This window comes from Vibrio sp. Vb0667 (assembly GCF_033391095.1).
Window position 1 is genome coordinate 1 of sequence record NZ_JAWPOL010000022.1, and the last position, 57,671, is coordinate 57,671.

Genomic DNA, 57,671 nt, shown 5'->3' on the forward strand with positions numbered 1-57,671 from the left:
GGAGCGACACACGAGGTTCGAACTCGTGACCTCAACCTTGGCAAGGTTGCGCTCTACCAACTGAGCTAGTGTCGCATCAACAACGTTTCCGCTGTTTAGGGCTGCGAATTATAAGAGCATTTTTTTGTGATGCAAGTCCTTCCTTCAAAAAAACTTTATTTTTTTACTGAACGACGAAAAAGCAATCAAAAGCGATATAAATTACAACAATTTGGATCGCAACCTTAACAGTTAAATCTTGAAAATAGTACCTCGATAGTACTTAAGTTCTGCGATGGACTCACGAATGTCGTCCAAGGCCAAATGTGTTCCCTGTTTTGTGAACCCATTTAGCACCTCAGGTTGCCAGCGACGTGCTAGTTCTTTAAGAGTACTAACGTCAACATATCGGTAATGGAAGAACTCTTCCAACTCAGGCATATGCTTGTATAAAAAGCGGCGATCCTGCCCAATGCTGTTACCACATATTGGCGAAGCTCCTTTCGGCACCCATTTTTCTAAAAATTCAATGGTTTGTGCGACTGCGTCTTGTTCTGAGATTTGACTGTTTCGAACGCGCTCCACCAAACCGCTTGCCGTATGCGTATTAGTGCACCAGTCGTCCATTTTCACCAGTTCTTCTTCCGGCTGATGAATCGCTAACACTGGACCTTCAGCCAAAATATTTAGTTCGCTATCTGTGACAATAGAAGCAATTTCGATGATTTTGTGCGTTTCAGGATCAAGCCCTGTCATCTCTAAATCAACCCAAATTAGGTTTTGATCGCTAAAGGACATGGTTACGCCGCCTATTTGTTTATCGATAAAAGAGGTACTATACCTCAAAATACGAGAAACACGATACTCATACACGGAGCCAAGAGTACGGCTCAACCATTTGAGTAAATTCACATAAAGTACAGAATTGTGGCAAAGAAGAAAAAGTTAACCAAAGGTCAGGTGCGACGCGTACGTAGCAACCAACAAAAGCGTTTGAAGAAGCAAGAAGAGTCCATCCAGTGGGATGAAAACATGCTAGGCGCCAGCAAGCAAGGTCTCGTGATCACTCGTTTTGGTCAGCACGCGGACATTGAAGACCTTGAAACAGGCGAAATTCAACGCTGTAACCTCCGCCGTGGTATTGAGTCTCTAGTATCTGGCGATCGTGTTTTATGGCGCGAAGGATTGGAGTCTATGGCGGGCATCTCTGGTGTTGTTGAAGCGGTAGAACCTCGCTCTTCAGTGCTCACTCGTCCAGATTATTACGATGGCCTAAAACCCGTTGCAGCCAATATTGATCAAATGGTCATTGTCTCTTCGGTATTACCAGAGCTATCGCTAAATATTATTGACCGCTATCTCGTTGCATCAGAAACACTGAATATTGCGCCATTGTTGGTCTTAAATAAGGTCGACCTTCTAGAAGCCGATGATCGTGCAATGTATGAAGAATGGCTCAAAGAATATGAACGTATTGGCTATAAAGTGCTTCTGGTCAGCAAGAAGTCTGGAGAAGGCATTGCTGAACTAGAAACCCTGCTGCGTGACCGAATTAATATCTTTGTTGGTCAATCAGGCGTAGGGAAATCCAGCTTAGTCAACGCGTTAATGCCGGAACTAGAGAGCGAAGTGGAAGAAGGCGAAGTCTCTGAGAACTCTGGCTTGGGCCAACACACCACGACGGCTGCACGTTTATACCACATTCCAACGGGTGGCGATTTGATCGACTCACCTGGAGTACGTGAATTTGGTCTTTGGCATTTGGAAGCAGAAGAAGTAACAAAAGCATTCATTGAATTTCGACCATATTTAGGTGGTTGCAAGTTCCGAGATTGTAAACACAATGATGACCCAGGCTGCCTTCTACGTGAAGCTGTCGAGAACGGGGAAATTAACGAAACTCGCTTTGAAAACTATCATCGCATTTTGGAAAGCATGGTTGAAAATAAAGCAAATCGTCAGTATTCACGTAATAAAAAAGCCGATCTGTAATTGAGTTAAGGCTGTAACTGTGTAAAAAGTCTTCACCTAATACTGACAAGCAAATTAAATTTCAGTAACATCACGCGCCCTAAAGCGCGAATCTAACAGAAGTATCGGAATTAAAGATGGACAAGTTTAAAGTTGGACTGCAGTACTGGATCCCACAACACGGCCTCACTCGCCTAATGGGTAAACTGGCTTCAGCAAAAGCTGGCGGTCTAACAACAGCAGTTATTCGTTGGTTTATCAAACAATACAATGTGAATATGGATGAGGCAAAGCACTCAGATCCTAAGCATTTTAAAACGTTCAACGAGTTTTTCGTTCGTGAGCTAAAAGAAGGCGCACGCCCAATTTCTGAAGGCGAAAACGTCATCACTCATCCAGCCGACGCTTGTGTTAGCCAGTTTGGCCCTATTGAAGATGGTCAACTTATCCAAGCAAAAGGTCATCACTTCTCAGCACAAGAATTGCTGGGCGGTGACGCGAATTTAGCGGACGAATTTAAAGATGGTTCTTTTGCCACATTGTATCTATCTCCGCGCGATTACCACCGTGTACACATGCCATGTGACGGCACTCTGCGCCAAATGATTTACGTACCAGGTGACCTGTTCTCAGTAAACCCTCTGACAGCAGAAAACGTACCGAACCTATTTGCACGTAACGAGCGTGTGGTGTGTATCTTCGATACTGAGTTTGGTCCAATGGCACAGGTGCTTGTTGGTGCGACAATTGTTGGTAGCATTGAGCAAGTATGGGCTGGCACGATCACTCCGCCTCGTGGAAACACTGTCTACAAATGGGATTACCCAGCAGAGGGTGACAAGGCCGTGATCTTGAAAAAAGGTGAAGAGATGGGCCGCTTCAAACTGGGTTCTACTGTTATTAACCTGTTTGCCAAAGACGCGATTGAGTTTGACGCAAGCATGGAAAACGGTAAGCCAACCGTTATGGGCACACCTTACGCCTTGAAAAAATAAGTAAAACACCGTTAAAGAGCCCTTTATTAAGGGCTCTTTTTATTGATAAAAAGCAAAACTCCGTTCGAAATTTAGCCTCTATTTCTCAAACTCATACCTGCCTCTAAGACCCTCATTCCACAATCAATTATCCTGCGCTTAGAATGAATATTTAGAGGGGCAGCCAATGCCAAAGATGAGTGTAAACACGTTGGCGAAATTGCTGGTGTGCTTTTTAATTCCGCTCGGTGTTTTGATGATGCCGATCGATGCTATTCCTATTAACGATCTCACTTTAATTCAGCATCGCCTGTTGGCTATTTTTCTTCTTGCTGCCCTACTTTGGGTTCTCGAGCCGGTTCCCGTTTTTGCTACGTCCATTCTTATTATCGCTCTTGAACTGATCATGATATCGGATAAAGGTTTGCATCTATTTCGCAATCCACCAGCGGGGCATGATTTAGGAGAGTTAATTGCTTACACCGATATTTTCTCGGCCTTCTCTTCACCGATCATTATTCTTTTTATGGGTGGTTTTGCTCTTGCGATTGCGGCTTCCAAATACGAGCTCGACAACAACCTCGCCCGAGTACTATTAAAACCATTCGGCACCCAACCTAAGTTCATCATGCTGGGCTTGATGTTAATTACCGCCGTTTTTTCAATGTTTATGTCCAATACTGCCACGACCGTGATGATGCTAGCCCTGCTTGGCCCCATCGTCGCTTCAGCACCTAAAGGGGATTTAGGCATTAAAGCACTGGTGTTGTGTATTCCAATTGCCGCGAATACAGGCGGCATTGCGACTCCGATAGGCACGCCACCTAATGCGATAGCGCTTCAATATCTCACTGGAGAAAACGCGATAGACTTCCTATCGTGGATGACAATGGGTCTACCATTTGTGTTGGTACAACTCACTGTAGCTTGGTTCTTGTTGCAAAAGCTGTTTCCGTCTAGCGAACCAGAAATGAAACTAAAGCTAGATGGTACATTCAAAAGGAGCTGGCGTGCGATCGTCGTCTACATCACTTTTGCACTAACCATTTCGCTTTGGATGACAACGAAAGTGCATGGCATGAATACATACGTTGTCGCGATTATCCCACTAGCAGTGTTCACGTTAACGGGCATTATGGGAAAAGAAGAGCTCAAGCTGATTAACTGGGATGTTTTATGGCTAGTTGCCGGTGGTATAGCAATTGGCATTGCCTTAGACAAAACGGGCTTAGCCGAAGCATTAGCGCACGCCATTGATTACAGCCTGCTATCACCATTTGCCGTTGTTTTAGCCCTATCGGTAGTGTGCTGGTTAATGGCGAACTTTATGTCTAATACCGCAACGGCAAACTTATTGATGCCTATTGCTGCCGCTATTGGTACATCCATGCCAAGCCTTATTGCGGTTGGTGGCCTACAAGGTTTACTGGTTGTCGTCGCCTTCTCCGCATCACTTGGCATGATCTTACCGGTTTCCACACCACCAAACTCTTTGGCTTATTCAACAGGCCTCATCGAGAGCAAAGACATGGCGAAAGTAGGCCTGATTCTCGGTTTGATTGGTCTACTTATCGTGTATGGCGCAGTTTTGGTACTGTTTTAATCGAAGAGCTCCATGAAAAAGCGTGTTGTCATGGAGCTGCTCTCCAGCTACTGCCCTTACAGAGCGGCTTTTACATCCCATAAATTTCGTGCATATTAAGACTCCTCTACTCTACAAGGACGTCGACACATCATGGGTTACGAATGGCTTGCTTTATGCGCCGCTTTTCTGTGGGCAGTTTCTAGCCTAATTTCGGTCATTCCTGCACAACACCTAGGCGCTTTTTCTTACAGCCGCTGGCGCATGGGCTGTACGGCCGTGATCTTATCAACAATGGCCTGGATAACTGGCGGCTGGTTAACGGTTTCTTGGGAACATGTAACGCCAATGATGGCCTCAGGACTGATTGGTATTTTTATTGGCGATACCGCTCTATTCGCGTGTTTGAATCGTATGGGGCCAAGACAAGCCGGGTTACTCTTCTCTTGCCACGCCGTGTTCTCTGCCATCTTGGGCTACTTCTTATTTAGCGAAGTCATGACCACAATAGAACTACTGGGCGCATCATTGGTATTTAGCGGCGTGGTGATGGCGATATTCTTTGGCCGAAGAGGTCAAGTGAATAACGTCTTGGAAGACATTAAAGGTAACATCTGGGTAGGTATTGGACTTGGCTTAACCGCAGCAATGTGCCAAGCATTGGGAGGCATTATCGCCAAGCCAGTAATGCAAACCAGTATTGACCCAGTTGCGGCTTCTGCTATTCGAATGATCAGTGCCTTTTTCGCCCACAGCATGTTGTTAGTTCTAGGGGTCAAAGTCGCTCGCTCGACGCAACACATTACTTGGCGCGTATTTGGTATTACTGCCCTTAATGGTTTCTTGGCGATGGCCGTCGGCATGACGCTAATCTTATACGCACTGCAAGAAGGAAATGTAGGTATGGTTGCACTTCTATCTTCAACCACGCCAATTATGTTGCTACCACTGCTCTGGATTTACACTAAACGCCGACCAAACCGATTTGCATGGTTGGGCGCAGCCCTAGCTGTGATTGGTGCTGGCATTTTGGTTCAGTAACCTTACAGACCAGCCCTTACTGCCAGATACAAAAAAGCCCGAGTTTAAACTCGGGCTTTTGTCATTCGGAGCCGTTAGTTAATTATTTAACTAGTACTTCACCCGTCATTTCTGCTGGGATTTCTAGACCAGCTAGAGAAAGCATGGTTGGTGCAAGGTCAGACAGTTTACCGCCTTCTTTGAATTCAACCGCTTTGTCACCTACATAGATTAGAGGTACTGGTAGGTTAGTATGAGCAGTGTGGATGCCGCCAGTTTCAGGGTCGATCATCATTTCTGCGTTACCGTGGTCCGCAGTGATCAATAGTTGACCGCCAACTTCTTTGATTGCTTCAACCACTTTACCCACACTTTCATCTAGAGCTTCGATTGCTTTCTCAGCCGCTTCATAAACGCCAGTGTGACCAACCATATCTGCGTTCGGGTAGTTACAGATGATGGTATCGAACTTACCAGACTTGATAGCCGCAACCATCTTATCTGTTAGTTCTGGAGAGCTCATTTCAGGCTGCATGTCGTACGTTGCAACTTTTGGTGAAGCAACCAATTGACGCTCTTCGCCTTCAAATTCGTTCTCAACACCACCGTTGAAGAAGAAAGTCACGTGTGCGTATTTCTCTGTTTCAGAGATACGTAGCTGAGTTTGACCTTGTTTAGATAGCCACTCACCGTAAGTGTTTTCTAGAGACGCAGGTGGGAATGCGATAGCTAGAGGGATATCAGCCGCGTATTGAGTCAGCATCACAAAGTTGATTGCTGGGAATACTGCACGCTCAAAGCCGTCAAACGCAGGAACGAATGCACGAGTGATTTGACGTGCACGGTCAGCACGGTAGTTCATGAAGATAACCGCATCACCATCTTGCATGATTGCGTCTTCTTGACCTTCCGCTTTGATAGCTGTTGCTTTAACGAATTCGTCGTTTTCTTCACGAGCGTAAGCCGCTTCTAGACCTGCAACTGCCGTTTCTGCTGTGAACTCAGCTTTAGCTTGAGTTAGAAGATCGTAAGCAACTTGGACGCGATCCCAGTTGTTGTCACGGTCCATTGCGTAGTAACGACCTACTAGAGAAGCAACGCGGCCTTTACCTAGTTTCGCAAATAGGTCTTGGAAACGTTGTAGTGAGTTTTCAGCACTACGTGGTGGTGTGTCACGGCCGTCTAGGAAGCAGTGTAGGTAGATTTTCTCTGCGCCACGCGCCGCTGCCATTTCAACTGCAGCGTAAATGTGGTCTTCGTGAGAGTGAACACCGCCTGGAGACATCAGGCCCATGATGTGTACTGCTTTTTCAGCTTTCACAGCAGAGTCGATTGCTTCAACTAGCGCAGGCGTTTGTTCGAACTCACCATCAGCAATTGATTTAGTGATACGAGTCAGGTCTTGGTATACAACGCGGCCTGCACCAATGTTAGTGTGACCAACTTCAGAGTTACCCATTTGACCATCAGGAAGGCCAACATCCATGCCTGAAGCAGAGATTAATGTGTGTGGGTTATTCGCAATCAGAGCATCCATTACTGGTGTTTTCGCATTCGCAATTGCGTTACTTGCTGTGTCTTCACGGTAACCGTAACCGTCAAGGATAACTAGAGCCAGTGGCTTCTTAGCTGACATAGTGATGACCTCATCAAATTTAAGTAACTTTTGGCGTAGGGCCTCGCTGCCCTATCTAACCTTGAAACAAAACTAGCGTAATTTTACTACACTTTTTAACCAAAACTGTAGGTTAAGATCAAATAATGTTTGCGATTTATTGTTGCTATCTTACAAGTTAAGCGAACAACGAGTCAGTGCCGACAATCGTGTTCCACAAGCATAGTCATTTCTAATACGCTTTGTACACCCCAGTCTAAGTTCGGTTTTCTTACGCTTCTCATTCTTATTTTTGCACTTGAAACAGCGCTCATTTAAAGCAACATCAAACAAGATGGGTTAATACCTATTGTTCTCTTTTCTCAGTAAAACAGAAGTCACTTAAACCGATAAGTCCAATAGGCAAAAGCAATCAAGCTACCAGAGCAAAATGTACGGATAGTAAGGGCATAAAGGGTTTATAGAGATCTCAATTATTCGTTAGAAAATTTTAACCCTCTCGCCTAAGAGCCGTAACCTCGCTATACTCCTGCTTTATTTTTCCGCCAACAGCGTAAGAGCTCAAGACATGCAAGAGTACATTGAATTTTTCCAACAGAACATGATTCTATCTTTGGTTTGGGTAGGTCTTCTTGTCGCCTTTATCATGAACATCGTGAAGTCAGCGACAGCCGCATACAAAGAAATCAACGTAAACCAACTGACTCATCTTATGAACCGTGAAAACGGCGTTGTAGTGGATATCCGTACCAAGGACGAGTTCAAAAAAGGTCATATCACCGACTCACTTCACATTTTACCGTCAGACATCAAAGCGGGTAACTTGGGTAGCCTTGAAAACCACAAATCAGACCCAATCATTGTGGTATGCAAGACAGGACAGACCGCTCAAGAAAGCGCAAACCTATTAGTAAAAGCTGGCTTCGAAAAAGTGAGCCTACTAAAAAATGGTTTGATTGCGTGGAACGAAGCGAACCTGCCGTTAGTTCGCGGTAAAAAGTAGGAACGTGGCAAGAACGAAAGTTCGCGTTTAAACGCGCTTTTACCAAGCCTCGCGGACAAAAAACTGAGCAAATTGAAAGCAGTTGGAGCACTAAGTTGTGACGCTTTGCACGTAATACACGCTTCATCTAGTCAAGGTAGATTGGCTCAGTTAGTCTCAGGACATACCAGTTTTCTGAGCTTAGACGTTTCTAGGCTCAACAAATATTGATTTAAGGATTAAAAAATGGCTGAAGCAGCACCTCAAGACGCACAACAAAACTTCGCAATTCAACGCATCTTCCTAAAAGACGTTTCTTTTGAAGCGCCGAACTCTCCAGTAATTTTCCAGAAAGAGTGGAACCCAGACGTTAAACTAGACCTAGACACTCAAAGCCGTGAACTTGGTGAAGGCGTTTACGAAGTTGTTCTACGCCTAACCGTTACTGTGAAGAACGAAGAAGAGACTGCGTTCCTATGTGAAGTTCAACAAGGTGGTATCTTCACTGCTGAACAAATGGAAGCTGGTCAACTTGCACATTGCCTAGGCGCATTCTGCCCGAACATCCTATTCCCATACGCTCGTGAAACTATCTCAAGCCTAGTCGTTAAAGGTACGTTCCCTCAACTGAACCTAGCGCCAGTAAACTTTGACGCGCTATTCATGAACTACCTACAACAGCAAGCTCAACAAGGCGAAGCTGAAGCGTAATTCACGTTTTATAAGTGACGAATAGCCACAGTGCTGACGTCACCGACTCAAATAAAATGCACAGAGCGTCTACCATTCGATGCAATGTGCATTTTTTATTTCTGACAAAAGTTCCTAGTTCCTAATCGTCAGAAGGCGTAAAATTTGACGATTAGGAACTAGATTCTACTAGTAGCAAGACAATTAGGCGGTAGCATGACACAAGCAAATACAAACAATGCTTACGGTAAAGACATCGCAATGACTGTGATTGGCGCAGGCTCATACGGCACCTCTTTGGCAATCTCACTCGCTCGTAACGGCGCGAACGTTGTCCTTTGGGGACACGAGCCAGAGCACATGGCTCGCCTAGAAGCAGACCGAGCTAACCATGCCTTCTTACCAGGTGTTGATTTCCCTGAAAGCTTGATCATTGAATCGGATTTAGAAAAAGCCGTTCAAGCAAGCCGAGATTTGTTGGTTGTGGTTCCAAGCCATGTCTTTGGCATCGTGCTAAACAGCTGTAAACCATTCTTGCGCGAAGACTCTCGCATCTGTTGGGCAACCAAAGGGCTTGAACCTGAAACGGGGCGCCTACTGAAAGACGTTGCTTATGACATTATCGGTGAAAACTACTCACTAGCAGTATTGTCTGGCCCAACGTTTGCGAAAGAGCTCGCAATGGGTATGCCGACTGCAATTTCAGTTGCGTCTCCAGATTCTGAATTTGTTGCGGATCTACAAGAAAAAATCCACTGTAGCAAAACCTTCCGCGTATATGCCAATAGTGACTTTATTGGTATGCAATTGGGCGGCGCTGTGAAAAACGTTATTGCGATTGGTGCGGGTATGTCTGATGGTATTGGTTTTGGCGCCAACGCCCGTACTGCATTAATTACTCGTGGCTTGGCTGAAATGAGTCGCCTTGGTGCTGCGCTGGGTGCACAGCCAGAAACCTTTATGGGCATGGCAGGTTTAGGCGATCTTGTCCTGACATGTACCGATAACCAATCACGTAACCGACGCTTTGGCTTGGCATTAGGCCAAGGTAAAGACGTTGATACGGCTCAAGAAGAAATTGGCCAAGTGGTTGAGGGTTACCGCAATACAAAAGAAGTATGGCTACTCTCTCAACGTATGGGTGTTGAGATGCCGATAGTTGATCAAATTTATCAAGTATTGTATCAAGGAAAAGATGCGCGCTTAGCAGCGCAAGATTTACTTGCTCGTGACAAAAAAGCCGAAGGAAAGTAGCAATCTACCGCCCTTTGCAGCTCATCTGAGAAAAATTGAAGTTGTCGGGTCACGGAAGAACCACTCTGGATATTGAGAATGAAACACTGCGAAAAACAAAAAGTCTGGAACAAAATTGTCTCAGAAGCCCGTGAAATGTCAGAACAAGAGCCTATGCTGGCGAGCTTCTATCATGCCACCATTATCAAGCATGAAAGTTTGTGTGCCGCTCTGAGTTATATTCTGGCTAACAAATTGAACACCGCTTCCATGCCAGCGATGGCTGTGCGTGAAGTGGTTGAAGAAGCCTTTGCAGCTGATCCAACCATCACTGACGGCGCGGCTTGTGATATTTGTGCCACGGTCAATCGCGACCCTGCTGTTTCAATGTACTCAATGCCATTGCTGTACCTAAAAGGCTATCACGCACTGCAAGGCTACCGAGTAGCAAACTGGCTGTGGAAGCAAGGTCGTCACGCTCTTGCGACTTACCTACAAAATCAGATTTCGGTAGCATGTCAGGTCGATATTCACCCTGCAGCGCGCATTGGTAGTGGTATCATGCTCGACCATGCAACAGGCATCGTGATTGGTGAAACTGCCGTGGTCGAAAACGACGTGTCTATACTGCAAGATGTCACCCTTGGTGGTACTGGTAAAGAATGCGGTGATCGTCACCCGAAAATTCGCGAGGGTGTGATGATCGGAGCTGGTGCAAAGATTCTTGGCAATATCGAAGTCGGTGAAGGCGCGAAAATCGGATCTTGCTCTGTGGTATTGCAAGCCGTGCCTCCTCACACAACGGTGGCTGGCGTGCCTGCAAAAATCGTCGGACGTCCAAAAACGGACAAACCCTCTCTCGATATGGATCAAGGCTTTAACGGCAAGTCGCAAAGCTTTATCCATGGAGATGGTATTTAATCGTCAACAAACCTTTTTGACAACAACGTGGTAGGTAACTCTCAAGTGCGAAAACAAAATCACCCTGTTCTACGCTCGGCTATTTTATTAACTTGTGCTTTATCTGCCACTTATCCCATTACCTCCTCTGCTGTGAGTCAGCAAGAGCTCAAAGGCGTATCCAGTGAGATAAGCCGCCAGCGCAAATCGCTCTCTTCCCAAGAAAAGCAGCTCAATGAGTTACAGAAGTCACTAAAAGATCAAGAGCTTGGAATTTCTAAGCTTGAGCGTGAAATACGACAAACCAAGTCTAATCTCGCGCAAGCAGACAAAAACATAGAAAACCTGGAAGAGAAAATTGCCTTGCAAGAAGCACAGCGTCAAGAGCAAGAAGAAGAACTCAAACAGCTACTGCAAACGTATTACGTAACCGAGCGAGCGAAAGCCAATGGTCACTTGTTAAATCAAGGTGTGGAAGAAGACCGCATGAGCCAATACTTCCAGCATTTAGCTAAAGCACGTGCTGAAGTGATTGATGCGATCACCAAAATAACCCAAGAATTAGCGCACAACAAAAACCAACTCGAGCTAGAAAAAGAGCAAATCGAGACTCTGCTCAAGCAGCAATCCGAAAAACGTACAGCGCTAGCGAGTACACAATCCAAGCGTAAGCAAACCCTGAATAAAATTCAGAGCAGTATCAAGAATGACAAACGCTACTTAGCCGAGCTGCAACGCAACGAAACCCGTTTAAAAGCAGAGATCGCCAAAGCAGCGAAGCGTAATGCGGTGCCAATGGACGGACTCGGCAAACAGCGCGGTAAGTTGCCTTGGCCACTCAAAGGCAGTGTGTTACACAACTTTGGTACGCGACAAACCGGGCAGGTAAACTGGAAGGGCATGGTGCTGTCTGCCAACTATGGTCAACAAGTGAAAGCCGTTTATCCCGGAACTGTCGTATTTGCGGAGTATCTGCGCGGATACGGTTTAGTGGTACTGCTCGACCACGGCAAAGGTGACATGACCCTCTATGGTTACAACCAAGCCTTAACTAAAAAAGAAGGCGACCGAGTCACCGCAGGCGAAGTGATTGCTCTCGCGGGTGATACGGGCGGTCAAGACAGGCCATCGCTGTACTTCGAAATTCGTCGTAATAGTGAAGCGCAGAATCCGAAACCTTGGTTAAAGCGCTGATTATCTGACTTATTGACTTGTCATAAAAAAGGAGCCACTCGGCTCCTTTGTTGTATTCATGTTTTGGAAAACGCTATGCGTAGTAGGTTTCTACCGCATCAATAAAAGCATTCACATCATCTTTGCTTAACGCGTTGATTCCTGCCGCCGCCTCTCGCCCCCCACCTGTCGGGAACTGACCACACACGGCAACGGCACCTTGTTTATTGTTTAATGGGGCACGGAGTGAAACCGTATAAGTCCCATCTGAATTTTCAGTAAGTACCGCATGCGCAGAGTCAGGGGTTTGGTTTGCTAGCCAGTTGCCATAAACACCACTGATTCGGCGTGATGCCGCCGTGTTTGGTAACTCAAACAACTTCAGCTTACCGCTCTCATGCATGGCAGGCACTGCGAGAGCCGCCTCCATGTCTTGTTGGTAAGCCGATTGCAATTGGTAGTATGGCGAGGCCGTATCTTCAATAGCTTCAAATGGTGACGTGTACTTCAGCAAAGCTCGGTACAGCTCCGCAGGGGGAAAGTGTAAATCTTCGACCTTCGATCCGTAGCCGTTGTAGTTAATTAAAGTACCCAGCTCTTTTAGCTGCTCTTTCTGTTGCTGCAACAAGCCCGCGTTATTCGCTAACTCATCGGCTTTAGCAATCATGTTATCGCCATAAGCCGCCGTAATCGCCCAGTCATGAAAACGCCCATCAAGCAACTTATCGACAATCAACGCCGTGCACATGTTGGCATCGAGATCGATGTGCGCATCCAAATTACCATGCTGAGGAATGTCGCCCGCTTTGTGATGATCGGCGTAAAAGACGTGCGCGCCTTGAGCCAAAGCTTGCTCTAGACCTGCCATGTTCTTTTCCATCGAAATGTCTAACACAGTCAGCTCATCACCCGCTTGCACGTCTACTTTTTCCACCAGCTTGATGTCGCGCTTTACACCGGTTATTAACTGGGCATCGACAGGATCAGCCAAACGCAATTGTAGAAGAGCAATGATGCCATCAGCATCACCATTAAAAATGTCGTAATTCATGGGGCGATAGTTCCTTTATCGAGAATCTTATCCCTGCAAGGGTTTTTAGCGTATGGGACTATTGTGCGTGGCATATTTGACAAGTCAACTCGAGCCACGACTCGAAAATGAGAGTGACTCTCGAAATATTAAGCAGTTTGACGTTTAACTGTGTAGATTGCTAACCGCATCTTCTAATAACAGTAGCTGCTCTAAGCCCTGCTCAGTTGCTAATGGCTTAACGACATTAAGCATCTGCAACATCCCTTGCTTCACCATTTGCTCGGTAATGTTGGTTTTTGAAGCCATCGCGGATTGATACGCCAACCAACTACACGCAATCAAGTGTAATGTACATACCAATGACTTCAACTGTTGTTGATCGACATTCAACAGCTTCATCGTTACGAACTCTTGCATAATAGCAATGAGGTTCGCTTGCAGCTTCTCTTGCACATCGATGTACTGTTCGTGTAGCTGTTCATCTCGTGACAAGATTTCTGGTAAGTTTGCGTAGAAAAAGCGGTATTTCCACATCAAGGTAAAAATAGAGTCTAGGTAGCTCTTCAGCATAGTCAGGCTCTCTTGCGAACCTTGAATAGGGGTAAATCTTTCTAAAAGTTCTGCTGAATAAAGCGCAAAGATCTCACGAACGATTTCTTGCTTATTGCGGAAGTGGTAATACAGATTACCAGGGCTAATTTCGATGTGATCGGCAATGTGATTGGTGGTGATGTTTCGCTCACCATGTTGGTTGAACAACTCCAGTGCCGCGTAGACGATTTTGTCGCGCGTTTTCATTGTTATCGTGTTCCCTCTTCATTAACGAATCGAGTATAGCGACTTCACCAACCTAGGTCGATAGAGGCTCCAAATACGGTAACATAACAGACCAGTTAAGATGCCAGTTGAGTTGGCGACAAGGTCTAACCAAGAAGTTTGTCGCCCTACATACCCTTGCAACCACTCAATAACGGCGCTGAATAGCAAAATACCAATCGCCACCGCCCAACGTTGACGCCAACGCCACACGCAAAAGCAACCTAAAAACGCAAAGCCGCTATACGCCATAGCGTGCTGCATTTTGTCGAGATACGCGATATTGCCCCAGTCTTGCAGTTCACCTGAACTCAGAGATAAAAAAGCGATCAATATGGCGTAGCTAAAGATGACGAAACGTGCAGCCGTCAGGTTCATTGGACGTCCTTATGCAATTGGAAATGGAAAGGCCGTCACTTGATCAATGTGGTCACAGCCTAGCGCCAGCATGATCAAACGATCGATACCCAACGCGACCCCTGCACAATCTGGCAACCCTGCTTCCAGTGCAGAGATCAGATGATAATCGATCGGCTGTGGTTTTAAACCCATTTCGATACGCTTTGCGTTATCTTGTTCAAAGCGCGCTAATTGCTCTTTCGGGTTATCCAGTTCATGAAATCCGTTCGCCAGCTCTATCCCCTTAAAGTACACTTCAAAACGATCCGCGACGCGATGATCTTGAGGATTGATTTTCGCAAGCGCCGCCTGTGATGCAGGGAAGTCGTACACAAAAGCCGGCACGTCCTGACCAATTTTGTTTTCTACTCCCACGCTAAATAGTAGTTGCAGCAGCGTATCGCGATCTTCTTCTGGCTCAGCAATGTCACTCAAACCCAGCTTGCTTGCCGCCGCTTTCAGCTCAGTCATCGAGCCTTCCAGTGGACACACACCCAACACATCAATGAAGGCTTGCTGATACGTCATGCGCTGCGCTGCGCCACACTTCAATACCAGCTGCAACAGGTCATCCATTTCATCCATCAATTTATGATGGTCAAAGCCAACGCGATACCACTCCAACATCGTGAATTCAGGGTTGTGGTAGCGACCATTCTCTTCATTACGAAATGCTTTGTTGATTTGATAAATACAACCGCTGCCCGCAGCCAAAAGGCGCTTCATATGGAATTCTGGGCTGGTCATAAAAAACAGCTTACTGCCATCGGCATAGCCTGGGCCAACAAACTCGGTTTGGAAAGTATGCAAATGGATGTCAGTCACGGTTGCGTGACTCATGGCTGGCGTATCGACTTCCATCACCTGTCGGTCAGCGAAGAATTGTCGAATCGACGCGATTAACGTCGCACGTTGACGAAGTTGGTCAATGGAAGCAGTAGGTTGCCAGTTGGTTTGCATAACAAGTCTCTCAAACTTTAATTCAGCGAGGAAAGTCTCATTCTACATGCTTTTTACTCTTCAAGAAGAGAGGAATATCCCTTCTTCTTTTTACTAATGTGCTCGCAAATTTGAGGCAAGCATTACTCGTGCCGCAGAACAAAAAACACTCAGTTAAAATCCTATTATCCATGCGGTTAATGTCACGCAACACGGGTTTAACATCCCTAATGTTAATGCTTGAGGGCCAAAACCTCGATGCCGTGATAGCAGTCACATAACCTATAAATTCTATGCCCTTAAGTGCATTACCGAAGCAAAAACCCAATTACATCAATTTTTCTGCCATGTGGCTCATCTACACTAACCCTACTACTTTTGGGGAGTTCTTTTTAAGGAGCGCCTCGTAATGACAATAACAAGCGGATTTCCGCAATCACACACTGGAGGATAACTGTGCAAATTATCACCACAGATATCGCAGTCATCGGCGCAGGCGGCGCTGGTCTTCGTACTGCTATTGCAGCGGCTGAAGCAAACCCAGACTTAGAAGTCGCTCTGATTTCTAAAGTTTATCCAATGCGCTCCCACACGGTCGCTGCAGAGGGTGGCTCAGCAGCAGTTATCAAGGATGAAGATAGCTTAGACAACCACTTCAACGACACTGTTGGCGGTGGTGACTGGCTATGTGAACAGGATGTTGTTGAATACTTTGTAGAGAACGCGACTCGCGAAATGATCCAAATGGAGCAATGGGGTTGCCCATGGAGTCGTAAAGAGAACGGTGAAGTCAACGTACGCCGCTTTGGTGGTATGAAGGTTGAACGTACTTGGTTCGCTGCAGACAAAACTGGCTTCCACATGCTTCATACGCTATTCCAGACATCAATGAAGTACAGCAACATCAAACGTTTTGATGAGTACTTTGTGGTGGATCTGCTTGTTGATGAAGGCGAAGTTCAAGGTCTGATTGCTATTCACATGTCTGAAGGCGAGCTTGTTACTATCAAAGCAAAATCGGTTGTTCTAGCAACAGGTGGCGCGGGCCGTGTTTACCACTGTAACACCAACGGCGGTATCGTAACGGGCGATGGTATGGCAATGGCTTACCGTCACGGCGTTCCTCTACGTGATATGGAATTCGTTCAATACCACCCAACCGGTCTTCCAGGCACAGGTATCCTGATGACGGAAGGTTGTCGTGGTGAAGGCGGTATCATCGTTAACAAGAATGGCTACCGTTACCTACAAGATTACGGCATGGGCCCTGAAACTCCAGTTGGCCAACCGAAGAACAAATACATGGAACTGGGTCCTCGTGACAAAGTTTCTCAAGCTTTCTGGCACGAACAACAGAAAGGCAACACCATCAAACACCCACTGGGTGACGTGGTGCACCTAGACCTTCGCCACCTTGGTGAAGAGTACCTACAAGAACGTCTACCGTTCATCTGTGAGCTAGCAAAAGCTTATGTAAACGTGGACCCTGCAAAAGAGCCAATTCCAATTCGTCCAACCGTTCACTACACGATGGGTGGTATTGAAACGGACGGCGGTTGTGAAACTCGCATTAAAGGCCTATTCGCGGTGGGTGAATGTGCGTCTGTTGGTCTTCACGGTGCAAACCGTCTAGGTTCTAACTCACTGGCTGAATTCGTAGTATTTGGCCGCGTAGCTGGTGAAAACGCAGTGAAACGTGCGGCAGAATTCAAAGGCTGGAACGACGCGGCAATTGACGCGCAAGTCAAAGCCGTTGAAGAACGCATCGCAAAACTGATGAACCAAGAAGGCGACGAAAACTGGGCAGAGATCCGCACAGAAATGGGTCACACCATGGAAGCGGGCTGTGGTATCTACCGCCAAGAAGATTTGATGCAAGCGACTATCGACAAAATCACTGAGTTGAAAGAACGCTACAAACGCATCAGCATCAAAGACAAAGGTAAAGTGTTCAACACAGACCTTCTATATGCAATCGAAGTGGGTTACGGCCTAGAAGTCGCAGAAGCGATGGTTCACTCTGCGATTCTACGTAAAGAATCTCGCGGCGCGCACCAACGTCTAGACGATGGTTGTACAGAGCGTGATGACGTGAACTTCCTAAAACACTCACTTGCTTTCTACAAGCCAGAGTCAGCACCAAGTATCGATTACAGCAATGTGACCATCACTAAGTCACAACCAAAAGCTCGTCTATACGGTGAAGCAGCAGAAAAAGCCGCGGCTGAAGAGAAGAACGCAGAGGAGCAAGCATAATGTCAGCAAATCGCATTCAAAAAGTAGACATCCTGCGTTACGACCCAGAAAAAGATGCAGAACCATACAAGCAAACATTCGAAGTACCATTCGATGAAACCATGTCTGTGCTTGACGCACTTGGCTACATCAAAGACCACCTAGACAAAGATCTGTCTTACCGTTGGTCTTGCCGTATGGCGATCTGTGGTTCTTGCGGCATCATGGTGAACAACGTACCGAAACTTGCTTGTAAGAGCTTCCTACGTGACTACCCAGACGGCGTGACTATCGAGCCTCTAGCGAACTTCCCAATCGAGAAAGACTTGATTGTTGATATGACGCCATTCATCGAGCGCCTAGAAGCAATCAAACCATACATCATTGGTAACGATCGTAAACCAGAAGACGGTACGAACTTGCAAACGCCAGAACAGATGGCGAAATACAAGCAATTCGCTGGCTGTATCAACTGTGGTCTGTGCTATGCAGCATGTCCTCAGTTTGGTCTTAACCCAGAGTTCATCGGTCCTGCTGCACTAACGCTAGCCCACCGCTACAACCTAGACAGCCGTGACAACGGTAAAGATGAGCGCATGAAGCTTATCAACGGTGAAAACGGTGCTTGGGGTTGTACGTTTGTTGGTTACTGTTCTGAAGTTTGTCCGAAGAACGTTGACCCAGCAGCGGCAGTAAACCAAGGCAAAGTGGAGTCTTCTATGGACTTCGTGATTGCTATGTTGAAACCTGATGGTTCACCAAAGAAAGTGGAGGCATAAGGATGAGCAATCGTAAACCTTACGTTCGTGAAGTAAAACGCACTTGGTGGAAGAACCATCCTTTCTACCGCTTCTACATGCTACGCGAAGCTACGGTGCTTCCGTTAATCCTATTCACTCTGTTCCTAACTTTCGGTTTAGGTTGCTTGGTGAAAGGTCCTGAAGCATGGCAAGGTTGGTTAGCATTCATGGCGAACCCAATCGTAGTCGCAATCAACATCGTTGCACTACTCGGTAGCCTATTCCACGCTCAAACTTTCTTCAGCATGATGCCACAAGTAATGCCAATTCGTTTGAAAGGCAAACCAGTGGACAAGAAGATCATCGTATTGACTCAGTGGGCCGCTGTTGCGTTTATCTCACTGATCGTTCTCATCGTGGTGTAAGGAGCTGAGCAATGAAACCGAATTATAGTGTAAACACATCACCAAAACGTTCTGATGAGCCAATCTGGTGGGGTCTGTTTGGCGCAGGTGGTACTTGGTTCGCGATGATCACGCCAATCACGGTATTGGTGCTGGGCATCTTGGTCCCACTAGGCGTGATTGATGCAGAAGCGATGAGCTACGAGCGTGTCTCCGCATTCGCAACCAGCATCATCGGTGCGCTATTCATCATTGGCACGCTAGCATTGCCAATGTGGCATGCAATGCACCGTGTACACCACGGCATGCACGACCTTAAGTTCCACACTGGTGTGATTGGTAAAATTGCATGCTATGCATTTGCAGGCCTCATCACTGCACTAGCAGTTATCTTTATCTTCATGATTTAAGAGACTGACCAAAAAAGAAAAAGCTGGCTAAATGCCAGCTTTTTTATTGCTTTGGGTTACCTATGATCTTTTTGCTTTTTAAGCTTTTGACCACCCATGATCTTATTGCTGTGTGACCTTCTTTGTCTGGTCCATAAGACCCAGAGCACCAAAGCCAGTAATCACATCTAGGTTTGTTTTCAAGCCCGTTTCGTCACTTCCACCAATGTAATTTTGTGGCATCTGAACTTGGAAGTTTTGCAAATTGTTGTACAGCGAGTTCGCTACGTCTCGATTCAATTCTGCCAAGTAAACTTCACGGTTTGCTCCTAACGCCGCATACTTACCTTTAAGGACTTCAGATTCTGCGCGACCTTTCGCTAATATCGCTTTCGCTTCAAACTCAGCAGAAAGTGCGTTCGCTTTTTGAATCGCTAAGTTAGCCTCTGCGATAGCTAGCTCTTTCTCCTTCTCGACTTCAGCAAGTCGTTTGGTTTTTTCCACTTCAACGATTTCACGCTCTGCAATCTGACGTGCAACTTCCACTTCTTTTTGCTGAGCAATAATTGCGAGTTCTTTACCACGCTGAGCGTCTTGCACCTCACGTGTTCGTTGAATCTCTTTGCGTAACTGCTCTGTCTCTGCCTGTGCTTTCGACGTTTCTTGTTCCTGAATCGCGCGAATACGATCCGCCACTAGACGCTTTTTATCTGCCAATAACTGATCTAATTGCTTTTCTGGCTGCGGGTCACCAATGGTCACCTGCGTCACTTGAATACCGTATTGTTGTAACGGATTGTCTTGACGAATTGGTTGCCCGGTTTTGTCTACGACTGGCACAGTTTTCCATACCAGTTGATTGGTGCGCTGTAATTGGTTCGGATTGGCTTGATTCGCCCCAACAGGCGCAAGATCCAACTCTTCCACTTCAACCTGACGTCGCTCTGTTAGATAAATCCCCTCTCGTAACTGATCGCCAAGTTTCGATTTGAACTGGTTCAAACCACCTTGGAAAAACTCTTCACCCGTGTATTGGGTTGCGGTAATCACCGTTACGTTACGTGCGTTCTTTACAAGCAGCGCATCGATCAAGTTACTGTTGTTGCGGAACTCTTTATGCATCTTCTTCACCGCTTCAGGGTCATTACTGAGCTTAAAGCGGAATGTTACGGGGATCTGACCAATATAGGTGTCGGCAAATCGAACCTGAATCGCATCAAGACGTTGATAAAAATCTTCGCCCTTGCTGTTACCGAATGACACGGTGATCACTTGGTCATACTTGGTGATTTTGGACAGAAATGGCATACGAAAATGAATGCCAGGTTCAGTAAACACATCCAACTCACCAGTAATATTATTCTGATGCACGTAGCTGTAACCCGCATCGGTCATCAGCACCGAGCTATTAATCGTTAAGCCTATTGCCAACAGCGGTACGCCAAATACGGCTGCTTTTAATCCTTTATGTAGTAACTGACGTCTTTCTTCCACCTTTAAACCCCTTCCTAAACCTCTGCTTTCCATTTTGTTCTCCTTTTTTGGATTGTTACTGAGTTAAATCGATAAAAATCAGATTGCTATGCAACTCAGCAACAAGTACTAATGTATCAAAATGTTACATTAAGGAATAATCGACAGATTCATGGAATAAATAAGATTTTTACGAATAATACAAAATCATCAAAAATTTGCGGAGGATATCGATGTTTTACGCAGAGGGATTAAAAGAGAAGAATCACAGGCAATAAAAAAGGCCGCCGAAGCGACCTTTCTAACAATCATATAAAGTGCTTACTTCACACGACCTACGTATTCAGCAGTACGAGTATCTACGCGAATCACTTCACCAATTGAGATGAACAGAGGAACACGAACAACAGCGCCAGTTGATAGCGTCGCTGGTTTACCGCCAGTACCTTGAGTATCACCTTTCAGGCCTGGGTCTGTGTCTACAACTTCTAGCTCAACGAAGTTTGGTGGAGTAACAGTAATTGGGTTACCGTTCCAAAGTGTGATCATACAAGTGTTGTTTTCTACCAACCACTTAGCGTTTTCACCTACCGCTTTTGCATCCGCTGCGATCTGTTCAAACGTTTCACTGTTCATAAAGTGGTAGAATTCGCCGTCTGAATATAGATAATCTAGGTCGATATCCATTACGTCTGCCACTTCACAAGTGTCACCAGACTTGAATGTTTTCTCTAGCACTTTACCAGAAAGAAGTTTACGAATTTTAACACGGTTGAACGCTTGGCCTTTACCTGGTTTAACGTATTCGTTTTCCAGAATTACACAAGGCTCGTTATCAAGCATTAACTTAAGACCGCCTTTAAATTCATTGGTGCTAACTGTAGCCATTTTTTCCTCTTACATTCTTAGAGCTAAATTCAATGCCGCACATAATAACCCGAAAAGTCGAATCTGTTGAGCAAAACTGGCTCAAACAGTTGGCGAATGGGATCTCTGATCCTGCAAAATTGCTCGAAATACTGGAAATTGATCCTTCACCGTGGCAAGACGGGTTTGCCGCGCGCAAGCTGTTTGCACAGCGTGTACCTCAAAGTTTTGTCGATAGGATGGAGAAAGGCAACCCTAAAGACCCTCTTTTACGTCAGGTTTTACCACTGAGCGACGAATTTGAGGTGCATCCGGGTTACTCCAATGATCCATTGGAAGAGCAGGACAATGAAGTCCCTGGCCTGCTACACAAGTATCGCAACCGCGCCCTGATGATTGTCAAAGGTGGCTGCGCGGTAAATTGCCGTTACTGTTTTCGTCGTCACTTCCCTTATCAAGAGAACAAAAGCGGGAAACAAGCCTGGACCAAGTGCTTAGAGTACATGGCACAACAACCAGAGTTGAACGAAGTCATCTTCTCAGGTGGTGATCCATTAATGGCAAAAGACGATGAGATTCATTGGCTTTTAGAGCACATTGCTCACATTCCTCACATCAAACGTCTGCGTATTCATAGCCGTTTACCTGTGGTGATTCCTGCTCGAGTCACTGATGAACTATGCCAACTTTTGCAAGCATCAAGGTTACAAATCATCCTCGTCACTCACATCAACCATGCCAACGAAATCAATGACGAATTTGCTGAACAGATGTTCAAGCTCAAAAGAGCGGGCGTTACGCTTCTAAACCAAGGCGTTCTGCTGAAAGGCGTGAATGATTCGGTAGAAGCTCAAGTGGCGTTAAGTGAGGCCTTATTTGACGCGGGTATCTTGCCTTATTACCTCCACGTTCTTGATAAGGTGCAAGGCGCAGCGCACTACTTTATTTCGGACGAAGAAGCGAAAGCTATTATGCGCGGACTCATCACGCGTGTATCGGGTTATCTGGTACCAAAACTCACACGAGAAATTGGTGGCAGGCCAAGTAAAACGCCGTTGGATTTGCATTTAGAGTAAGCTCTGACGCTCAATTAAATTTGTCGTCTAGATTGATTATTTTTGTTCGCTTTGCACGGTAAGTCTATGCATACTCCGCACTTTTGGAGGTCAAGATGCATACAGCATTCGAACAAATTTTCGATCTTGGCCCATTCAGTTGGCCTGCCCTACTATGCTGCGCCATTAATGGGCTCATGATCGGTATAGAGCGCCAAACTCGTGGTAAACCGGTTGGCATTCGCACAGCAATATTAATTATTTCAGGCACCTACCTGTTTATGTCGATGGCAGTGTCGTTATCGCCAAATACACTTGATCAAGCACGAGTGCTTGGTCAGATCATTACTGGCGTCGGCTTCTTAGGCGCTGGCGTTATGATGACACTTGATGGAAAAATCCATGGCGTAACATCCGCGGCTGTAATATGGGTGCTAGCAGGTTTAGGTTTGATGATAGGTTTGGGTTATTTAACGCAGTCGGTGGTTATTACTCTCCTGACACTAACCGTGTTGTTAGGTGTGGATAAAGCAGAAAACCACATCAAAGCATTACGCCGCGGTGTTCATCAAAGAATTCAACAACGCAAAACTTCATCACGATTAATTAAATAGTTAACGCTCCGAGAAACTCGCTTCATCTCATCAGTAATTAAAGAGCCCTCGACGAACATCGAGGGCTTTCTGTATATAAAGATTCTGACTTTCTCAGGGATTACTTAGCAAAGTTGATGAGTGGGAAACACTTGAAGAAACCGTTATCCGCACAGTTCAAAAGACCAATTTGCACGCCATCGATTTGATCGGTCATGTTGAAGAAACCAAACTGGAAATTAGACTTCTTAGAGATACTCGCTAAGCCCACATCCGCCATGGTGTAGCCTTCAGAATAGTTCACCGCGCTCCAGTTCAAGCCTTTTACGTTGTTCGTAATGTTAACAGCACCCAAGTTAACACCCGTCGTCTGACCTTGGTTCCAGTTAACTAAGCCTAAAGACGCGCCTTTCATTTCTTGATTTACTTTTGCTGCACCAAAAAACAGACCGAAGTTCACACCTGTCGTACGATCCGTTTCTGACATACCAAGCAGTGAAAAGTCGACACCTTTAACCTCATTTACCTGCCCATGCAACACAGCTAAACGAACGCCACCTACTGAAGAATTAGAGGGTGCGTTTGTGTTATCGATAGTAGAGAACATCACAGGTGTACTGTCGGCAAAAGCAACAGGTGATGCGATAGCGGCTGCAACCGCCAATGACGTCATAAGCTTTTTCATTTTCATCTCCATGATGGGAAGCAACAATTTACAACATAGTGTAATGTTCAGATTTTGCTCTGTCCCCGTTCAAAAAGTGTTAGTAATAGGTCAGATTTAACCATCTGACTCAAAAGAAAAAATATTTCTCTTCGATTTTTTGCTTCTGAAATGGCGCTTTTTACGCTCAAAAATTTCATGATAAGCCACACCAGAACGTCATGTTTCTCAGGTGACACGCATAAAAAAGTCGAGGCATCTGCCTCGACTTTTAAGGGTTTGGTCGGTTATCTTTCCGCTATAAGGTTTCCCTAGAGCGATGAGATAAGCTGGCTTACATCATGCCGCCCATACCGCCCATGCCACCCATGCCGCCCATGTCAGGCATCGCTGGCGCGTCTTTTTGCGGTAGGTCAGTAACCATCGCTTCAGTTGTGATCATCAGACCTGCAACCGATGCTGCGAATTGTAGTGCAGAACGAGTAACTTTAGTTGGATCTAGGATACCCATTTCTAGCATGTCGCCGTATTCGCCTGTTGCCGCGTTGTAGCCGTAGCTACCTTCACCCGCTTTCACGTTGTTCGCAACAACTGAGTCTTCCTCACCTGCGTTCTTCGTGATTTGACGGATTGGCGCTTCCATTGCACGTAGTGCAACGCGGATACCAACGTTTTGTTCTTCGTTGTCACCCGTTAGGTGAGCAATCTTAGATGCCGCGCGGATAAGTGCAACACCACCACCAGCAACAACACCTTCTTCAACCGCTGCGCGAGTTGCGGCTAGCGCATCTTCTACACGGTCTTTCTTCTCTTTCATTTCAACTTCAGTCGCAGCACCAACTTTGATTACTGCAACACCGCCAGCCAGTTTAGCTACGCGCTCTTGTAGTTTCTCTTTGTCGTAGTCTGAAGTTGCGTCTTCGATTTGTTGACGAATCTGAGCAACACGGCCAGAGATCATCTCTTCTTCACCGATACCATCGATGATAGTCGTGTTTTCTTTCGTGATAGAAACACGCTTCGCTTGACCTAGATCTTCTAGTGCAACTTTTTCTAGCTCTAGACCGATCTCTTCAGAAATCACAGTACCGCCAGTTAGGATAGCGATGTCTTGTAGCATTGCTTTACGGCGGTCACCGAAACCAGGTGCTTTCACAGCTGCAACTTTTACGATGCCACGCATGTTGTTCACAACCAATGTTGCTAGCGCTTCGCCTTCTACATCTTCTGCAATGATAAGCAGTGGACGAGATGCTTTCGCGACAGCTTCTAGCGTTGGAAGAAGCTCACGAATGTTTGAGATCTTCTTGTCTACTAGAAGAATGAATGGGTTTTCTAGATCAACACTGCCTGATTCTTGGTTGTTGATGAAGTAAGGAGACAGGTAACCGCGGTCGAACTGCATACCTTCTACTACGTCTAACTCGTCTTGTAGCGCCTGACCTTCTTCAACCGTGATAACGCCATCACGACCCACACGCTCCATTGCTTCTGCAATGATATTACCTACGCTTGCGTCTGAGTTTGCAGAGATAGTACCAACCTGCGCGATCGCTTTTGTGTCGTTACATTCAACAGAAAGCTCTTTTAGTTGCTCAACTGCCGCGGCAACAGCTTTGTCGATACCACGCTTAAGATCCATTGGGTTCATGCCCGCTGCGACTGCTTTTAGACCTTCGTTAACGATAGATTGCGCTAGTACCGTTGCTGTTGTTGTACCGTCACCCGCTGCGTCGTTTGCTTTAGACGCAACTTCTTTAACCATTTGTGCGCCCATGTTCTGGAATTTATCTTCCAGCTCGATTTCACGCGCTACTGATACACCATCTTTAGTGATAGTTGGTGCACCAAAAGATTTGTCTAGAACGACATTACGTCCTTTAGGACCCAGTGTTACTTTTACTGCGTCAGCCAGAACGTTTACACCTTCCAGCATTTTAACTCGTGCGTCATTACCAAATTTAACGTCTTTAGCAGCCATCTTTGATTTCCTTTCTAAAATTCTTTGTGTGTAATTTCGTAATTGAATCTGAGCAAAAAATTACTCAATGATTGCTATTATTCAACGATCGCCATGATGTCGTTTTCAGACATGACAAGCACTTCTTTACCGTCGATTTTTTCAGTTTTTGTACCGTAACCTTCAGCGAAGATAACGGTATCACCGACTTTAACGTCTAGTGGCAGTACGGTGCCGTTTTCTAGGATGCGGCCTTTACCCACAGCTAGAACAACACCGCGAGTCGATTTTTCTGCAGCAGAACCAGTCAGAACGATGCCACCAGCAGACTTAGATTCAACTTCTTTACGTTCAACGATAACTCGGTCATGTAATGGACGAATGTTCATCGGTCGTCTCTCCTGAAAATTTCCATGTTTATTTGATAATTGTCCTTAGGGACTGTAGCCCCAGACACGTGATCCCTATATAAGGGGTCGAAGCAGCGATCCCAAGGGGGTGGCACAAAATTTTTGTGACTTAGTTAAAATAACGAACAACTAGGCAACGGTTTGCGTTAGAAATGCTCACTCGCTCGGCATCTCGCTTTCTTGTATCCTTGCAGTTTGCTCACCAGATAGTTGTCACACATGCAGGAAAATAACAAGCTGGAACCCCAAGCGACCGATAAGCATGGTTTGTTGACCGCACCCATTCCTGAAACGCTGCGGAAAATGACCGTACCCATGACCATGGGCATGATCGCAATTTTGATGTTTAACTTGGTGGACACGTTTTTTATCTCGTTGCTTGGCACTCAAGCGCTAGCGGCTATCAGCTATACCTTTCCTGTCACCTTTGCGGTTAATTGCATTACGATGGGGATTGGGATGGGACTATCGACCAATATTGGTCGCTTGCTTGGGCAAGGTCATGCACCACAAGCTGCTCGGTTCACCACCCACGGTTTGTTGTTAGCCGTGTTACTTGTGGCTATCGCGTCTTCTATTGGCTTTACCACCATTGCGCCATTGTTTCGTTTTCTTGGTGCGTCTGATGATCTCATCCCTCTTATTGAGCAATATATGCAGGTCTGGTATCTCACCATTCCTCTGCTAGTGATCCCAATGGCGGGCAACAGTGCTATCCGAGCTACTGGCGACACAAAAACACCAGCAAAAGTCATGATGTTGGCTGGTTTGATTAATGGCATGCTCGATCCATTGTTGATTTTCGGTTATGGCCCTTTTCCGGAACTTGGCATTCAAGGCGCAGCCATAGCAAGTGCCTTTAGCTGGTTAGGTGCTTTGTGTGGCTCATTCTATGTGCTAATTAAACGGGAAAAATTGCTTGCTCAACCCCAATGGGCTTTGCTGAAACAAGACTGGCAACAGACACTAAAAATTGGTACCCCTGCAGCGCTATCAAACGCGATGAATCCGTTGTCCGGTGCCATTCTGATGATGCTGTTATCCAACCACGGTACGGCGGCGGTTGCTGCTTACGGCGCAGCGCAGCGTATTGAGTCTATATTGATTTTAGTATTGATGTCGCTGACCTCTGCCCTCACACCGTTTATGGCACAAAATTTAGGAGCCAAACAACCGCAACGAGCCTTTTCCGGTTTATTTATTAGCATGCGTTTTGCAGTGGTATTCCAAGGGTTTATCTTCTTGATGATGGTGCCACTGAGCATTCCTCTGGCTGCGCTGTTTTCTCAGGAAGATGCGGTGAAAAACCTGCTTTGGCATTATTTACTGGTGGTGCCATTTAGTTATGGCTTCCAAGGCATCGTGATGATGTTAGTCAGTGGTTTGAATGCGATGCACAAGCCATTGCGTGCATTCCAGTGGAGCTTTATGCGGCTGTTCATTTTTACCTTGCCATCGGCGTGGATCGGGAGCCAAATCTACAGCATTGAAGGCTTGTTTATCGGTATCGCGGTTGGGAATACGTTGGGTGGGCTACTGGGCTACTTGTTTGCGCTGCGCGAGCGAAAATTAACGCTCATAGAGCAGAGCAGCGTGTCTTAACACTCGTCTATCGCTAGTTTCTTTTTGTTGATTCTCAAATACAAAAAAACCGCGGAAAGCCGCGGTTTTGTTTATCTATTTCAAGCTTGCTTAGAACAACTCTTCAGCAACTTTGTATAGATCGTTGCGTACTGGACGCTTCATGTTTTCGATTGCGTCGATGATATCGTGGTGAACAAGTTGCTCTTTCACGATACCTACACAACGACCACCATGACCTTCGATCAATAGGTGAACAGCGTAGTTACCCATACGAGATGCTAGTACGCGGTCAAATGCAGTTGGACGACCACCACGTTGGATGTGACCAAGTACTGTTGCACGAGTTTCACGACCTGTCGCGGCTTCGATGTCACGTGCTAGTTCATTAGCATCCATCATTAGCTCAGTAAGCGCGATGATCGCGTGTTTCTTACCTTTAGCGATACCATCTTGGATGTTGCTGATCAGCTTGTCTTTGTCTAGACCAGTTTCCGGAGTGATGATGTATTCACAACCGCCCGCAATTGCAGACATCAGAGTCAAATCACCACAGTGACGGCCCATGATTTCTACAATTGAAATGCGTTGGTGAGATGAAGAAGTATCACGTAGACGGTCGATTGCATCGATAACGGTGTTTAGTGCACTTAGGTAGCCCACAGTGTAATCAGTACCTGCGATATCGTTGTCGATTGTGCCCGGAAGACCGATACATGGGTAACCCATTTCAGTCAGTTTCTTCGCACCCATGTACGAACCATCACCACCGATTACCACTAGTGCATCGATACCATGTTTTTTCAGGTTCTCAATCGCTTTTTCACGAACTTCCACTTGTTTAAACTCAGGGAAACGTGCAGAACCTAGGAACGTACCACCTTTGTTGATCACATCTGAAACGCTAGAACGATCTAGCTTCTCGATGCGGCCTTCGTATAGGCCTAGGTAGCCGTCGTACACACCGAATACTTCCAATCCTTCGGATAGTGCTGTACGTACTACGCCGCGTATCGCAGCGTTCATACCAGGTGCGTCACCGCCACTTGTTAAAACACCGATCTTCTTAATCATGCTCACCCTCGATCTTTGGCAATCAATTATTTAATTTTCTTTTAGGCCCCTTGTTACCAAGCAACCTGCATAATCCAGAACTGTGCGTTATGTTACATTTCCTCTACAGGATTACCAATGAAAACGCACTTTTTTATGTAACTTTTCTACTTATGTAAGAGTATTACAGTTTCTCTATGAAACTTTGTTGATTCATATCAGGATCACGAATCTTAATAAGTATTGATGGAAAGATAGTCAATAAGTACCTTTTTGTCGTCGGGCACTGATGGATTTTTCAAGCCTACCAATCTTGCGCTTTCTGCTCTTTCTCAGGTCCGAAAACGACAGACAATGGATCTTGATGGATCAATACGTCCGCATCAGGAAACAGAGCCAATAAATTATCTTCCACTTTATCAGCGATGTAATGCGCCTCAATTAATCGTAAGTTATCGTCTAGCTCTAAATGCAACTGTATAAAGCGCGTCGGTCCGGACATTCGCGTGCGTAACTGATGCACGCCCAATACCCCTTTTACGCTCAAACAAGCTTGGTTAATTTGCTCAAGTTCTTCATCGGGCAACTTTCTATCAAGTAAGGTTTGAATCGCTTCGCTGACCATTTTGAAAGCGCTATAAAGAATGAAGACACCAATACCAATCGCAAACACAGCATCCGCTTGAGTCACTCCAAAATAACTGAGCCCCAGAGCCACCATGATCGCAGCATTCATATACAAGTCAGTCTGATAATGCAGAGAATCCGCCGCTATTGCTTGGCTCCCCGTCACGCGAACCACATGTTTTTGGAACATCACCAAGCCAAGTGTGACCACAATCGCAAACAGCGATACATACACACCTAACTCCGGTGCGTGTAAAGCATGTGGGCGGAAAAATCGGTCAATCCCGTTAAGAATCAAAAATACTGCCGAGCCCGAAATAAACATTGCTTGGGCTAGGGCCGCTAAGGACTCAGCTTTACCATGTCCAAACGTATGTTCGCGGTCTGCCGGTTGTAAGGCGTAACGAACCACCACAAGATTCACAACCGAAGCCGCGATATCTAACATGGAGTCAATCAATGACGCCAATAAGCTCACTGAGCCGGTTACCCACCACGTGATGACTTTTACTATCAGAAGAAGCGTCGCCACAATGGTTGCAGTCCAAGCGGCGGTCGTAACTAAACGTGCGTATTGCTGTTTCATAATCAAAGAGTTAACTAAAACCATACGTTGAGTATATTGAATGACCATGAAATAACCAGATCAAAAAGAGGCAACCAATGGCTGCCTCTTTATATAACATCAATTCATGACTTAATTATTGCGCGACTTTTCCATGCGCTTGTGCATTCTGTCGCCACACTCTTGCATACGTTCATTTTGTAGCTCAACAAATTTCGCTTTCTGCTCAGGTGTTAATACGCTAAGCATTTGGTGCTTTCTTTCTAGCATTTGCACGCGACGTTCCGTTTGGCGCTCAACCATCTCTTTTGCTAACTCGGTAGCTTGAGCTTCATCAAAATTATCCGCCAGCAAAAGCGATTGCACTTTTGCGTGATGCGCTTGACGCTCAGCCATACGTGCTTCTTTGCCATCAGCGAATTTTGCTTTCATTTCTGCTTTGTTTGCTTCACGCATTTCTTTTAGCTGATCTTTTTGTGCATCAGTCAGGTCTAGTTGACGCATGACACCTCGGTCCATACCCATGCCGCATTCGTCACGAGGACCTTTATGATGGTTTTTACCACCGTAAGCGAATGCGCTTGCGGCGCCAAGAGTAAGAGGTAGAACAACAGCAGCTAACACAAGTTTTTTTGCAGACTTCATAATACGATTCCTTACACAGGTGAGTGGTTCTTCTGAGCTGTTCTCACAGCGCTTGAGTATAGAATACGACCCGCTAGGTAAAGCGACGTATAGGGAGCGTAAAGAATCGTAAAGAGTGATTTTTCTCCTCTTCGTTGCGCATCATTCCAATGTAATATTAGGCTATCGGTAACTTACTATAGGTGCCCCCATGGCAAACATTCTTTTAATCGATGACGATATCGAGCTAACCAGCTTATTAAAAGAAGTACTCAGTTTCGAAGGGTTTGACGTCAGCGAAGCAAATGACGGTGAAGCCGGCTTAGCCGCGATCAATGATAAGATTGATTTGATTTTGTTGGATGTCATGATGCCAAAACTCAATGGCATGGAAACGCTGAAACGCTTACGTGAAAATTGGGAAACTCCCGTCTTGATGCTGACCGCTAAAGGGGAAGAAATTGATCGCGTGATCGGCTTGGAACTGGGCGCGGATGATTATTTACCAAAACCTTTTAGTGACCGAGAGCTGTTAGCGCGAATCCGCGCGATTTTACGCCGCACTAGCAGCACACAAAAAAATACCAAAAACAGCGATTGCATTGAGTATCAAGAAATCCGCCTCTATCCCGGTAAGCAAGAAGCGTATTGTGAGCAACAGTTACTCGATCTCACAGCAACCGAGTTTGCGCTACTCACCCACTTCGTACAAAACCCAGGACAAGTGCTGACCAAAGAGACACTGAGCTTAGATGTGCTTGGTAAACGACTCGCTGCTTTTGATCGCGCTATCGATATGCATGTCTCGAACTTACGTAAAAAATTACCAGATCAAAGCAATGGCAAGCCGCGAATCAAAACCCTGCGTGGTCGTGGCTACATGCTGCTTGAGGAGGATTAATGCGCCTATCACGCATCAAACTGCCAAACATCAATAGCCTGTATGGACGCATCTTTGCCATTTTTTGGTTCACCATGTTATTAGTATTGATAGCCGTGCTATCACTGCCACATTTGGACCCACGCAAAGCTCGCGATATTCCAGAAGAACACTACAAACGTATGGTAGAAACGCGTGACTCAATCCAACAAAAATACAGCCAGCAAACAGATTTAGGCCGCATACTTTTTCGTATCGAGGGCAACCGTCACGGCAAGCACGACCCTCGCCCACGAGTCTTTTTTTCTGACTACAGCGGTAATGTTCTTACGACAGAAAAACGCAGCAATTTTCAATTGCGTGCCATGCAAAACTTTGTCACCAGTATCGAAGATTACAATAATCCAAAGCAGAAGCTGTATGGTCGATACATGATTGCGGGCCCAATTCCTATCACTTTGGCAGGTTCCGATATCTTGATGTACGTGGGCTTCAAGTGGAATGAGCCACCACCTCTACTCCTGCGTCTGTTTGATCACCCATTCCAGCTCTTGCTTGCGGTCATGCTGGTTAGTACACCATTGCTGTTATGGCTTGCTTGGGCTTTGAGTCAGCCTGCACGTCGTCTTGAAGCCGCTGCTCAACGTGTGGCGAAAGGTGAATTTGTCACAGACCCAAATTTAGAAAAAGGTACGGCGGAATTTCGTCAAGCAGGCAGCAGCTTCAACCAGATGGTCGAAGCGGTTAATCAAATGATTTCAGGACAACAACGTTTGCTATCCGATATCTCTCACGAGCTGCGCTCACCTTTAACTCGTCTGCGTATGGCAAGCGCATTAGCGACGCGTAAACAAGGCGAAAGCCCAGAACTGACTCGTATCGATACCGAAGCGCAGCGCTTGGAACAGATGATCAGCGAACTATTAGAGCTTTCTCGCATGCAGGCGAACAGTCATATGACTCGCGAAACACAGCCACTAGAAAGTTTATGGGAAGAAATCATTAAAGATGCGCAGTTTGAAGCAGAGCAAATGGGCAAACAGCTACACTATTCAGAATTACCTAAGCGCAATATTTCCGGTAACCCTAAACTGCTGATGAGTGCGGTGGAAAATATCGTTCGTAACGCCATTTACTACGGAAAAGATGAGGTACAAATCGACATCAAAGCCGATGACGATACGCTTCGTATCACGGTTGACGATAATGGAGAAGGTGTACCAGAAGAGGAACTGGCCGCGATTTTTCGCCCGTTCTATCGCGTTTCCACGGCACGCGATCGCCACTCTGGCGGCACAGGTCTCGGCCTAACCATTACCGAAAGTGCCATTCGCCAGCACAGTGGCACGATCGCAGCCAGCCGAAGTCCGTTAGGCGGATTGCGCATGAGTATCACCTTACCGATCAATTGTTAGTCTCAATTTGATGAACTAACAATAATTCGCACCATATTTCTAGAGTGAGTGATTCACAGCCCCACCCTCACTTTAGAAATTGGCGAGGCTTCTTAGAATACCCTTACAAAGATCAAAGTTGATAATAATTATCGTTAGCATTAAAGTAAATTTTCCAATTAAGGAGGATTTACTATGTCACATACATTTCCCGCTCTGCCTTACCCGTACGATTCACTAGAGCCGTACATCGACGCGAAAACCATGGAAGTGCATTACAGCAAACACCACAAGACGTACTTTGATAAGTTTGTAAATGCCGTTGAAGGGAGCGAGCTCGAAACTCAGTCATTAGACGAGATCTTTGACAATATCTCTAAGCTCAGTCCAGCAGTACGTAATAATGGTGGCGGCTATTACAACCACATCATTTATTGGAATTGCATGTCACCAAACGGTGGCGGAGAGCCTCAAGGCGCGCTTGCTCAAGCAATTAACGATAAATTTGGTAGCTTTGCGCAATTTAAAGAGGCGTTTGCCCAAGCTGCCATCAATACCTTTGGGTCTGGCTTTGCATGGCTGATCGTAAAAGATGGTGAGATTCACATTACGTCCACCAGTAATCAAGACAACCCTCTGATGGACGTAGTGGATGTGCGCGGTGAACCAATCCTCGCATTAGACGTGTGGGAGCACGCGTATTACATCAGCTACCAAAACCGTCGCCCAGAATATATTGATGCGTGGTGGAACGTCGTCAACTGGCGAGCAGTTGAAGAAAACTATGCTCACGCTCTCTTATAAAGAGCATCACTACTCACGGTATTAACATCCGCGCTAATGCCTGCTTTCATACCCAGGTCAATCTTGCTGAATCTCGCATATCTCGGTGACTTGGGTATATACTGCCCCTCTCTTTGACCAACTCTATTTCAATACCATGTTTGATATCGCTTTATACGAACCAGAAATCGCGCCGAACACCGGCAACATCATTCGACTATGCGCCAACTGCGGTGCAAACCTTCACTTAATTGAACCTCTGGGTTTCGATCTTGAAGAGAAAAAAGTCCGCCGTGCTGGTTTGGATTACCATGATTTAGCTCGCGTAACACGCCATAAAAACTATCAAGCGTTCTTAGAGTATTTAGAGAAAGAGAAGCAAGGTAACTATCGATTGTTTGCCTGCACCACCAAAACCACAGGTCACCACGTTGATGCACAATACCAAGCGGGTGATGTTTTGATGTTTGGTCCAGAAACTCGTGGCTTGCCTGCTGAAATCATCGATAGCTTGCCAATGGAGCAGCGTATTCGCATTCCAATGATGCCAGATGCGCGCAGCCTAAACCTTTCGAATGCCGTTGCGATCATTGCTTTTGAAGCATGGCGTCAAATGGGCTTTGAAGGCGCATTGTAAGCAGCACGAATTCCAAATACAGAAAAGGGCGCTTGGTGCGCCCTTTTGTTTTCTTTACTGTCTAACTCAATCAGTTGAGCTTGTTGCGATCATCATCGTCTTTACGCTCGTATTCCCCTTCGAAGGTCTTGCCATTATCTGACTGGGAATCAAAAGGGTCACGACGGAACGGGTCTTGCTCAAATGGCCCCTGGTTAGAGAAACCACCTTGGAAGCCACCACCATGCATGGTTTTCACCACCATTTTGCTCATCAAGTATTTAGCTATCGCGGCGCGTGGCGCAGGAAGCAACACCAACATACCAAGGGCATCGGTCATAAAGCCCGGGGTTAACAGTAGCACGCCAGCCACCGCTAGCATTACGCCTTCAAAAATTTGCTGGGCTGGAATTTCACCTTGTTCAAGACGCCCCTGTACTGACATCAGTGTTTGTATACCTTGGCTACGAACCAACGACGCACCAACAAATGCAGTGATTAAGACTAGTGCAATGGTCGGCCATAAACCTAAAAAGCCGCCCACCTGAATAAATAAGCCGATTTCAATGATCGGAACAAAAATAAACGCTAATAATAAGATAGGAAACACACGCCCTCCTTTGTTTAATTCAGTGTAATGGTAAAAGCAGACTAAGCTCAAACGAATCGTTGTAAAAAAGCGTGTTCATACTGGTCTCCTTCTCTTTTAGACAAAGTAGCGGGAACGCGTTTCATTCAATTGCATACCGATTTTTTCGTGCTTTTAAAGTGCTAATTTCGAACTCTAAAAACTCATGTTTGTCGAGGAAAATCGAGTACCTATAAAGGGTTATTAATAACCCGTTCATACTTTGCAAATTATTGACTCATGAAAAACGAAAAAGGTGATCTAGTTACTATTTTTATGCGCTAGGTGCAGTATCATGTGCCACATAAGTCAGGACGGATTTTCCAGCCAAAAATTCTGATGAATGGATTCTAGATTGCAGAAATGGCTAATAAATAACTTTATTATCAGAATTATCATCTAAGGATCCTGCTATGGCTACCCTATCTGATGCTCCAAAAACAGCAAACCCAGCCACTCGTATTGAAGAAGATCTATTAGGTCAACGTCATGTCCCTGCAGATGCGTACTACGGTATTCATACGCTACGTGCGATCGAGAACTTCAACATCTCCAATATGACCATCTCTGACGTACCAGAATTTGTACGCGGCATGGTAATGACCAAAAAAGCAGCAGCGTTAGCAAACAAAGAACTTGGCGCTATTCCAAAAGACGTTGCAAACTACATCATCGAAGCGTGTGATTTGATCCTAGAAACTGGCAAGTGTATGGATCAGTTCCCATCAGACGTATTCCAAGGCGGTGCAGGCACTTCAGTTAACATGAACACGAACGAAGTGATCGCAAACGTTGCGCTTGAGTTGATGGGTAAAGAGAAAGGCCAATACGAATTTGTTAACCCAAATGACCATGTAAACAAGAGCCAATCAACCAACTGTGCGTACCCAACAGGTTTCCGTATTGCGGTATACAACAGCGTACACAAGCTAATGGGAGCAATTGAGTACCTAAAAGGCGCATTCGAACTTAAAGCCGTTGAGTTTAAAGATGTACTGAAAATGGGCCGTACTCAGCTTCAAGACGCAGTACCAATGACAGTAGGTCAAGAGTTCCATGCGTGGGCGGTAACACTAAACGAAGAGATTCGTGCTCTAGATTACACATCTAAACTCCTCCTAGAAATCAACCTAGGCGCAACCGCAATCGGTACTGGTCTAAATACACCAACTGGCTACCAAGCGCTTGCAGTAAAACACCTAGCGGAAGTAACAGGCCTTGACGTTGTTGCAGCAGAAGACCTTATCGAAGCAACGTCTGACTGTGGTGCATACGTAATGACTCACGGCGCGCTAAAACGCCTAGCAGTGAAACTATCGAAGATCTGTAACGACCTTCGTCTACTTTCTTCTGGTCCTCGTGCGGGTCTAAATGAATTGAACCTACCTGAAATGCAAGCAGGCTCTTCAATCATGCCAGCTAAAGTAAACCCAGTTATCCCAGAAGTAGTAAACCAAGTTTGCTTCAAAGTTCTCGGTAACGACAACACGGTTTCTTTCGCAGCAGAAGGCGGTCAGCTACAGCTAAACGTTATGGAACCTGTGATCGCACAAAGTGTGTTTGAGTCTATCTCTCTACTACACAACGCGTGTGTGAACCTACGTGATAAATGTATCGACGGCATCACTGTGAACAAAGAAGTTTGCGAAAACTACGTTTACAACTCTATCGGTATCGTCACTTACCTAAACCCATACATCGGCCACCACGAAGGTGACATCGTAGGTAAGATTTGTGCAGAAACTGGTAAAAGTGTTCGTGAAGTCGTGCTAGAGCGCGGTCTGCTTACAGCAGAGGAGCTTGATGAAATCTTGTCAGTAGAAAACTTCATGCATCCTACTTACAAAGCAAAACGTTACGAGTAATAACGAATCCGAAGGGGGCCACTCAGGCCCCTTTTTTAGGCTCTCATACGGTTAACCACATTTTTTATATGCTTTTATTGCCGCTAAACCACTAGGTTCTCATTCTCTGAGCATTTACTCCTGTTCCTGAGTGTTCAAAAAATCAGAATCAAATAAAAAACTAAAGAGGTATCAATATGGTCATGGTCGAACTCTTCGTGGTTCTGCTCTTCATCTATTTGGGGGCAAGAATCGGTGGTATCGGCATTGGTTTTGCCGGTGGTGCTGGGGTCATTGCGTTGTCTTTGATCTTGGGCGTACCAACAAGCCAAGCTTACATTCCCGTTGACGTAATTTTGATCATCATGTCTGTAATCACCGCTATCGCAGCAATGCAAGTAGCTGGTGGTTTAGACTGGATGGTGCAAGTTGCTGAAAACTTTTTGCGCAAGCATCCTGAGCGCATCACCTTTTATGCGCCTATCGTAACTTACCTAATGACATTAATGGCGGGTACTGGCCACACGGCATTCTCTACTTTGCCAGTGATTGCAGAAGTAGCGAAAGGCCAAGGCGTGCGCCCTTCTCGTCCACTGTCTATCGCGGTCGTAGCATCGCAAATCGCTATCACCGCATCACCAATCTCAGCGGCTGTTGTAGCGTTCGCGGCAATGCTGCACCCATTTGGCGTTGACTACCTAACACTACTAGCAATCTGTATCCCAACGACGTTCATCGCGTGCATGATCGGTGCGTTCGTGGCGAACTTCATGGGCTGTGAGCTAAAAGACGATGCTGAATACCAAGAGCGTCTAGAAAAAGGCTTAATCAAGCTAAATACAGAAGCAAAACGCGAAATCCTACCAACAGCGAAGAAAGCGACATTCATCTTCCTAGGCGCAATCGCATTCGTAGTATGTTACGCAGCAGCAATTTCTGGCTCTGTGGGTCTTATCGAGAACCCTGCTCTAGGCCGTAACGAAGCTATCATGACGGTAATGCTAGCAGCTGCGGCAGCTATCGTAATGAGCTGTAAAATCGATGCTGGCAAAATCCCAGCCGCAGCAACATTCCGCTCTGGTATGACAGCGTGTGTGTGTGTTCTTGGTGTGGCATGGCTAGGTTCTACGTTCGTTAACGCGCACGTTGACGGCATCAAAGAAGTGGCTGGTGCGCTACTAGCAGACTACCCATGGATGCTAGCACTTGTTCTATTCTTCGCTTCAATGCTGCTTTACTCACAAGGTGCAACCACTGTTGCGCTGATGCCAGCAGCACTAGCAATCGGTGTCGCACCACTTACCGCAGTTGCATCTTTCGCAGCAGTAAGTGCGCTATTCGTGCTGCCAACTTACCCAACGCTTCTAGCAGCGGTTGAGATGGACGACACGGGTTCAACTCGTATCGGTAAGTACGTATTCAACCACCCATTCTTTGTACCTGGTGTGGTAACCATCGCTTCTGCGGTAGCACTTGGCTTCGCATTCGGTGGTCTACTGATCTAGTAGAAACAGAGTCTTACTCGGGGAGCTTCGGCTCCCTTTTTTATTGCCTGTTGTCTTGATTTATGCTCAATAAATCTTCATTTTCATGAAACTTATTGACTCGCCTCCGGGTCTGATTGAGTTACACTAACGGCAATTATCTAAGATGAATTGACTCTTTTATGCGCGCATTACTTCCCGTTTTACTCTTAGGGCTCATTACCTTTTCCACTCCGTCTTTAGCTTTATTTGGCAAAGACCAGTTTAACAGTAGCCAGAACAACAGTTTTGGTAGCAGCAGCGACAGTTTTGTTCCTGTTGATCAGGCGTTTCCATTTAACTTCTACCAGCAAGATGACAAATTGATGCTCGATTGGCAGGTACGTGACGGGTACTACCTATATCAAGAGCGCTTGTCTGTAGCTGGTGAGAAAGTATCGCTAGGCGAACTGCAAATGGAAGACGGCACACCGCATAAAGATGAATTCTTTGGTGACGTGCATATCTATACTCAACCTCTCTTCGTTAATGTACCAATGCATGATTGGCAAGACGGTGCGCGCGTAGTCGTGCAATACCAAGGTTGTGCGAAAGCAGGCTTCTGTTACCCGCCAGAAACTCGCGTGATTCCTATCAGCGCGTTTACTTCGTCGAACTCAGATTCAACAACGGCGACAACTGCATCAAAAGCAGAACAGACACCAACAGCAACGCCACCAGCGGCGCAATCATCTACGTCTGGTGACACATCATCAGCGCCAGTAACACAGCAAGATAGCCTTGCAGCCAACCTTGCTGATAACTGGTGGACACCACTTCTGTTCTTGGCGCTTGGTGTGGGCTTGGCGTTTACACCTTGTGTGCTGCCGATGTACCCAATTCTGACCAGCATAGTGCTTGGCAGTGGCAAACTAAGCCAACGCCGTGCGCTAGGCTTGTCATTCGTCTACGTGCAAGGCATGGCGCTGACTTACACTCTACTCGGCCTTGTGGTGGCATCTGCAGGTATGCAGTTCCAAGCGGCAATGCAGCACCCTTATGTGCTGATTGGCTTGAGCGTACTGTTCATCACACTCGCTTTGTCTATGTTTGGTCTGTACTCATTACAGCTACCAAGCAGCGTGCAAACGTGGCTGAATAACTTAAGTAACAAGCAGCAAGGTGGTAGCAGTGCTGGCGTGTTTGCAATGGGGGCAATATCTGGCTTGGTTTGTTCTCCGTGTACTACCGCCCCACTCTCTGGTGCGCTGCTTTACGTCGCACAAAGTGGCGACTTACTCACCGGTGGGGTCGCCCTTTACGCGCTAGCGATGGGCATGGGTATTCCGTTGATCCTTGTAGCGGTATTTGGCAACAAGTTGCTACCAAAAGCCGGCGGTTGGATGGACCGCGTGAAAACGCTGTTCGGCTTTATTCTGCTTGCCGCACCTATCTTCTTACTAGAGCGTATCATGCCAGAAATGTGGTCAACGATTCTGTGGTCAGCACTGGGTATTGCTGCTTTTGGTTGGCTATACCACATCAAAAACAGTCTAGAGTTTGGTGGCTGGAAACAAAGTGCCGTGGGCATAATCGCCGTCTTAGGTTTGCTAGCCTCAGCACAACCTATCTTAAATTACTGGTTTGGCAACAGCACAACACAAACTCAGCAAGCCACTGTTAGCTTTACTCGCATTGCTAACGTGGCGGAGCTTGAAGAACAACTGGCACTTGCGAAAGCGGCAGGTAAACCCGTCATGCTCGATTTCTACGCCGATTGGTGTGTAGCATGTAAAGAGTTTGAAAAGTACACCTTCCATGACCCAAGCGTCGAAGCCAAACTGCAAGACTTCGTTCTTCTGCAAGCGGACGTGACCAAAAACCAAGTGCAAGACATCGAACTACTGAAGCACATGAGTGTGCTTGGTTTACCAACAATTGAGTTTTGGGATGCCAGTGGTGAACACGTTTCAAACGCTCGTTTGACGGGCTTTATGCAAGCCGAGCCTTTCTTAGAGCATATCAAGCAGTTCTGATAACCAGATATTCAAACGCCAGTGATGTCCACTGGCGTTTTTTATTGCTCAGATTTGAATAAGAACATTGCGTTTATATGCAATTTTCCTAATAAAAGTCGATTTGGTTCAGACTTTTAGCGAATAAATATTGTCCACTCTCTCAAAGCTGGACAATAATAAATTTAACGAAATAGTCAAAAGTGTTTAACGTCATGGATTCGACCTACACCATCATTATTGCAGATGATCACCCACTCTTCCGGAATGCCTTGTTTCAATCTATCCACATGGCTATTAGTGGTGCAAATTTGCTGGAAGCGGACTCACTCGACGCACTTCTGGCTTTGTTGGAGCGAGAGGAAGAGCCAGATTTAGTGCTATTGGACCTCAAAATGCCAGGAGCAAATGGTATGTCTGGCTTGATTCATTTGCGAGCAGAGCATCCAGATTTACCTATCGTCGTCGTTTCAGCGAGTGAAGAGCCGGCGATCGTGACGCAGGTGAAAAGCCATGGTGCATTTGGTTTTATTCCCAAGTCCAGCGACATGCGCGAATTAGTGAACGCGCTCAATCAAGTGCTGAATGGCGACCCATACTTCCCTGAAGGGTTGATCACCAATAACGCGGCATGTAATGACTTAGCGGAAAAGATTGCTGCGCTAACACCGCAGCAATATAAAGTGTTGGGAATGTTGTCCGATGGCTTGCTGAACAAGCAAATCGCTTACGAATTGAATGTTTCAGAAGCCACCATAAAAGCGCACATGACAGCGATTTTCCGTAAGCTCGGTGTAAAGAACCGCACGCAAGCCGTGATTATGCTGACGGAAATGAGCGACTAGATTGACGTCTTATCGTCAGACTTACTTTTTTCGTTTGGCAATCGGATACCGACTTTAGTGACCTGCTGATCAACAACATCAGCGACGATCCAATGCAAACCTTGCCACTCGAAATGGTCTCCCAATACTGGCGTGCTACCTAATTGCTCTTCGACAAGGTTTCTCAAACTTTTATCCAGCGGTTCATCCCCCAGATTCAAACCATACATCACGGCAATATCGGCAAGCTTCACTTCAATATCGAGGAAGAAGTCACCGAAGAATCGCGCTAGCGACGCTTTCTCTGGGGCTTCACTAAACAGTAAGCTCAGTGCATCTAAATCCTTTTCTTGTGCTAATACACACAAGGTATCATCTTCCTCAAGACGCGTACTGCCGGATGGGTGCAATAGCTCTTTACTGCGAAATACAGCGGCGATACGCGTTCCTTCCGGCATCGAAAGACTACGTAATGGCTCACCAATGCACCATTTATCTGCTTTAAGTCTATAGATAAACAGCTCCCACTCACTGGTCGGGTAAATCTCTACACCCGTACGCGAAATTGGCTCAGGCTTAGAAGGTAGCTCGACCTTTGCAAGAGACATCGCCTTAGTCAACGTGCCCCCTTGTACTATCAAAGACACCATTACTACAAAGAATGCCAAATTGAAGTACAGTTGAGCATCTGGCAACCCTGCCATCATCGGAAATACCGCGAGGATGATAGGTACAGCACCACGCAGTCCTACCCAAGAGACAAACCACTTTTCACGTGACGTGAAACTCTTGAATGGCAGTAAACCAATCCAAACTGAGATTGGTCGGGCAAACAAAATCATCCCGAAAGCAAGCGCAAGACCTGGCAACGCAATAGAGAGTAAATTGGATGGCGTAACCAACAAACCAAGCACCAAGAACATACCAATTTGAGCTAGCCACGTCATACCATCTAAAACATGAAGAATAGAGTGGCGGCTGCGTGTTGGACGGTTACCTAATAAAAGACCAACAAGGTAAATCGACAAAATACCACTGCCACCCAAAGTGTTAGATAAAGCGAAAATAAGCAAGCCACCACTGACCGTTAAAATAGAATACAGCCCATCTGGTAATTGATTGCGATTGATAACTTTCCATAAGATCCAGCCACCAGCGAAGCCAAGTAACGCGCCAATACCAAACTGCTTAAGAAAACTGAACGCCAAAAAGCCCGCACTTAAATCTGCGCCAGGGTTCGCTAAAATAGCAATCAGAGTTACGGTCAGAAACACCGCCATTGGGTCATTGGTGCCGGATTCAATTTCCAGCGTTGAACCAACACGTTCGTTCAGGCTACGACCTTTGAGTAGAGAGAAGACCGCGGCAGCATCGGTGGAACCAACAATCGCACCAACCAATATGCCTTGCAATAAATCTAAGTCGAATAACCACGTTGCCATCAGCCCGGTCAAAATGGTGGTGATCGCAACGCCAAATGTCGCCAAAGAGACCGAGGGCCATAACGCAACCCTAAAGCTGGCGACCCGCGTTCTCATCCCACCATCAAGCAAAATGATGGCTAATGCGAGGTTACTAACCAAATAAGCGATGGAAAAGTTATCGAATAAAATGCCGCCTAAGCCATCTTCCCCCGCCAGCATTCCAACGGCTAAAAATACCAAAAGAATTGGGATCCCCAACTTAGAAGACACTGGGCTTAAAAGAACGCTAAGTGCGATTAACAACGCACCTATTAGAAAAAAACTGTTAATGGTGTCTGCGTCCATTCTCACCCTCCCTTAATGAAAAACGATAATAATTGTGATGAGCAAGGCTACTTCGTTAATGAGGTAATGCCCTAATCCGCCTCCCCTTTACACCGTCTCAAAATGCGAGGTTGTACGAGAATGACTCAGTTATATTACTTTATTGTGAGTTAAAACGGTGATTTGATGCGAAAACTTTATGTAAATAAATTACTTGTGAGCTTTCTTATCTACGCCTTCTCTCATTGAGAGCCACAAGATCACCACCAATATTTACACAGCATCTCCAAATTCAATGAAGAAAAGATTAATGGCCAGTCTTAATCATGCTTGTTTATCCAATCAACCTTTAGACCTTTGGCTAACTTAACAGTTTATTAACATAACATTTTACCCCTTTATTCGCTGCAAAAGCCCATAGTATGGAGGTTCCTCATTTTTAACACCCCGACTAAAGTTGAAAAGAGTTATTGCCAACACCTTGCTAATGTACACATTGAAACATTTCATTAACAACAATACCAATCGTAAGGAGACGGCAATGGCATTTGAAAGCGAAGAAAGAGCCAAAGCCTATTGGGACAAAAACGTGAAGCTCATGATCGGCCTAATGGTCATCTGGTTCGTCGTGTCTTTCGGCTGCGGCATTTTATTTGTCGACGTACTAAATCAATTTCAACTAGGCGGTTACAAACTCGGTTTCTGGTTTGCTCAACAAGGCTCCATCTATGCCTTCCTAGGAATTATTTTCTATTACGCATGGAAGATGCGCCAAATTGACCGTGAATTCGGCGTGGACGAATAAGGAGTCACTCAGATGGATTTGAAAACTATTACCTACCTGGTCGTTGGCGCCACGTTCATCCTGTACATCGGGATTGCTATTTGGGCTCGCGCCGGCTCAACCAAAGAGTTTTATGTTGCTGGTGGCGGTGTAAACCCGATTGCAAACGGTATGGCAACCGCAGCCGATTGGATGTCCGCAGCGTCGTTTATCTCAATGGCAGGCTTAATTGCCTTCATGGGCTATGGCGGCTCAGTATTTCTAATGGGTTGGACTGGTGGTTACGTTCTGCTTGCGCTGTTGCTAGCACCTTACCTACGCAAATTTGGGAAGTTTACGGTGCCAGAGTTTGTTGGTGAACGCTTTTACTCCAATACCGCACGTATCGTAGCGGTTGTTTGTCTTATCATCGCATCAGTGACTTATGTTATCGGTCAGATGAAAGGCGTAGGTGTTGCGTTTGGTCGCTTCTTAGAAGTGGACTACTCCACTGGCCTATTAATTGGTATGTGTATCGTTTTCATGTACGCGGTTCTTGGCGGCATGAAAGGCATCACTTACACGCAGATTGCTCAATATTGCGTACTCATTCTTGCTTACACTATCCCTGCAATCTTTATCTCTCTGCAACTCACTGGTAACCCAATCCCACAAATTGGTCTGGGGAGTACCATGGCTGGTACCGATGTCTATCTACTCGATCGGCTTGACCAAGTTGTGACCGAACTCGGATTCAGTGAATACACGACCCAAGTACGTGGCGACACACTTAATATGTTTGTCTACACCATGTCACTGATGATTGGTACTGCCGGTCTACCACACGTAATTATCCGTTTCTTTACCGTGCCGAAGGTTCGCGACGCACGTACATCAGCAGGCTGGGCTCTGATCTTCATCGCAATCCTTTACACTACAGCACCAGCGGTATCAGCGATGGCTCGTCTCAACCTAATGAATACGGTAAATCCAGCTCCGGGTCAGCACCTAGCGTATGACGAGCGTCCTGCGTGGTTCAAAAACTGGGAAACAACTGGACTACTCGGTTTTGACGATAAAAATGGCGATGGCAATATCCAATACACTTCAGATGCGTCCACCAACGAACTGCGCGTTGATAACGACATCATGGTATTGGCTAACCCAGAGATCGCTAAACTACCAAACTGGGTGATTGCACTTGTGGCAGCAGGTGGTCTTGCAGCTGCACTATCTACCGCAGCAGGTTTACTACTCGCCATTTCTTCAGCTATTTCCCATGACTTAATCAAAGGGGTTATCAATCCGAACATATCCGAGAAAAAAGAGCTACTTGCTAGTCGAATATCAATGGCAGTAGCGATAGCAGCCGCAGGCTATCTCGGTTTAAATCCGCCTGGATTTGCCGCAGGTACGGTAGCACTCGCCTTTGGTCTTGCCGCCTCATCCATCTTCCCTGCATTGATGATGGGCATCTTCAGCAAGAGCATCAACAAAGAAGGCGCAATCGCCGGTATGATTGCGGGTATCAGTATTACGCTGTTCTACGTATTCCAACACAAAGGCATTCTTTTCGTTGCTGATTGGAAATATCTAGAAAGCTGGGGAACAAACTGGTTCCTGGGTATTGAGCCAAACGCGTTTGGTGCTATTGGCGCACTATTTAACTTCATCGTCGCATTCGCTGTATCCAAAGTAACTGCAGAAACGCCACAAGAAGTAAAAGACCTAGTCGAACACGTTCGCGTACCAGTAGGTGCTGGTAGCGCAGTGGATCACTAAAAACTAATCAAAACCACAAAAGCCCCGTTTGGAACCAGCCGTCCGGGGCTTTTTTATTCTCACTTTTCAGTTACCATATTCGCAGTATGTCGTTGCAAGGAAGCCAAGATGTTCAAAAACAAGCACTTTATTCTCGCTCTACTGATTGCGCCAGTTCTCTCTTTGATCGCTTACTTCGGTACCGATATGGCCCTCAGCGAGAAACCCCACGCGGCGCAAGAAGGGGAAACTTACAAACTCGCGAGTAAGTCTAATTGTCGTTACACCAGTGGTCTGTGTGATATGGAAAATGGCGATTTTAAAGTGAAATTTCGCTCTGAAAAACTCACTAAAAATAACTTAGAATTGTCACTCAACGCCGCTTACCCACTTGAAGGGGTTAAAGTTTCTATTGTGAGTGACAAAGAGAAAAACGCTCAACCGATTGATATGAAGCCCGCCGATCAAGCTGGCCAAAGCTGGTACATCACCTTACCAAAGCCTGCATCTGCAGAAAGCTGGTTAAGAGTCGTCATTCAATCAGGCGGCACACTGTATTATGGTGAAACACAAACCGCATTTGTGAAGTACGAAACCTTATTTACTGAATAACGGCGACAAGCTAATTCACCGGTATTCAAACGACAGTGACTTAGTTTCACTCAGCATAAATGAATTCCTACTCAGCCGACGCCTTTGCGTCGGCTTTTGTTTCCGTAAGTCTTTCTTCAACAACCTCTTACTCTAAAAAGGGTTGCCAACCCATAATTTAATTGATAATAATTATCATTACATTTAATGAGAGGTGGTTATGGACAACAAACGGGACATCTTTAACGCATTTTTTAAAGCCCAAGATAGATTCCTTCTCGCCGCACCACATGGCTTTGAGCCAGACGTGATTCATGACTATATTCATTGGGGAATGGTGTTGTCTTCTTGTTATGAACACGATGCCGATGAAGAAAATCTATTGTTGTGTGAGCTGTTTTTACGTCAGGTTTATTTCCATTTACTAGACGCAATTCAAGACTCAACTCGCAGCCGTATCTTCCGTCGTGTCTGTCTCGATTCTATCCATACGCCATTATTCTGCCTCAAACGCTATTACTACCAGTTTGAACAAGGCGACGTGAAATTTCTCGCACTACAACAACAATTACGCCTGATTCAAATCTCACTCGATTAACCAAAAGGATCCCTACCATGAGCACCGAATTCCGCATAGAAACTGACAGTATGGGCGAAGTAACTGTCCCTGCAGATGCTCTCTACCAAGCCCAAACTCAACGCGCCGTCGATAACTTCTCATTCAGTCAACATAAAATGCCATCTGGTTTTATCAAAGCGTTAGCACACATCAAGCAGACTGCGGCACTCACCAACGCACAGCTAGGGCTGCTTGAAGGAGATATTGCCAACGCGATTGCTGACGCAGCTCAAGCAATTATCGAAGGCAATCATATTGAGCAATTCCCAATTGACGTGTTCCAAACAGGATCAGGCACTAGCTCAAATATGAATGCGAATGAAGTAATTGCAACACTGGCCTCCCAGCATCTAGGCGGCACTGTTAGCCCTAATGATCACGTCAACATGGGGCAAAGCAGCAACGATGTGGTACCGACGGCCATTCAAGTTAGCGCAGCATTAGCCATCGAAAAACAGCTCTTCCCGGCCCTTTCACACCTCAGCCAAACACTAGAGTCTAAACAGCAAGCATTGAAAGATGTTGTAAAAACCGGTCGCACCCACTTAATGGACGCGATGCCAATTACCTTTGCTCAAGAACTTGGCGGTTGGCAGTTCCAAATCGAGCATGCAAAACAAGCGATTGAACAAACACTTCCTGCTGTAAAAGCCTTAGCCCAAGGTGGTACGGCGGTTGGAACGGGGATCAATGCCGATCCACGCTTTGCAGACTTATTCGCTAGCAACCTAACCCAATCAACTCGCATTCAGTTCACGGCCAGTGATAACTTCTTTTTCAATTTAAGCAGTCAAGATGCGATCGTCGCTCTGTCGGGACAGCTCAAAACAGCAGCAGTTGCGATCATGAAGATCGCAAACGATCTTCGTTGGATGAATTCAGGCCCATTGGCTGGTTTAGGTGAGATTGAATTACAAGGCTTGCAACCGGGTTCTTCCATCATGCCTGGCAAAGTAAATCCTGTGATCCCAGAAGCCGCAGCGATGGCATCAGCGCAAGTCATTGGTAATGACACCACCATTACCGTCGCAGGCCAAGCGGGCAACTTCCAGCTTAACGTCATGCTGCCAGTTATTGCTCATAACGTATTGGAGAGCATCGAGTTACTCTCTAACAGCGCAACCGCTTTAGCTGACAAAGCCATTACGACGTTTGAAGTTCGCCAAGATAACTTGGATGTAGCACTCGCCAAAAACCCTATTTTGGTCACGGCTCTCAACCCGGTCATTGGTTACCTAAAAGCGGCAGAAGTCGCGAAAAAAGCCTACAAACAGGGACGCGCGATTATTGATGTCGCGGAAGAAGAAACTGATTTGGATAGAGCCACACTAGAGCGATTGCTTAATCCAGCCAAACTGACCCAAGGCGGCGTCGCAGAATAAACGGCAAACTCAGCCTATCAACTAAGATTACAAACATCGAGACCTCCATTCGGAGGTCTCTTTTATAGCGATTTTTCAAACACTCCAATCCTAAGCGACTCGATTGAGCACCGAACGCAGCTTAAGCGGCTTAACTGGCTTAGCAATAAAGCTGAACCCATTTGCTTTGATGCCATCAAGCATATCATCGGTACGATCTGCACTGATGATGACGCCTTCAAAGCTGTGGCCTAATCTCAGGCGGCATTGCTGTAGCACTTCTAAACCAGTACGACCATCATCAAGTCGGTAATCGGAGAAAATTACATCCGGAATCCAACCATCCTCAAGCGCTTGTAGACTTTCAACTAAATCAATCGCAACTCGTGTATCGCAGCCCCATCGGGAAAGTAAGTTTTCCATGCCGACTAGAATGTCAGGCTCATTATCGACACATAGGATTCTCAGATGACCAAGTTCAGATTGCTTACTCATTGCCACGTGCACTGGATGAGGCTGAACATGATCAGCTTTATCTAGGGTGATGGAAAAAACACTGCCTTTTCCAACCCAAGAGCGCATCGAAATTTCATGCCCAAGTACCTGAGCAATTCCTTTCGAAATCGCCAAACCAAGTCCGAGGCCTTGGTCGGAACGAACTTGAGTTCCGCGATTAAACTCTTCAAAAATCTCTTGCTGCTTCTCTTCTTCAATCCCCACTCCATTATCCCATACATCAATACGCACTCGCCCTTTCACGCGGCGAACACCGAGTGCGACTTTGCCATTCGGGTTATAACGAAACGCATTGGTCAGGAAGTTTTGCACCACACGGCGCAGCAGTTTGGGATCCGACTTAACCATGAGTGAGGACGGAATCATGGTGAACTCTATACCTTGCTGTTTGGCTAACGCACTAAACTCAGCATTCAAATTCGATAACACATCATTTAACGCAAAGCCATGCACGTTGACTTCCAACTTGCCCGATTCCAAACGCGAGATATCCAGCAAATCTCCAATTAAGTCTTCGGCAGCCTCTAAAGCACTTTCAATGTGTGCTGACAGCTTTTTGGCTTCGCTGTCTTTGGCGACTTCCGATAGTGAAGATGCAAATAGACGCGCCGCGTTGAGCGGTTGCATCAAGTCATGGCTTACTGCCGCCAAGAACCGTGATTTGGACTTCGATTCCAAATCCGAGCGCTGCGTCGCTTCCACCAGCTGCTTGTTAAGTTGTTCTAATTCTCGAGTCCGTAGACGTACCCTTTCTTCCAATGTCTCGTTGGCGTCTTTCAGTGCTTGCTCTGCATCACGGAATACGGTGATGTCGGTAAAGCTCATCACAAAGCCACCACCTGGCATTGGGTTACCTTGCACCTCTATCACGCGACCATCGGGACGAACCCGAGAAGAGGTGTGCCGAGTTCCTTGCTCAAGGTGATAAACACGGCGACGAACGTGGTCATCAGGGTCACCAGGGCCACACAACCCCTGCTCTGCATTGTGCCGAATCACATCCGCAATCGGTCGACCTACTTGAATCAGGCCTGGCGGAAATTCAAAGAGTTCTAAATAGCGTTGGTTCCACGCTACCAAGCGTAGTTGCTTATCGACGACCGCAATACCTTGTCCAATATGCTCAATCGCGCCTTGGAGTAAACCCCGACTAAAATCGTACAGTTCAGAGGCTTCATCGACGATAGTCGCCACCTCTTCAAGCTGCATGTTTCTTCCTTGCAGAGCGGAAGTAAGTACTAACTTAGCAGAAGATGCTCCAAATACCCCTGCTAGCACACGCTCCGTATGCCGAATCAGAGAAGATGGCGCTTGTTGATTCGGCATTAACTCTTCTCGTTGCTGGCTCCAGTAGGCTTGAAACGCCGCTTTAACTCGCGTTCGTCCTACAAATCTGGACGCTAGCATTTCCAGTTCTGCAACCGTAACGCGGCTCTGGTACAGACTCATATTTTCGCTTTCAGGCAACGGTGTACCAACGAATGATGCCGATTGTAAGCGCTCACTTAGGCTTGGTCGGGTAGCCATAGAAACCACAACAAAACACACTGCATTAGCGACCACGCTGAGGATCATCCCCCAATCTGAAATCGCGATATCAAAACTAGCCAATACCTCTGGTGGTGTAATCAACCAGATCAGGAAGTTATTACTGGCGTCTCCGGCAAGCATGTCTGTTTGGCTCATTAACGTAATCAACCAGGTAGCAAAACCCACCGCGAGGCCAACATACACACCTTTCTTATTCCCTTGACGCCAATACATACCGCCAACCAGCGCAGGAGCGAATTGCGTGATAGCCGCGAACGAGAGAAAGCCGATAGCAGAAAGTGAATGAATGGTGTCCAACGCTTGATAGAAACACCACGCGCCAATCAACAAAACTAAAATCAAACCACGGCGGATCCGCAGTAATAATTCAGAAAAATGGTGGTGGTTACGCTGCGTCAGTCGCATGCGACGCAATAGCAATGGCATAACCAAGTCATTCGAGACCATGATCGCTAAGGCAATCGTCGATACGATAACCATGCCGCTTGCCGCTGAAGTACCGCCTAGAAACGCAAGCAAGGCGATTTCACTCGCCCCGACCGACATCGGCACACTTATGACATAAGTATCAGGCGAAGCGCCACTCAAGAGGCCTTGCCCTACCCACGCAATAGGTAAAACAAAAATCCCCATTAAGATCAGATAAATGGGGAACAACCAACGAGCCACGTGCAAATCTTGAGCACGTTCATTTTCCACCACCATCGTATGGAATTGTCGCGGAAGGCAAACGATCGCCAGCATGGTCAGTACAGTATGAATCAATATAGTCGGGATATTTGGTGACTGATACGTCTGCGCGGCAACATCAAGTAAGCTCAAACTCTCGGTGTTCATCGCCAACCAAACAATGAAGACACCGACCACTAAAAAAGCCAGCAGTTTGATAATGGATTCGAAGGCAATTGCCATCATCATCCCACGATGGTGTTCCGTGTTATCAATGTGGCGGGTACCGAATAGCATCGTAAAAATCGCCAATGCGACCACAACAAACCACGACACGCTATCGTTTTGATAACCAAAATCAGTAGCCAGCTCTGGTGCAATAATTTCAAGCCCCATAGTGATACCACGCAGCTGTAAAGCGATGTACGGCAAAATTCCCGCAACCGCTATGAGCGTAACAACCACGGCCAAACCTTGGGATTTACCGTAGCGTGCTCCGATAAAGTCAGCAATCGACGTGATGTGTTCCCGTTTAGCAATCAAAATAAGCCGAGCTAAAACGCGCCATCCGATGGTAAACACTAAAATGGGAGCAATATAGATGGGCAAGAAAGACCAAGGATTACTGCTGGCCTGCCCGACCGTGCCGTAGAAGGTCCATGATGTACAGTACACCGCAATGGAAAGGCTATAAATCCAAGGCCGCCAGCGCGCTAGCCACCTTTTCTGAATGTCGCCGTACCACGCGATGATAAATAAAGCTCCCAAATACGCTAAAGAAACGGGAACCACCAGCCATCCTTGCATCCGATATCCTTTCTTGCCTTTCTTGCTACTTTTAAAGCAAGAGAATAAAAAAACCTCTCCATGAGGGAGAGGTTTCATTTAACACTGCTTTGATAACGGAGACAAAGCTTAGTTTTTAACCTTTGTTACATAAGTCTAATTCTGTGTTTCAAGTGGCTTGTCTGATACATCAACCACCTGATGTGGGTCTTGCGAATCAAGCTTGATGAACAGAGCCAATAACCCCATCGCGGCCATGCCCCAGAACACAAGCGGTCCCCAGTGCTCATAACCCCAGCCACTCAATACGGTCATTAACGCGATAAATGCGCCCAACGGAATCGCGTTATACAACGCTTGCAACGCTACGATCTTATTTTCTTCGGAGTTTTGGATATATTGGATCGCGGCAATGTGTGCGGTAGCGAAAGTCACACCATGCAATAGTTGAACAATCACCAAAGCAATAATTGATGTTGTCGACGCCGTAATACCCCAACGCATCATTACACCAACGGCAGCAGCAATAAACAGCGCGCGTATTGACCAACCTACGAATAAACGCTTACTCAGTGCAAACACTGCCACTTCTGCGGCCACCCCCAAGCTCCATAAGTAGCCAATGACATCTTCCGAGTGACCAGCGGCCTTCCAGTGAATCGCACTAAAGCCGTAGTAAGCCGCATGACTGCCCTGAATTAGTGACACCAACACTAAGAATTTTAGTATCGGCTTGTCGGTCAAAAGAGCGGTCAGCTTTGGACGTTCTGCGCTTTGCCCACCGTGCGTTACAGGCATTGGGTTAGTCGGTCGCATAGCAAACAGCAACGAGATAAACACGCCGAACATCGCAGTGTACAAGATCATATCGGAGCCAAATTCAGCCACCAGGTAGCCCACTGCCGTCGAGCCTGCGATAAAGGCGATCGAACCCCATAGCCGCGTGCGGCCATAATCGAGCATTTTCAGGCGAGCGTAGTAATTTGCCATCGCGTCCGACAACGGAATAATCGGTCCACAACAAAGATTGAACAACACTGTCGCTAGTGCCATTAACCAAAAGCTACCACCCGTAAAAAAGTGAAATCCAACAAAAAGGAGGGCAGCGAAACTCAACCAACGTAAAGCAGGCATAAGATGTTCGACTTTGTGTACTCGTGGGGTGATCACGATATTGGCAACACAACGTGTCGCAAGGCCTAACCCGACCAGCAAACCGATATCTGTCGAAGATACGCCCTGATCCTTAAACCAAAGTGACCAAAATGGCAGATACACGCCATACGCAAAGAAGAATCCGAGAAAGTACTGGGAAATCCAGCCATACGGAGAAGGTTTCAACATTACTAATATCCTAAAACGGGAACACCAACGTTCGAGCCGGGAATTATGGATCGCCATGCGTATTATAAAAAGGGAAGAATAAGAAACTTATCGTTTCCTCGATGGAATACTAACTTTGCGACATTTGGCATCTTCAAGCGAAAACATCGTAATTTAGACCAAAGTCGTCTGGCTTCCGGTAAGAAATTTGTCAGACTTAGAGAGTGTTCCTTCCATCATTATTGGGTGTTCTCATGCCTGACAAATTTAACATGCAATCTCCACCGTTCGATCGCTTAACTGAAGCACAACAAACGCGACTGCGATCGTCTCTGGACGTCGCCTACTATCGAGCTCGAGATGTTATTTTATCCTGCGGACAGAAGAACCCCCACTTACATATTCTGATCAAAGGCGCGGTAGAAGAGCGCTCCAACGATCAACAGGAAGTGTTCGCACATTATGCCAACGACGATATGTTCGATGTACGCTCGTTACTTGAAGACAAGGTACGTCATCACTACATCGCGCTTGAGGACACGCTCTCTTACCTACTGCCGAAAGAAATTTTCCTTGCCCTTTACAACGAAAATGGCCAGTTTGCAGCCTATTTCGATAACAATTTATCGAAACGGCAAGAGCTCATCGAAGCGGCCCATCAACAGCAAAACTTAGCGGAGTTTATTCTCACTAAAGTTGACCGCAGCATTTATCACCCACCGATGATCCTTGAACCAAATACACCAATTAACGAGGTAACACGTTCCTTAAAAGAAAATGGGATTGACGCTGCATTGGTTCAACTCCATGGCGATGATCCACGATTGGAAAAATGGCCATCAGCCCACCCGTACGCAATAGTGACTCGTACTAATATGCTGCATTCTGTGATGATAGATGGTTGCGCGCTCGACACACCAGTGGGTGAGATCGCGAGCTTTCCTGTTTATCACGTTGATGATGGAGACTTTCTATTCAACGCCATGATCACAATGACCAGAAACAGAATGAAACGCCTCATGGTATGTGAAGGCAACAGAGCCGTTGGCATGCTGGATATGACCCAAATTCTTAGCGCGTTCTCAACCCACTCTCACGTGTTAACGCTCAGTATTGCTCGAGCAAGCAGCGTGGCAGAGCTCGCTTTGGCCTCAAACCGCCAACGTCAATTGGTCGAGAGCTTATTGAAAAACGGCATCCGCACTCGCTTCATCATGGAGCTTATCTCAGCCGTAAACGAACAAATTATAGAGAAAGCGTTCGAGTTAGTGATACCACCAGCCTTGCACGACCATTGTTGCTTGATCGTACTCGGCTCTGAAGGCCGAGGAGAGCAAATTCTCAAAACCGATCAAGACAATGCCCTGATTATTCAAGATGGTCTGGAATGGCCTCATTGCGAACAAGTGATGCAATCCTTCACACACACCCTACAACAGCTCGGTTATCCACTTTGCCCTGGTAAAGTGATGGTTAACAACCCGAAATGGGTCAAAACACAGCAAGAATGGATAAGTACCCTAAACCACTGGATAGCTAAAGCCGAACCACAACAAATCATGGACTTAGCCATTTTCAGTGACGCCCATGCTGTTGCTGGGAATTGCGAGCTGCTGGCTCCAATTGCGGCGCATCTTCGTGACACAATGAAAGATCGCATGTTGATATTGTCTGACTTTACTCGCCCTGCCTTGCAGTTTTCTGTGCCCCTAACTCTGTTTGGCAACGTAAAAAGTGCTAAAGACGGATTGGACATTAAACGCGGCGGTATTTTCCCAATTGTACACGGCATTCGCACCTTGTCTTTGGAATATGCCATTGAAGAGAAGAACACGTTTGAGCGCATTGAAGCTCTGAGAAATAAGCGCATCTTAGAATCCGAAACGGCAGATAATCTCAACGAAGCACTGAAATTGTTCTTTAAACTTCGCCTTAATCAGCAACTCAAAAAGCAAGAAGCGTTGAATAACATTGATATTAAACAACTGGATAGAACTGAGCGTGATTTGCTTCGCCACAGCTTACATGTGGTGAAGAAATTTAAGCAATTTTTAGGCTTCCATTATCAAATTCGTGATTAACCCTGATTTTCATAAATCACAGAGGCGTAAGCAATGAACTGGTTACAACGCAAATACTGGTACTACAAATTGAAAGGCTCGCCTTATCAGTCGCTGTTTTGCATGCCAGATAAAACAGAATACGTCTCTCTTGACTGCGAAACCACCAGCCTTGACCCAAATCGCGCCGAGCTGGTGACTATTGCAGCCACCAAGATCATCGACAACCGCATCATCACCAGTCAACCATTTGAAGTCCGCTTACGCGCGCCGCAATCGCTCGACTCAGGCTCGGTCAAGATCCATCGAATTCGCCACCAAGACTTAGTCGATGGCATCAGTGAAAAAGAGGCGCTGCTCGAGCTGCTCGACTTTATCGGCAACCGACCACTTGTGGGCTATCACATTCGTTACGATAAAAAGATCTTAGACCTTGCTTGTCTGCGGCAACTTGGCTTCCCACTTCCTAACCCACTGATCGAAGTCAGTCAGATTTACCACGATAAGTTGGAACGACATTTGCCGAATGCCTATTTCGACTTAAGTCTGGATGCCATTTGTAAACACCTCGAACTTCCTATCCAAGACAAACACGACGCCTTGCAAGACGCGATTTCTGCCGCTTTGGTCTTTGTCCGCTTAACGAAAGGCGATTTACCCAACCTAACCGCACCGTATACATAAAAATCAGTTGACCTAGCTCCCAGAAATGCTTTTGTTTCAGCGATTTCCCAGCGCTTCCATCACTCTCATCCTAAAGTCTAATTGTGGAAATACGCGCGGTGACTGACAGTTATAAGCACAACGTCGTCATTACCACGACCAAGTTATTTAGAACCAAAAAACAGCCCTACAAAAATATATTCAAAACCTTATCTAGATTGGTGTAAGGCCGAGAAATAAGGCACAAGGAGAGAAGCCATGAGCGAAGCCCACGTTTATCCGGTAAAAGAAAATATTAAAACTCATACACACGCGGATAATGATACTTACTTAGCCATGTATCAGCAGTCGGTAACCGATCCAGAGGGCTTCTGGAACGAACACGGCAAAATCGTTGATTGGATCAAACCTTTCACCAAAGTAAAAAGCACTTCTTTCGACACTGGCCATGTTGATATTCGCTGGTTTGAAGATGGCACACTGAACGTCTCGGCTAACTGTATTGACCGTCATCTTGCAGAACACGGGGACGACGTCGCCATCATTTGGGAAGGCGATGATCCAGCCGACGACAAAACACTCACTTTCAACGAACTGCACAAAGAAGTGTGTAAATTCTCCAACGCATTGAAAGAGCAAGGCGTACGCAAGGGAGACGTGGTGTGTCTATACATGCCAATGGTGCCAGAAGCCGCTGTGGCTATGCTCGCTTGTACCCGTATTGGTGCGGTTCACACCGTAGTATTTGGCGGTTTCTCACCAGAAGCACTATCCGGCCGTATCATCGACTCTGACGCTAAAGTCGTGATCACCGCAGACGAAGGCGTACGTGGCGGACGCGCTGTTCCACTGAAAAAGAACGTGGATGAAGCACTAACCAACCCAGACGTAAAAACCATCAATAAAGTCGTCGTGCTTAAACGTACAGGTGGTGATGTTGAATGGCATGAACACCGTGATGTTTGGTGGCACGAAGCAACAGCCAACGTTTCTGACGTTTGCCCACCAGAAGAGATGAAAGCCGAAGACCCGCTGTTCATCCTCTACACATCTGGCTCGACAGGTAAACCTAAAGGCGTACTACATACTACAGGCGGTTACCTCGTCTACGCGGCAATGACCTTTAAATATGTCTTCGATTATCAACCAGGTGAAACCTTCTGGTGTACCGCGGATGTGGGCTGGATTACAGGCCATACTTACCTAATTTATGGTCCACTAGCGAACGGGGCCAAAACCATTCTGTTTGAAGGTGTTCCAAACTACCCAAGCACGGCTCGGATGAGTGAAGTGGTTGATAAGCACCAAGTGAACATTCTCTACACTGCGCCAACCGCTATTCGTGCACTAATGGCAAAAGGTAACGAAGCGGTAGCAGGGACATCTCGTTCAAGCTTACGTGTGATGGGTTCAGTAGGTGAGCCTATCAACCCTGAAGCGTGGGAGTGGTACTACAAAACGATTGGTAACGAGAGCTCGCCTATCGTTGATACTTGGTGGCAAACAGAGACCGGCGGTATCTTAATTGCACCACTACCAGGTGCAACAGATTTAAAACCAGGCTCAGCAACTCGACCATTCTTCGGAGTCCAACCTGCACTGGTTGATAACATGGGCAACATCATTGAAGAAACCGCAGCAGAAGGTAACTTGGTGATCCTTGATTCATGGCCAGGTCAGATGCGTACTGTTTATGGCGACCACGAGCGCTTTGAACAGACCTACTTCTCAACCTTCAAGGGAATGTACTTTACTAGTGATGGGGCTCGTCGTGACGAAGACGGTTACTACTGGATCACGGGCCGTGTTGATGACGTACTAAACGTGTCGGGTCACCGCATGGGTACCGCTGAAATAGAATCGGCTCTTGTCGCACATCATAAAATTGCTGAGGCCGCTATTGTGGGCATTCCGCATGATATCAAAGGCCAAGCTATCTACGCTTACATTACCTTGAACGATGGTGAATTCCCGTCAGCAGAGCTACACAAAGAAGTGAAAGATTGGGTGCGTAAAGAGATTGGTCCAATTGCAACACCAGATGTACTGCACTGGACGGATTCCTTACCGAAGACTCGTTCTGGTAAGATCATGCGTCGAATCCTGCGTAAAATTGCAACGGGTGATACCAGCAACCTCGGAGACACATCAACGCTTGCCGATCCGAGCGTTGTAGATAAACTTATCGCAGAGAAAGCAGAATTGGCATAAATTCAACCAACTGTTTTAAAAGCACTTTAAAAACCGCCATCACTCATGGCGGTTTT

At 46.2% G+C, this 57,671-nt stretch carries 50 protein-coding genes and 1 tRNA gene; 32 read left to right on the forward strand and 19 right to left on the reverse strand.

The features are described 5' to 3' along the window. Window positions 1–2: 2 nt before the first annotated feature. Together R8269_RS17285 and orn are read right to left on the reverse strand one after the other, a co-directional pair. Window positions 3–75, reverse strand: a tRNA-Gly gene (locus R8269_RS17285). 156 nt (window positions 76–231) lie between these two features. Further along, window positions 232–777 (reverse strand): oligoribonuclease, encoded by a 546-nt coding sequence (gene orn, locus R8269_RS17290; protein ID WP_005381461.1) that lies wholly within the window; start codon window positions 775–777, stop codon window positions 232–234. 129 nt (window positions 778–906) lie between these two features. Between orn and rsgA the strand changes: the two genes are divergently transcribed. The 4 genes from rsgA to R8269_RS17310 all read left to right on the forward strand — a co-directional run bounded on the left by rsgA (window position 907) and on the right by R8269_RS17310 (window position 5,547). Beyond that, window positions 907–1,971, forward strand: coding sequence for a small ribosomal subunit biogenesis GTPase RsgA (gene rsgA, locus R8269_RS17295; RefSeq protein WP_005381463.1), 1,065 nt, complete (start codon window positions 907–909; stop codon window positions 1,969–1,971). Between the two features lie 116 nt (window positions 1,972–2,087). Next, complete coding sequence (gene asd / locus R8269_RS17300; RefSeq protein ID WP_005381465.1) at window positions 2,088–2,945, forward strand: archaetidylserine decarboxylase; 858 nt, start codon at window positions 2,088–2,090, stop codon at window positions 2,943–2,945. Between the two features lie 166 nt (window positions 2,946–3,111). Continuing rightward, window positions 3,112–4,527: an SLC13 family permease gene (locus R8269_RS17305; protein WP_213915369.1), complete on the forward strand. Its 1,416-nt coding sequence runs from the start codon at window positions 3,112–3,114 to the stop codon at window positions 4,525–4,527. Between the two features lie 132 nt (window positions 4,528–4,659). Continuing rightward, window positions 4,660–5,547 (forward strand): DMT family transporter, encoded by an 888-nt coding sequence (locus R8269_RS17310; RefSeq protein ID WP_005381469.1) that lies wholly within the window; start codon window positions 4,660–4,662, stop codon window positions 5,545–5,547. An 82-nt stretch (window positions 5,548–5,629) separates the two neighbouring features. Here R8269_RS17310 and gpmM read toward each other — a convergent pair whose 3' ends face one another. Beyond that, window positions 5,630–7,162 (reverse strand): 2,3-bisphosphoglycerate-independent phosphoglycerate mutase, encoded by a 1,533-nt coding sequence (gene gpmM, locus R8269_RS17315; protein ID WP_005381471.1) that lies wholly within the window; start codon window positions 7,160–7,162, stop codon window positions 5,630–5,632. Between the two features lie 547 nt (window positions 7,163–7,709). Here gpmM and R8269_RS17320 point away from each other — a divergent pair. The 5 genes from R8269_RS17320 to R8269_RS17340 all read left to right on the forward strand — a co-directional run bounded on the left by R8269_RS17320 (window position 7,710) and on the right by R8269_RS17340 (window position 12,140). Further along, window positions 7,710–8,144 (forward strand): rhodanese-like domain-containing protein, encoded by a 435-nt coding sequence (locus tag R8269_RS17320; RefSeq protein WP_005381472.1) that lies wholly within the window; start codon window positions 7,710–7,712, stop codon window positions 8,142–8,144. Window positions 8,145–8,369: 225 nt separating this feature from the next. Beyond that, a complete protein-coding gene (gene secB / locus R8269_RS17325; RefSeq protein ID WP_005386410.1) occupies window positions 8,370–8,834 on the forward strand; it encodes a protein-export chaperone SecB in 465 nt (154 codons plus the stop codon). Between the two features lie 195 nt (window positions 8,835–9,029). After that, complete coding sequence (gpsA, locus tag R8269_RS17330) at window positions 9,030–10,067, forward strand: NAD(P)H-dependent glycerol-3-phosphate dehydrogenase (protein ID WP_005381474.1); 1,038 nt, start codon at window positions 9,030–9,032, stop codon at window positions 10,065–10,067. A gap of 78 nt (window positions 10,068–10,145) precedes the next feature. Continuing rightward, complete coding sequence (cysE, locus tag R8269_RS17335) at window positions 10,146–10,967, forward strand: serine O-acetyltransferase (protein ID WP_005381475.1); 822 nt, start codon at window positions 10,146–10,148, stop codon at window positions 10,965–10,967. A 27-nt stretch (window positions 10,968–10,994) separates the two neighbouring features. After that, entirely contained in the window at window positions 10,995–12,140 is a 1,146-nt protein-coding gene (locus R8269_RS17340) for a murein hydrolase activator EnvC family protein (protein WP_258476758.1), read from the forward strand. A 73-nt stretch (window positions 12,141–12,213) separates the two neighbouring features. Here the strand turns inward: R8269_RS17340 and R8269_RS17345 are convergent, their stop codons facing one another. The 4 genes from R8269_RS17345 to epmA all read right to left on the reverse strand — a co-directional run bounded on the left by R8269_RS17345 (window position 12,214) and on the right by epmA (window position 15,327). Continuing rightward, on the reverse strand, window positions 12,214–13,170 hold the full coding sequence (locus R8269_RS17345; RefSeq protein WP_258476759.1) for a DHH family phosphoesterase: 957 nt from the start codon (window positions 13,168–13,170) through the stop codon (window positions 12,214–12,216). Window positions 13,171–13,314: 144 nt separating this feature from the next. After that, window positions 13,315–13,950 carry a TetR/AcrR family transcriptional regulator gene (locus R8269_RS17350; RefSeq protein WP_005381480.1) on the reverse strand — a complete coding sequence of 212 codons (636 nt, stop codon included), beginning with the start codon at window positions 13,948–13,950 and terminating at the stop codon, window positions 13,315–13,317. Window positions 13,951–13,971: 21 nt separating this feature from the next. After that, complete coding sequence (locus R8269_RS17355) at window positions 13,972–14,346, reverse strand: VanZ family protein (protein ID WP_005381482.1); 375 nt, start codon at window positions 14,344–14,346, stop codon at window positions 13,972–13,974. 9 nt (window positions 14,347–14,355) lie between these two features. After that, window positions 14,356–15,327: an elongation factor P--(R)-beta-lysine ligase gene (gene epmA, locus R8269_RS17360; RefSeq protein ID WP_005381485.1), complete on the reverse strand. Its 972-nt coding sequence runs from the start codon at window positions 15,325–15,327 to the stop codon at window positions 14,356–14,358. Between the two features lie 435 nt (window positions 15,328–15,762). Between epmA and frdA the strand changes: the two genes are divergently transcribed. From frdA to frdD, 4 genes are read left to right on the forward strand one after another with little or no spacing between them, the layout of a single operon-like run. Then, a complete protein-coding gene (gene frdA, locus R8269_RS17365; RefSeq protein WP_005381487.1) occupies window positions 15,763–17,562 on the forward strand; it encodes a fumarate reductase (quinol) flavoprotein subunit in 1,800 nt (599 codons plus the stop codon). Next, complete coding sequence (locus R8269_RS17370) at window positions 17,562–18,320, forward strand: succinate dehydrogenase/fumarate reductase iron-sulfur subunit (RefSeq protein ID WP_005381489.1); 759 nt, start codon at window positions 17,562–17,564, stop codon at window positions 18,318–18,320. Before frdA ends, R8269_RS17370 begins: the two co-directional genes overlap by 1 nt. A 2-nt stretch (window positions 18,321–18,322) precedes the next feature. After that, window positions 18,323–18,706, forward strand: coding sequence for a fumarate reductase subunit FrdC (gene frdC, locus R8269_RS17375; protein WP_005381491.1), 384 nt, complete (start codon window positions 18,323–18,325; stop codon window positions 18,704–18,706). An 11-nt stretch (window positions 18,707–18,717) separates the two neighbouring features. Further along, window positions 18,718–19,095 (forward strand): fumarate reductase subunit FrdD, encoded by a 378-nt coding sequence (gene frdD / locus R8269_RS17380; protein WP_005381493.1) that lies wholly within the window; start codon window positions 18,718–18,720, stop codon window positions 19,093–19,095. 102 nt (window positions 19,096–19,197) lie between these two features. Here the strand turns inward: frdD and R8269_RS17385 are convergent, their stop codons facing one another. Together R8269_RS17385 and efp are read right to left on the reverse strand one after the other, a co-directional pair. Next, complete coding sequence (locus R8269_RS17385; RefSeq protein ID WP_005381498.1) at window positions 19,198–20,601, reverse strand: SPFH domain-containing protein; 1,404 nt, start codon at window positions 20,599–20,601, stop codon at window positions 19,198–19,200. 267 nt (window positions 20,602–20,868) lie between these two features. After that, entirely contained in the window at window positions 20,869–21,435 is a 567-nt protein-coding gene (gene efp, locus R8269_RS17390; protein ID WP_005381500.1) for an elongation factor P, read from the reverse strand. Window positions 21,436–21,467: 32 nt separating this feature from the next. Here efp and epmB point away from each other — a divergent pair, with 32 nt between their 5' ends. Beyond that, window positions 21,468–22,490 (forward strand): EF-P beta-lysylation protein EpmB, encoded by a 1,023-nt coding sequence (gene epmB, locus R8269_RS17395; RefSeq protein ID WP_005381502.1) that lies wholly within the window; start codon window positions 21,468–21,470, stop codon window positions 22,488–22,490. Between the two features lie 95 nt (window positions 22,491–22,585). Continuing rightward, window positions 22,586–23,083 (forward strand): MgtC/SapB family protein, encoded by a 498-nt coding sequence (locus R8269_RS17400; RefSeq protein WP_005381504.1) that lies wholly within the window; start codon window positions 22,586–22,588, stop codon window positions 23,081–23,083. Between the two features lie 100 nt (window positions 23,084–23,183). Here the strand turns inward: R8269_RS17400 and R8269_RS17405 are convergent, their stop codons facing one another. From R8269_RS17405 to R8269_RS17415, 3 genes are all read right to left on the reverse strand, one after another. After that, on the reverse strand, window positions 23,184–23,747 hold the full coding sequence (locus R8269_RS17405) for a VC2662 family protein (protein ID WP_005381507.1): 564 nt from the start codon (window positions 23,745–23,747) through the stop codon (window positions 23,184–23,186). A 313-nt stretch (window positions 23,748–24,060) separates the two neighbouring features. Further along, on the reverse strand, window positions 24,061–25,707 hold the full coding sequence (gene groL / locus R8269_RS17410) for a chaperonin GroEL (protein ID WP_005381509.1): 1,647 nt from the start codon (window positions 25,705–25,707) through the stop codon (window positions 24,061–24,063). A gap of 77 nt (window positions 25,708–25,784) precedes the next feature. Continuing rightward, window positions 25,785–26,075: a co-chaperone GroES gene (locus R8269_RS17415; RefSeq protein WP_005381516.1), complete on the reverse strand. Its 291-nt coding sequence runs from the start codon at window positions 26,073–26,075 to the stop codon at window positions 25,785–25,787. Between the two features lie 240 nt (window positions 26,076–26,315). Between R8269_RS17415 and R8269_RS17420 the strand changes: the two genes are divergently transcribed. Beyond that, complete coding sequence (locus R8269_RS17420; protein WP_017821828.1) at window positions 26,316–27,698, forward strand: MATE family efflux transporter; 1,383 nt, start codon at window positions 26,316–26,318, stop codon at window positions 27,696–27,698. Between the two features lie 90 nt (window positions 27,699–27,788). Here R8269_RS17420 and pfkA read toward each other — a convergent pair whose 3' ends face one another. The 3 genes from pfkA to R8269_RS17435 form a co-directional block, all read right to left on the reverse strand. Continuing rightward, window positions 27,789–28,751: a 6-phosphofructokinase gene (gene pfkA, locus R8269_RS17425; protein WP_005381521.1), complete on the reverse strand. Its 963-nt coding sequence runs from the start codon at window positions 28,749–28,751 to the stop codon at window positions 27,789–27,791. Window positions 28,752–29,034: 283 nt separating this feature from the next. Continuing rightward, complete coding sequence (gene fieF, locus R8269_RS17430) at window positions 29,035–29,943, reverse strand: CDF family cation-efflux transporter FieF (protein WP_025768809.1); 909 nt, start codon at window positions 29,941–29,943, stop codon at window positions 29,035–29,037. Between the two features lie 111 nt (window positions 29,944–30,054). Beyond that, window positions 30,055–30,567: a CpxP family protein gene (locus tag R8269_RS17435; RefSeq protein ID WP_047104268.1), complete on the reverse strand. Its 513-nt coding sequence runs from the start codon at window positions 30,565–30,567 to the stop codon at window positions 30,055–30,057. Between the two features lie 190 nt (window positions 30,568–30,757). Between R8269_RS17435 and R8269_RS17440 the strand changes: the two genes are divergently transcribed. The 4 genes from R8269_RS17440 (at window position 30,758) to trmL (ending at window position 34,240) form a co-directional block, all read left to right on the forward strand. After that, entirely contained in the window at window positions 30,758–31,447 is a 690-nt protein-coding gene (locus R8269_RS17440; RefSeq protein ID WP_005382384.1) for a response regulator, read from the forward strand. Beyond that, window positions 31,447–32,841, forward strand: coding sequence for an envelope stress sensor histidine kinase CpxA (gene cpxA / locus R8269_RS17445; protein ID WP_005382383.1), 1,395 nt, complete (start codon window positions 31,447–31,449; stop codon window positions 32,839–32,841). Before R8269_RS17440 ends, cpxA begins: the two co-directional genes overlap by 1 nt. 174 nt (window positions 32,842–33,015) lie before the next feature. After that, window positions 33,016–33,624 carry a superoxide dismutase gene (locus R8269_RS17450; RefSeq protein WP_005382382.1) on the forward strand — a complete coding sequence of 203 codons (609 nt, stop codon included), beginning with the start codon at window positions 33,016–33,018 and terminating at the stop codon, window positions 33,622–33,624. A 136-nt stretch (window positions 33,625–33,760) separates the two neighbouring features. Next, window positions 33,761–34,240 (forward strand): tRNA (uridine(34)/cytosine(34)/5-carboxymethylaminomethyluridine(34)-2'-O)-methyltransferase TrmL, encoded by a 480-nt coding sequence (trmL, locus tag R8269_RS17455; protein ID WP_005382381.1) that lies wholly within the window; start codon window positions 33,761–33,763, stop codon window positions 34,238–34,240. 70 nt (window positions 34,241–34,310) lie between these two features. On the opposite strand, the gene R8269_RS17460 is transcribed toward trmL, so the two are convergent. Continuing rightward, window positions 34,311–34,829, reverse strand: a complete 519-nt coding sequence (locus R8269_RS17460; protein ID WP_005386383.1) for an FxsA family protein — start codon at window positions 34,827–34,829, stop codon at window positions 34,311–34,313. A 431-nt stretch (window positions 34,830–35,260) separates the two neighbouring features. Between R8269_RS17460 and aspA the strand changes: the two genes are divergently transcribed. The 4 genes from aspA (at window position 35,261) to R8269_RS17480 (ending at window position 41,014) form a co-directional block, all read left to right on the forward strand. Next, the gene (gene aspA, locus R8269_RS17465; RefSeq protein WP_258476760.1) at window positions 35,261–36,712 is read left to right on the forward strand and encodes an aspartate ammonia-lyase; all 1,452 of its coding nucleotides are present in this window, start codon (window positions 35,261–35,263) and stop codon (window positions 36,710–36,712) included. Window positions 36,713–36,888: 176 nt separating this feature from the next. Further along, a complete protein-coding gene (locus R8269_RS17470) occupies window positions 36,889–38,196 on the forward strand; it encodes an anaerobic C4-dicarboxylate transporter (RefSeq protein ID WP_005382378.1) in 1,308 nt (435 codons plus the stop codon). 161 nt (window positions 38,197–38,357) lie between these two features. Beyond that, window positions 38,358–40,190: a protein-disulfide reductase DsbD gene (locus R8269_RS17475; protein WP_206960023.1), complete on the forward strand. Its 1,833-nt coding sequence runs from the start codon at window positions 38,358–38,360 to the stop codon at window positions 40,188–40,190. Between the two features lie 194 nt (window positions 40,191–40,384). Further along, window positions 40,385–41,014 carry a response regulator gene (locus R8269_RS17480; protein ID WP_005382375.1) on the forward strand — a complete coding sequence of 210 codons (630 nt, stop codon included), beginning with the start codon at window positions 40,385–40,387 and terminating at the stop codon, window positions 41,012–41,014. Here the strand turns inward: R8269_RS17480 and R8269_RS17485 are convergent. Continuing rightward, window positions 41,011–42,762, reverse strand: a complete 1,752-nt coding sequence (locus tag R8269_RS17485; RefSeq protein WP_258476761.1) for a potassium/proton antiporter — start codon at window positions 42,760–42,762, stop codon at window positions 41,011–41,013. The two genes, R8269_RS17480 and R8269_RS17485, sit on opposite strands and share 4 nt — an antisense overlap. A gap of 520 nt (window positions 42,763–43,282) precedes the next feature. Here R8269_RS17485 and R8269_RS17490 point away from each other — a divergent pair. The 5 genes from R8269_RS17490 (at window position 43,283) to R8269_RS17510 (ending at window position 47,857) form a co-directional block, all read left to right on the forward strand. Further along, complete coding sequence (locus R8269_RS17490) at window positions 43,283–43,546, forward strand: DUF4212 domain-containing protein (RefSeq protein WP_005382373.1); 264 nt, start codon at window positions 43,283–43,285, stop codon at window positions 43,544–43,546. A 12-nt stretch (window positions 43,547–43,558) separates the two neighbouring features. Continuing rightward, the gene (locus R8269_RS17495) at window positions 43,559–45,286 is read left to right on the forward strand and encodes a sodium:solute symporter family protein (protein ID WP_005382372.1); all 1,728 of its coding nucleotides are present in this window, start codon (window positions 43,559–43,561) and stop codon (window positions 45,284–45,286) included. A gap of 108 nt (window positions 45,287–45,394) precedes the next feature. Next, complete coding sequence (locus tag R8269_RS17500) at window positions 45,395–45,877, forward strand: hypothetical protein (RefSeq protein WP_005382371.1); 483 nt, start codon at window positions 45,395–45,397, stop codon at window positions 45,875–45,877. A gap of 199 nt (window positions 45,878–46,076) precedes the next feature. Then, on the forward strand, window positions 46,077–46,454 hold the full coding sequence (locus R8269_RS17505) for a hypothetical protein (protein WP_005382370.1): 378 nt from the start codon (window positions 46,077–46,079) through the stop codon (window positions 46,452–46,454). Window positions 46,455–46,471: 17 nt separating this feature from the next. Beyond that, the gene (locus tag R8269_RS17510) at window positions 46,472–47,857 is read left to right on the forward strand and encodes a class II fumarate hydratase (protein WP_182039311.1); all 1,386 of its coding nucleotides are present in this window, start codon (window positions 46,472–46,474) and stop codon (window positions 47,855–47,857) included. A 90-nt stretch (window positions 47,858–47,947) separates the two neighbouring features. Here R8269_RS17510 and R8269_RS17515 read toward each other — a convergent pair whose 3' ends face one another. Continuing rightward, window positions 47,948–51,379, reverse strand: a complete 3,432-nt coding sequence (locus R8269_RS17515; RefSeq protein ID WP_033907290.1) for a PAS-domain containing protein — start codon at window positions 51,377–51,379, stop codon at window positions 47,948–47,950. A 135-nt stretch (window positions 51,380–51,514) separates the two neighbouring features. After that, entirely contained in the window at window positions 51,515–52,702 is a 1,188-nt protein-coding gene (locus tag R8269_RS17520; protein ID WP_005382367.1) for a 3-phenylpropionate MFS transporter, read from the reverse strand. Window positions 52,703–52,935: 233 nt separating this feature from the next. On the opposite strand from R8269_RS17520, the gene R8269_RS17525 reads away from it, so the two are divergent. The 3 genes from R8269_RS17525 (at window position 52,936) to acs (ending at window position 57,615) form a co-directional block, all read left to right on the forward strand. Further along, window positions 52,936–54,762, forward strand: a complete 1,827-nt coding sequence (locus R8269_RS17525; protein WP_182039310.1) for a DUF294 nucleotidyltransferase-like domain-containing protein — start codon at window positions 52,936–52,938, stop codon at window positions 54,760–54,762. A gap of 33 nt (window positions 54,763–54,795) precedes the next feature. Continuing rightward, on the forward strand, window positions 54,796–55,425 hold the full coding sequence (locus R8269_RS17530; protein ID WP_182039309.1) for a 3'-5' exonuclease: 630 nt from the start codon (window positions 54,796–54,798) through the stop codon (window positions 55,423–55,425). 237 nt (window positions 55,426–55,662) lie between these two features. Then, window positions 55,663–57,615 (forward strand): acetate--CoA ligase, encoded by a 1,953-nt coding sequence (gene acs / locus R8269_RS17535; protein ID WP_005386359.1) that lies wholly within the window; start codon window positions 55,663–55,665, stop codon window positions 57,613–57,615. Window positions 57,616–57,671 lie beyond the last annotated feature (56 nt).

Coding starts and splice junctions, on each gene's coding strand:
- cpxA (WP_005382383.1), top strand. CDS start 31,447: ATGCGCCTATCACGCATCAAACTGCCAAACATCAATAGCCTGTATGGA.
- R8269_RS17495 (WP_005382372.1), top strand. CDS start 43,559: ATGGATTTGAAAACTATTACCTACCTGGTCGTTGGCGCCACGTTCATC.
- groL (WP_005381509.1), bottom strand. CDS start 25,707: ATGGCTGCTAAAGACGTTAAATTTGGTAATGACGCACGAGTTAAAATG.
- acs (WP_005386359.1), top strand. CDS start 55,663: ATGAGCGAAGCCCACGTTTATCCGGTAAAAGAAAATATTAAAACTCAT.
- orn (WP_005381461.1), bottom strand. CDS start 777: ATGTCCTTTAGCGATCAAAACCTAATTTGGGTTGATTTAGAGATGACA.
- pfkA (WP_005381521.1), bottom strand. CDS start 28,751: ATGATTAAGAAGATCGGTGTTTTAACAAGTGGCGGTGACGCACCTGGT.
- aspA (WP_258476760.1), top strand. CDS start 35,261: ATGGCTACCCTATCTGATGCTCCAAAAACAGCAAACCCAGCCACTCGT.
- R8269_RS17345 (WP_258476759.1), bottom strand. CDS start 13,170: ATGAATTACGACATTTTTAATGGTGATGCTGATGGCATCATTGCTCTT.
- epmB (WP_005381502.1), top strand. CDS start 21,468: ATGCCGCACATAATAACCCGAAAAGTCGAATCTGTTGAGCAAAACTGG.
- R8269_RS17450 (WP_005382382.1), top strand. CDS start 33,016: ATGTCACATACATTTCCCGCTCTGCCTTACCCGTACGATTCACTAGAG.
- R8269_RS17470 (WP_005382378.1), top strand. CDS start 36,889: ATGGTCATGGTCGAACTCTTCGTGGTTCTGCTCTTCATCTATTTGGGG.
- R8269_RS17440 (WP_005382384.1), top strand. CDS start 30,758: ATGGCAAACATTCTTTTAATCGATGACGATATCGAGCTAACCAGCTTA.
- R8269_RS17405 (WP_005381507.1), bottom strand. CDS start 23,747: ATGAAAAAGCTTATGACGTCATTGGCGGTTGCAGCCGCTATCGCATCA.
- R8269_RS17490 (WP_005382373.1), top strand. CDS start 43,283: ATGGCATTTGAAAGCGAAGAAAGAGCCAAAGCCTATTGGGACAAAAAC.
- R8269_RS17355 (WP_005381482.1), bottom strand. CDS start 14,346: ATGAACCTGACGGCTGCACGTTTCGTCATCTTTAGCTACGCCATATTG.
- epmA (WP_005381485.1), bottom strand. CDS start 15,327: ATGCAAACCAACTGGCAACCTACTGCTTCCATTGACCAACTTCGTCAA.
- frdC (WP_005381491.1), top strand. CDS start 18,323: ATGAGCAATCGTAAACCTTACGTTCGTGAAGTAAAACGCACTTGGTGG.
- asd (WP_005381465.1), top strand. CDS start 2,088: ATGGACAAGTTTAAAGTTGGACTGCAGTACTGGATCCCACAACACGGC.
- R8269_RS17350 (WP_005381480.1), bottom strand. CDS start 13,950: ATGAAAACGCGCGACAAAATCGTCTACGCGGCACTGGAGTTGTTCAAC.
- R8269_RS17515 (WP_033907290.1), bottom strand. CDS start 51,379: ATGCAAGGATGGCTGGTGGTTCCCGTTTCTTTAGCGTATTTGGGAGCT.
- secB (WP_005386410.1), top strand. CDS start 8,370: ATGGCTGAAGCAGCACCTCAAGACGCACAACAAAACTTCGCAATTCAA.
- R8269_RS17475 (WP_206960023.1), top strand. CDS start 38,358: ATGCGCGCATTACTTCCCGTTTTACTCTTAGGGCTCATTACCTTTTCC.
- R8269_RS17435 (WP_047104268.1), bottom strand. CDS start 30,567: ATGAAGTCTGCAAAAAAACTTGTGTTAGCTGCTGTTGTTCTACCTCTT.
- trmL (WP_005382381.1), top strand. CDS start 33,761: ATGTTTGATATCGCTTTATACGAACCAGAAATCGCGCCGAACACCGGC.
- R8269_RS17385 (WP_005381498.1), bottom strand. CDS start 20,601: ATGGAAAGCAGAGGTTTAGGAAGGGGTTTAAAGGTGGAAGAAAGACGT.
- R8269_RS17485 (WP_258476761.1), bottom strand. CDS start 42,762: ATGGACGCAGACACCATTAACAGTTTTTTTCTAATAGGTGCGTTGTTA.
- efp (WP_005381500.1), bottom strand. CDS start 21,435: ATGGCTACAGTTAGCACCAATGAATTTAAAGGCGGTCTTAAGTTAATG.
- gpsA (WP_005381474.1), top strand. CDS start 9,030: ATGACACAAGCAAATACAAACAATGCTTACGGTAAAGACATCGCAATG.
- R8269_RS17370 (WP_005381489.1), top strand. CDS start 17,562: ATGTCAGCAAATCGCATTCAAAAAGTAGACATCCTGCGTTACGACCCA.
- R8269_RS17480 (WP_005382375.1), top strand. CDS start 40,385: ATGGATTCGACCTACACCATCATTATTGCAGATGATCACCCACTCTTC.
- R8269_RS17310 (WP_005381469.1), top strand. CDS start 4,660: ATGGGTTACGAATGGCTTGCTTTATGCGCCGCTTTTCTGTGGGCAGTT.
- R8269_RS17505 (WP_005382370.1), top strand. CDS start 46,077: ATGGACAACAAACGGGACATCTTTAACGCATTTTTTAAAGCCCAAGAT.
- R8269_RS17525 (WP_182039310.1), top strand. CDS start 52,936: ATGCCTGACAAATTTAACATGCAATCTCCACCGTTCGATCGCTTAACT.
- gpmM (WP_005381471.1), bottom strand. CDS start 7,162: ATGTCAGCTAAGAAGCCACTGGCTCTAGTTATCCTTGACGGTTACGGT.
- R8269_RS17500 (WP_005382371.1), top strand. CDS start 45,395: ATGTTCAAAAACAAGCACTTTATTCTCGCTCTACTGATTGCGCCAGTT.
- R8269_RS17530 (WP_182039309.1), top strand. CDS start 54,796: ATGAACTGGTTACAACGCAAATACTGGTACTACAAATTGAAAGGCTCG.
- R8269_RS17400 (WP_005381504.1), top strand. CDS start 22,586: ATGCATACAGCATTCGAACAAATTTTCGATCTTGGCCCATTCAGTTGG.
- R8269_RS17520 (WP_005382367.1), bottom strand. CDS start 52,702: ATGTTGAAACCTTCTCCGTATGGCTGGATTTCCCAGTACTTTCTCGGA.
- R8269_RS17320 (WP_005381472.1), top strand. CDS start 7,710: ATGCAAGAGTACATTGAATTTTTCCAACAGAACATGATTCTATCTTTG.
- R8269_RS17415 (WP_005381516.1), bottom strand. CDS start 26,075: ATGAACATTCGTCCATTACATGACCGAGTTATCGTTGAACGTAAAGAA.
- cysE (WP_005381475.1), top strand. CDS start 10,146: ATGAAACACTGCGAAAAACAAAAAGTCTGGAACAAAATTGTCTCAGAA.
- R8269_RS17305 (WP_213915369.1), top strand. CDS start 3,112: ATGCCAAAGATGAGTGTAAACACGTTGGCGAAATTGCTGGTGTGCTTT.
- frdD (WP_005381493.1), top strand. CDS start 18,718: ATGAAACCGAATTATAGTGTAAACACATCACCAAAACGTTCTGATGAG.
- fieF (WP_025768809.1), bottom strand. CDS start 29,943: ATGAAACAGCAATACGCACGTTTAGTTACGACCGCCGCTTGGACTGCA.
- R8269_RS17420 (WP_017821828.1), top strand. CDS start 26,316: ATGCAGGAAAATAACAAGCTGGAACCCCAAGCGACCGATAAGCATGGT.
- R8269_RS17510 (WP_182039311.1), top strand. CDS start 46,472: ATGAGCACCGAATTCCGCATAGAAACTGACAGTATGGGCGAAGTAACT.